44 protein-coding genes (1 of these 44 running past the window's edge) are annotated in these 57,671 nt (G+C 54.3%); 14 read left to right on the top strand and 30 right to left on the bottom strand.

Annotation, left to right across the window (positions count from 1 at the left end):
- From ACFSX3_RS20980 to ACFSX3_RS21030, 11 genes are all read right to left on the bottom strand, one after another.
- On the bottom strand, positions 1–1,282 hold a 1,282-nt coding region (locus ACFSX3_RS20980), incomplete at its 3' end, for a DEAD/DEAH box helicase (protein WP_379313226.1).
- Positions 1,266–1,496 carry a hypothetical protein gene (locus tag ACFSX3_RS20985; protein WP_209989159.1) on the bottom strand — a complete coding sequence of 77 codons (231 nt, stop codon included), beginning with the start codon at positions 1,494–1,496 and terminating at the stop codon, positions 1,266–1,268. The genes ACFSX3_RS20980 and ACFSX3_RS20985, both read right to left, overlap by 17 nt.
- A gap of 517 nt (positions 1,497–2,013) precedes the next feature.
- The gene (locus ACFSX3_RS20990; protein ID WP_209989161.1) at positions 2,014–3,684 is read right to left on the bottom strand and encodes an ABC1 kinase family protein; all 1,671 of its coding nucleotides are present in this window, start codon (positions 3,682–3,684) and stop codon (positions 2,014–2,016) included.
- Positions 3,685–4,044 carry a phasin family protein gene (locus ACFSX3_RS20995; RefSeq protein WP_173135993.1) on the bottom strand — a complete coding sequence of 120 codons (360 nt, stop codon included), beginning with the start codon at positions 4,042–4,044 and terminating at the stop codon, positions 3,685–3,687.
- 74 nt (positions 4,045–4,118) lie between these two features.
- Entirely contained in the window at positions 4,119–4,751 is a 633-nt protein-coding gene (locus ACFSX3_RS21000) for a ThuA domain-containing protein (protein WP_173135990.1), read from the bottom strand.
- 63 nt (positions 4,752–4,814) lie between these two features.
- A complete protein-coding gene (locus ACFSX3_RS21005) occupies positions 4,815–5,627 on the bottom strand; it encodes a uroporphyrinogen-III synthase (RefSeq protein WP_209989165.1) in 813 nt (270 codons plus the stop codon).
- 91 nt (positions 5,628–5,718) lie between these two features.
- Positions 5,719–7,773, bottom strand: coding sequence for a methyl-accepting chemotaxis protein (locus tag ACFSX3_RS21010; RefSeq protein WP_209989168.1), 2,055 nt, complete (start codon positions 7,771–7,773; stop codon positions 5,719–5,721).
- 487 nt (positions 7,774–8,260) lie between these two features.
- Positions 8,261–8,656 (bottom strand): Fur family transcriptional regulator, encoded by a 396-nt coding sequence (locus ACFSX3_RS21015; protein ID WP_209989171.1) that lies wholly within the window; start codon positions 8,654–8,656, stop codon positions 8,261–8,263.
- A 71-nt stretch (positions 8,657–8,727) separates the two neighbouring features.
- A complete protein-coding gene (locus ACFSX3_RS21020) occupies positions 8,728–9,843 on the bottom strand; it encodes a Ger(x)C family spore germination protein (protein WP_209989175.1) in 1,116 nt (371 codons plus the stop codon).
- A complete protein-coding gene (locus tag ACFSX3_RS21025) occupies positions 9,840–10,940 on the bottom strand; it encodes a GerAB/ArcD/ProY family transporter (protein ID WP_209989177.1) in 1,101 nt (366 codons plus the stop codon). The genes ACFSX3_RS21020 and ACFSX3_RS21025 overlap by 4 nt, the downstream gene beginning before the upstream one ends.
- Complete coding sequence (locus tag ACFSX3_RS21030; RefSeq protein ID WP_209989180.1) at positions 10,937–12,304, bottom strand: spore germination protein; 1,368 nt, start codon at positions 12,302–12,304, stop codon at positions 10,937–10,939. Before ACFSX3_RS21030 ends, ACFSX3_RS21025 begins: the two co-directional genes overlap by 4 nt.
- Before the next feature lie 153 nt (positions 12,305–12,457).
- Between ACFSX3_RS21030 and ACFSX3_RS21035 the strand changes: the two genes are divergently transcribed.
- From ACFSX3_RS21035 to ACFSX3_RS21045, 3 genes are all read left to right on the top strand, one after another.
- On the top strand, positions 12,458–14,011 hold the full coding sequence (locus tag ACFSX3_RS21035; RefSeq protein WP_209989183.1) for an FAD-dependent oxidoreductase: 1,554 nt from the start codon (positions 12,458–12,460) through the stop codon (positions 14,009–14,011).
- Between the two features lie 229 nt (positions 14,012–14,240).
- Entirely contained in the window at positions 14,241–14,960 is a 720-nt protein-coding gene (locus tag ACFSX3_RS21040; RefSeq protein WP_173135974.1) for a 3-ketoacyl-ACP reductase, read from the top strand.
- A 42-nt stretch (positions 14,961–15,002) separates the two neighbouring features.
- Positions 15,003–15,320 (top strand): antibiotic biosynthesis monooxygenase, encoded by a 318-nt coding sequence (locus tag ACFSX3_RS21045; protein ID WP_209989185.1) that lies wholly within the window; start codon positions 15,003–15,005, stop codon positions 15,318–15,320.
- A 398-nt stretch (positions 15,321–15,718) separates the two neighbouring features.
- Here ACFSX3_RS21045 and ACFSX3_RS21050 read toward each other — a convergent pair whose 3' ends face one another.
- From ACFSX3_RS21050 to cidR, 7 genes are all read right to left on the bottom strand, one after another.
- Entirely contained in the window at positions 15,719–17,947 is a 2,229-nt protein-coding gene (locus ACFSX3_RS21050; protein ID WP_209989188.1) for an MMPL family transporter, read from the bottom strand.
- A 737-nt stretch (positions 17,948–18,684) separates the two neighbouring features.
- A complete protein-coding gene (locus ACFSX3_RS21055) occupies positions 18,685–20,589 on the bottom strand; it encodes an ABC transporter ATP-binding protein (protein ID WP_379254579.1) in 1,905 nt (634 codons plus the stop codon).
- The gene (locus ACFSX3_RS21060; RefSeq protein ID WP_209989191.1) at positions 20,586–22,346 is read right to left on the bottom strand and encodes an ABC transporter ATP-binding protein; all 1,761 of its coding nucleotides are present in this window, start codon (positions 22,344–22,346) and stop codon (positions 20,586–20,588) included. The genes ACFSX3_RS21055 and ACFSX3_RS21060 overlap by 4 nt, the downstream gene beginning before the upstream one ends.
- Complete coding sequence (locus tag ACFSX3_RS21065) at positions 22,339–22,725, bottom strand: MarR family winged helix-turn-helix transcriptional regulator (RefSeq protein WP_209989194.1); 387 nt, start codon at positions 22,723–22,725, stop codon at positions 22,339–22,341. The genes ACFSX3_RS21060 and ACFSX3_RS21065 overlap by 8 nt, the downstream gene beginning before the upstream one ends.
- Positions 22,726–23,128: 403 nt before the next feature.
- On the bottom strand, positions 23,129–24,535 hold the full coding sequence (locus tag ACFSX3_RS21070) for a DNA-binding protein (RefSeq protein ID WP_209989197.1): 1,407 nt from the start codon (positions 24,533–24,535) through the stop codon (positions 23,129–23,131).
- Between the two features lie 143 nt (positions 24,536–24,678).
- Complete coding sequence (locus ACFSX3_RS21075) at positions 24,679–24,963, bottom strand: aspartyl-phosphate phosphatase Spo0E family protein (protein ID WP_209989409.1); 285 nt, start codon at positions 24,961–24,963, stop codon at positions 24,679–24,681.
- Positions 24,964–25,080: 117 nt separating this feature from the next.
- Positions 25,081–25,998, bottom strand: coding sequence for a cidABC operon transcriptional activator CidR (gene cidR, locus ACFSX3_RS21080; protein WP_209989200.1), 918 nt, complete (start codon positions 25,996–25,998; stop codon positions 25,081–25,083).
- A gap of 112 nt (positions 25,999–26,110) precedes the next feature.
- On the opposite strand from cidR, the gene ACFSX3_RS21085 reads away from it, so the two are divergent.
- Together ACFSX3_RS21085 and ACFSX3_RS21090 are read left to right on the top strand one after the other, a co-directional pair.
- Positions 26,111–26,482, top strand: coding sequence for a CidA/LrgA family protein (locus tag ACFSX3_RS21085; RefSeq protein ID WP_209989414.1), 372 nt, complete (start codon positions 26,111–26,113; stop codon positions 26,480–26,482).
- On the top strand, positions 26,482–27,162 hold the full coding sequence (locus ACFSX3_RS21090) for a CidB/LrgB family autolysis modulator (RefSeq protein ID WP_209989411.1): 681 nt from the start codon (positions 26,482–26,484) through the stop codon (positions 27,160–27,162). The genes ACFSX3_RS21085 and ACFSX3_RS21090 overlap by 1 nt, the downstream gene beginning before the upstream one ends.
- 27 nt (positions 27,163–27,189) lie before the next feature.
- On the opposite strand, the gene ACFSX3_RS21095 is transcribed toward ACFSX3_RS21090, so the two are convergent.
- Together ACFSX3_RS21095 and ACFSX3_RS21100 are read right to left on the bottom strand one after the other, a co-directional pair.
- A complete protein-coding gene (locus ACFSX3_RS21095) occupies positions 27,190–28,158 on the bottom strand; it encodes a Gfo/Idh/MocA family protein (RefSeq protein WP_209989203.1) in 969 nt (322 codons plus the stop codon).
- A gap of 53 nt (positions 28,159–28,211) precedes the next feature.
- Positions 28,212–30,527 carry an ATP-dependent DNA helicase gene (locus tag ACFSX3_RS21100; protein WP_209989206.1) on the bottom strand — a complete coding sequence of 772 codons (2,316 nt, stop codon included), beginning with the start codon at positions 30,525–30,527 and terminating at the stop codon, positions 28,212–28,214.
- Between the two features lie 250 nt (positions 30,528–30,777).
- On the opposite strand from ACFSX3_RS21100, the gene ACFSX3_RS21105 reads away from it, so the two are divergent.
- On the top strand, positions 30,778–32,670 hold the full coding sequence (locus ACFSX3_RS21105) for an LTA synthase family protein (protein WP_209989209.1): 1,893 nt from the start codon (positions 30,778–30,780) through the stop codon (positions 32,668–32,670).
- A 186-nt stretch (positions 32,671–32,856) separates the two neighbouring features.
- Here ACFSX3_RS21105 and ACFSX3_RS21110 read toward each other — a convergent pair whose 3' ends face one another.
- Positions 32,857–33,288, bottom strand: coding sequence for a MarR family winged helix-turn-helix transcriptional regulator (locus ACFSX3_RS21110; RefSeq protein ID WP_379254571.1), 432 nt, complete (start codon positions 33,286–33,288; stop codon positions 32,857–32,859).
- A 253-nt stretch (positions 33,289–33,541) separates the two neighbouring features.
- Between ACFSX3_RS21110 and ACFSX3_RS21115 the strand changes: the two genes are divergently transcribed.
- Positions 33,542–35,236 (top strand): methyl-accepting chemotaxis protein, encoded by a 1,695-nt coding sequence (locus ACFSX3_RS21115; protein ID WP_209989213.1) that lies wholly within the window; start codon positions 33,542–33,544, stop codon positions 35,234–35,236.
- 472 nt (positions 35,237–35,708) lie between these two features.
- On the opposite strand, the gene ACFSX3_RS21120 is transcribed toward ACFSX3_RS21115, so the two are convergent.
- From ACFSX3_RS21120 to ACFSX3_RS21150, 7 genes are all read right to left on the bottom strand, one after another.
- A complete protein-coding gene (locus ACFSX3_RS21120; RefSeq protein WP_209989215.1) occupies positions 35,709–37,718 on the bottom strand; it encodes a putative bifunctional diguanylate cyclase/phosphodiesterase in 2,010 nt (669 codons plus the stop codon).
- Between the two features lie 224 nt (positions 37,719–37,942).
- On the bottom strand, positions 37,943–39,607 hold the full coding sequence (locus ACFSX3_RS21125) for a hypothetical protein (protein ID WP_209989218.1): 1,665 nt from the start codon (positions 39,605–39,607) through the stop codon (positions 37,943–37,945).
- A complete protein-coding gene (locus ACFSX3_RS21130; protein ID WP_209989221.1) occupies positions 39,600–40,400 on the bottom strand; it encodes an ABC transporter ATP-binding protein in 801 nt (266 codons plus the stop codon). Before ACFSX3_RS21130 ends, ACFSX3_RS21125 begins: the two co-directional genes overlap by 8 nt.
- A 196-nt stretch (positions 40,401–40,596) precedes the next feature.
- Positions 40,597–41,592, bottom strand: coding sequence for a Gfo/Idh/MocA family protein (locus tag ACFSX3_RS21135; protein ID WP_209989224.1), 996 nt, complete (start codon positions 41,590–41,592; stop codon positions 40,597–40,599).
- A 14-nt stretch (positions 41,593–41,606) separates the two neighbouring features.
- Positions 41,607–42,560 carry a 1,4-dihydroxy-2-naphthoate polyprenyltransferase gene (locus ACFSX3_RS21140; RefSeq protein ID WP_209989227.1) on the bottom strand — a complete coding sequence of 318 codons (954 nt, stop codon included), beginning with the start codon at positions 42,558–42,560 and terminating at the stop codon, positions 41,607–41,609.
- A 32-nt stretch (positions 42,561–42,592) separates the two neighbouring features.
- The gene (locus tag ACFSX3_RS21145) at positions 42,593–43,336 is read right to left on the bottom strand and encodes a DUF6081 family protein (RefSeq protein WP_209989417.1); all 744 of its coding nucleotides are present in this window, start codon (positions 43,334–43,336) and stop codon (positions 42,593–42,595) included.
- 75 nt (positions 43,337–43,411) lie between these two features.
- The gene (locus ACFSX3_RS21150; protein WP_339220850.1) at positions 43,412–44,335 is read right to left on the bottom strand and encodes a prenyltransferase; all 924 of its coding nucleotides are present in this window, start codon (positions 44,333–44,335) and stop codon (positions 43,412–43,414) included.
- 171 nt (positions 44,336–44,506) lie between these two features.
- Between ACFSX3_RS21150 and ACFSX3_RS21155 the strand changes: the two genes are divergently transcribed.
- From ACFSX3_RS21155 to ACFSX3_RS21170, 4 genes are all read left to right on the top strand, one after another.
- On the top strand, positions 44,507–46,876 hold the full coding sequence (locus ACFSX3_RS21155; RefSeq protein ID WP_209989230.1) for a bifunctional diguanylate cyclase/phosphodiesterase: 2,370 nt from the start codon (positions 44,507–44,509) through the stop codon (positions 46,874–46,876).
- A 122-nt stretch (positions 46,877–46,998) separates the two neighbouring features.
- Positions 46,999–47,622: an acetate uptake transporter gene (locus tag ACFSX3_RS21160; protein WP_209989232.1), complete on the top strand. Its 624-nt coding sequence runs from the start codon at positions 46,999–47,001 to the stop codon at positions 47,620–47,622.
- Between the two features lie 260 nt (positions 47,623–47,882).
- Positions 47,883–50,027 carry a bifunctional diguanylate cyclase/phosphodiesterase gene (locus ACFSX3_RS21165; protein ID WP_209989234.1) on the top strand — a complete coding sequence of 715 codons (2,145 nt, stop codon included), beginning with the start codon at positions 47,883–47,885 and terminating at the stop codon, positions 50,025–50,027.
- A gap of 83 nt (positions 50,028–50,110) precedes the next feature.
- Positions 50,111–50,434: a hypothetical protein gene (locus tag ACFSX3_RS21170; RefSeq protein ID WP_339220857.1), complete on the top strand. Its 324-nt coding sequence runs from the start codon at positions 50,111–50,113 to the stop codon at positions 50,432–50,434.
- Positions 50,435–50,480: 46 nt separating this feature from the next.
- On the opposite strand, the gene ACFSX3_RS21175 is transcribed toward ACFSX3_RS21170, so the two are convergent.
- The gene (locus tag ACFSX3_RS21175) at positions 50,481–51,581 is read right to left on the bottom strand and encodes a GGDEF domain-containing protein (protein ID WP_209989241.1); all 1,101 of its coding nucleotides are present in this window, start codon (positions 51,579–51,581) and stop codon (positions 50,481–50,483) included.
- A gap of 241 nt (positions 51,582–51,822) precedes the next feature.
- On the opposite strand from ACFSX3_RS21175, the gene ACFSX3_RS21180 reads away from it, so the two are divergent.
- Complete coding sequence (locus ACFSX3_RS21180; protein WP_076080972.1) at positions 51,823–52,299, top strand: DsrE/DsrF/DrsH-like family protein; 477 nt, start codon at positions 51,823–51,825, stop codon at positions 52,297–52,299.
- A 180-nt stretch (positions 52,300–52,479) separates the two neighbouring features.
- Positions 52,480–53,997, top strand: a complete 1,518-nt coding sequence (locus tag ACFSX3_RS21185) for an aminotransferase class V-fold PLP-dependent enzyme (protein ID WP_209989248.1) — start codon at positions 52,480–52,482, stop codon at positions 53,995–53,997.
- Here ACFSX3_RS21185 and ACFSX3_RS21190 read toward each other — a convergent pair.
- Entirely contained in the window at positions 53,983–54,621 is a 639-nt protein-coding gene (locus ACFSX3_RS21190) for a TVP38/TMEM64 family protein (protein ID WP_209989252.1), read from the bottom strand. The genes ACFSX3_RS21185 and ACFSX3_RS21190 overlap by 15 nt on opposite strands.
- Positions 54,622–54,728: 107 nt before the next feature.
- On the opposite strand from ACFSX3_RS21190, the gene ACFSX3_RS21195 reads away from it, so the two are divergent.
- On the top strand, positions 54,729–57,671 hold the 5' portion of the coding sequence (locus ACFSX3_RS21195) for an ATP-binding protein (protein WP_209989255.1). 177 nt of this gene lie beyond the right edge of the window; the window shows 2,943 of its 3,120 coding nt (coding positions 1–2,943); the start codon lies at positions 54,729–54,731; its stop codon lies off the right edge, out of view.

The raw sequence follows: 57,671 nt of genomic DNA on the forward strand, positions 1-57,671 counted from the left end.
GCGCACCGCCGCTGCGGCCCTGCCCGCGGCCGCCACGGCCGGCGCGCGCCGCTTCAGGCGCAGCGCTCTGCCGCCCGCGCGGCGAGCCGCCGCCTTGGACCGAGGTGAATTCGCCTACGCCGAATTCATCCTTCTCGTACCGGCGGCGGTCCAGCCGCTGGGAGATGCCGTGCTCGATCAGTTCGAGCCCGGCGCGCTCGCGCGGCGAAGCGAACGTGATCGCAAGGCCTTTGCCTCCGGCGCGGCCCGTGCGGCCAATCCGGTGAATATAGCTGTCCGCATCCAGCGGAAGATCGTAGTTGAAGATATGGGTGATCCCTTCCACATCCAGACCGCGTGCCGCCACATCAGTAGCTACCAGCAGCTGGAGCTTGGCCTCCCGGAACCGCTTCATGACGGCTTCACGTTTGCCCTGCGACAGATCCCCGTGCAGCTCGTCGCAATCATAACCGGCCGCCTGCAGTGCTTCGTTCAGCTTGATGGCCCGGCGTTTGGTCCGGCAGAAAATAATGGCCAAGTATGGGCGGTCCCGCTCGATCAGCGAGATCAGCGCCTCTTCCTTGTTGCGGTCCGAGCATTCCACCACCTGCTGGCGGATATTATCCAGCGGAATCGGCGAGCCGCTCTTGATAATAATATCAAGCGGCTCCTTCATATAGTTCGCAGCCAGCCGTTTGATCGGGTCCGGCATGGTCGCGGAGAATAGCATCGTCTGGCGGCGGTAAGGCACAGCCGTAATGATCGTCTCCACATCCTCCAGGAAGCCCATATGCAGCATCTGGTCCGCTTCGTCCAGCACCAGCATCTTCACGCCGCTCAGGTCCAGCGTCTCCCGGCGCAGATGATCCAGCAGCCGTCCCGGCGTGCCGATGATCAAATGTCTGCCGCCTTCCAGCTTACGGAGCTGCTTCTCTACATCCTGGCCGCCGTAGACCGCCAGAATCTTCACACCCGTATGACGGGCCAGCTTGCGCGCCTCTTCGGTAATCTGCAGCGCGAGCTCACGTGTTGGCGCAAGGATAAGCGCCTGCGGATACGCCGCCTCTACCCGGATCTTGTCCATAATCGGCAGCAGAAAAGCCAATGTCTTCCCCGTTCCCGTCTTCGCGCGCGCAATGACATCCAGACCTTCCACCAGCGGCGGAATAGCCTCTTCCTGCACCGGCGTCGGCTTCACGATTCCCTGCCCCTTGAGCAGATCGGTTAATACTTCAGATACTCCTAATTCCTTAAAACCCGGCAATTGCTCCACCTCACTCTTTTTCCTAAATTTTTGTTTCATAAAAGTCCGGTCCAACCTCAAAACCGCATCCGGCGAATTCAGGTGCATTAATACCCTTCATTTCCTCACTTGGCTCGCAACCAGCGAATTCAGGTGCATTAATACCCCTCATTCCCTCACTTGGCCTGCATCCGGCGAATTCAGGTGCATTAATACCCTTCATTTCCTCACTTAGCCCGTACCCGACGAATTCAGGTGCATTAATACCCTTCATTCCTCATTCGGCCCGCATCTAGCGAATTCAGGTGCATTAATACCCTTCATTCCCTCACTTGTTCCGCATCCAGCGAGTTCAGGTGCATTAATACCCTTCATTCCCTCACTTGGCCCGCATCCAGCGAATTCAGGTGCATTAATACCCTTCATTCTCGCACCAGGAGGCTACCCGAAAGGGAACGCCCCTCCGGCAATCAAATTTCATAACTTATATTCATCCATTTAACGGAGTAATGTACGCAAGTAAGCAGGATACGGATATCACTCGTGAGTATCCGTATCAAACAAAAGCGGAAGAACCCCGTCACCGGAGCCCTTCCGTCCCATGGGCCCGCAAGGCTGCGGTCGAAGTTCGGTTTTAAAGGCGCAGCAGCGATCCACCGGACATTCAGACGGCACTCCATTTGCGTTCCATTACACTTTAATTTCTGGCAAGTTATCTGTATATATTGTACTTGATTTCACGCCGCTTGTGTGCATCTGCCGGAGAATAATTATTTCCCGTCTTCTTCCGGCTAGAATCTTCCTGATTTGAAGATAGAGAACAGTAGCCACAGAATCATCAGCAGGGCGATGACTGATCCGATCTCAACGATCGGGAAGTCCCAGAGCAGCGAAGGCTCGCCGCGCAGGGAAGATGCGATAATCAGCCCGGCCATAATGATGCTGAAGGCCAGCAGCACAATGCTGAAGGACAGACGGTTACCGACCCGGCTGAACTTATGCTCCAGACCCTGGAGCTCGGGTACACCGATCTCGACCTTCAGCTTGCCCTTGCTGATCAGCGACGAGAGCTGCCGGGCCTGGGCGGGAAGCTCCACCAGACTCTCGGCAAGATCGGCTACCCCGCCCAGCAGCTTGCGCTGCAGGCGGCTTCCGCTGAAGCGCTGCTTCAGCAGCTGCCTGCCGAACGGCTCGGCCATCTGCATAATGCTGAAGGCCGGGTCCAGGCTGGACACCATGCCTTCCAGCGTCAGCATGGTCTTGCCCAGCATCGCCAGATCCGGCGGAATGACCAGCCGGTGCTTGCGGGCAATGCCGAACAGATCATTCAGCGCCTTGCCGATGCTGACCTGCTTGAACGGGATATCATAATACTGCTCCCGCAGCCGGTCCATATCATCATGCAGCGCCATCCGGTCGGCATCCTCAGGAATTACACCCAGACGCAGAATGGCCCGTACCATCGAATCCGTATTCTTACGCATTAGTGCGATGACCAGCGCGGACAGGCTATCCTTCATGTCCTCGCTAAGCCGCCCGACCATCCCGAAGTCGATCAGGGCCAGCTTGCCGTCTTTCAGCACCATGACATTGCCGGGATGCGGATCGGCATGGAAGAAGCCATGAATAAAAATCTGATTCAGCATCATCTCAACAAGCTGCTGGGCGATAGTCTTGAGCTTAAAGCCTGCGCCCAGCAGCTCGTCCCTGCGGTTCAGCGTAATTCCTTCCATATACTCCATGGTCAGCACCCTTGTGGAGCTGAAGTCCCAATAGATGGACGGAATATATACATTATCTTGAGCAGACAGCTGCCCGGCTATACGCTCGGCATTACGCCCTTCCTGGGCATAATCAAGCTCCGCCAGCAGTGCGCGGGAGAATTCCTCGACCATCCGGGTTAATCCGTATTGTCTGGCCCAGTCCATCTTGCGCTCGGCAAGCAGACTTAGATCCGTTAGAATTTCCAGATCCCTGCTCATGGTCCGCATGACGCCTGGACGTTGTATTTTGACCGCTACACTCTGTCCGCCATGCAGTACAGCCCGGTGTACCTGGCCGATGGAGGCGGCAGCGAGCGGATTGTTCTCGAAGTATTCAAAGACCGCATCAATATTCTGGTCCAGCTCCTGCTCCAGAATATTGCGGGCAGTCTCGGCAGAGAAGGGCGGCACATGATCCTGCAGCTTAACCAGCTCCTGAATAATCCCCTCCGGCAGCAGATCGGAGCGAGTACTGGCAAGCTGGCCGAGCTTGACAAAGGTCGGCCCCAAATCCTCCAGCACCCGGCGGACCCGCTCACCGAGTGTCACACTTTCATGAACCTCCTGTGTAATAATCCGGCGGGGAAGTGACAGAAGATGGTAAAGGCCCAGTTCCTCCACCATATAGCCGAAGCCATGACGCATAAGCGCCATGGCTATAGCCCGGTAACGTCCGGCATGCCTTATGCGGACTGCCATTTATTCACTACTTGTTTCCGGCACGATGGTCTCCTGGGGGAACTCCTGAGGGGACTTGCCTTCCAGCTCGGCCACGCGTCCTTCCAGCTTGGCAATACGTGACTCCAGTCCGGCGATATCCTCCTGAACGGGCACCTTAAGCTCCTTCAGCACCCGCTGAACCTGTTCCTGCACGGCAGACTTGAACGCTCCCCGTTCTTCATCCCCGCGCTCTACCAGGCGGTCGACCAGGGCCTTGGATTCCGAAGGGGCCAGCTCGCCCCGCTTCACCAGCTCATCTACGACCTTCTCGACTTTCTCCTTGCTGACAATGGTGAGGCCAACTCCTAAAGAGATTGCTTTCTTTAACAAATCACTCATGGTACTTCCCTCCCAAAGATTCCAGTTATGGATAAAGTATACCCCTTAGCCCGCCATTTCACAAAAAAAGCGGATTATCTGGGGATTCGTGCCGCCCAGGTAGCTGCCCGCAGAATAAGCTGGCGGACTGCCGGGTGACGGAATGAAGGCTCGTGATGCCCGGGCATCAGATAGACTACCCGTCCCAGTCCATAGCTGTGGCACCAGGCCGCAGGCAGCAGCTCACCGTCCGCTTCGTACTCCAGCAGAATTTTTTTGTCGGTGAATGGGTCGAACTCGAACCGGTATGGCTCTTCATCCAGCTGGAAATCCTCCATGCCTTCGGTGATATCATGCTCCAGCACCTTGAATTGAAGCGGAGTAAAAGGCGGGTGTCCGGTGAATCTGCCGCCGATCAGCTGGGCCAGCTCATACCGCTTCGCCAGGGATATACCGGTATGCAGGACAATCAGTCCGCCGCCCCCGCTGACATAACTCAGCAGACCTGCAGTCTGCTGCGGGGATACCGTTTCGTTCCATAATTCATTATATGCGATGCAGAGATCGTATCCGGACAGATGCTCGCTTAACAGCAGCTTCTTGTTCTCCGAGCATTGCACCGTCAGAAGCTCATTCAGAATTTCACTGACCTGCTTATCTACCCCTTGCAGCGGGTGAAACCGGGGGTGTGTATAATCGCCTAACAACAGACATTTTCTCTTATCCATGGGTCTCCTCCTCTGTATTACTTGTATTACTTGTCTTTGTACGCAGAGCCCGGCGGCCTTCTGCTACCGGTGTGCCGCAATATAGCGGCCCAGTGCCACGAACATGCTGCCCATCCGTTCATGCTCCGGCATAACAATCCGCTTCACGCCTTCTTCCTTCAGGGCCTCCGAGGTAAGCCGGCCGACGGATACTGCCAGCACCTGGTCCTCCAGTGCCTGAATGAGCGCCTCCAGCCGGCCCTGCTCCCTTGCATGCTGCGCCAGGAAGCGGAATTGCGGCGCACTTGTGAAGGCGACCGCATCCACCTGTCCTTCCGTAATCTCTGTGAGCAGCAGAGACAGTGCTCCCGGCTCCGGCTCGGTATACCTGTAAGGCTGCACACAGCCTACGGTTGCCCCCGCCTGCTCCAGCCACCCGACCAGATGAGGCGCAGTCTCCCCGTGCAGCTGCAGCATAACCCGCTTGCCCTGCAAATCCCAATCCTGCAGTCCGCGGATCAGACCGGCGCTGCTGCCGTCATCGTCACGCACCACCGGCTCAAGTCCCCGTTTCTTCAGAGCATTCACTGTCTTATAACCGCGCGCAGCAATAGGTGAAGCGGAGAGAACCTCCAGGAAGCGGCCCTCAAGCTCCAGCTTCGTGGCCATTTCGAACAATGCGTCGAGTCCCATGCCGGTAGTCAGAACGGCCAGATCCGGCGGCTGATTCGTCCAGGCGATCAGCCCGTCACGCAGGGCAGCATCATCCAGAAACGTGGTTCCCTGGGCGGGACGGTGCAGCGCGGTTCCTCCCATATTCTCTACCAGCTTGGCCATTTCCTCCGCTTTGCGCGGACCGGCCAGGGCCACGGTAATGCCCTTCAATTGCTCTGCCATGAACGTCTCTCCCCTTCATCACCCCGTATTATTGCTTATCAGTATACTTGCAAAGTGTGGTAAAAGAAAAGACCAGGCCGCATATTTATCCTCAGGAATTGTGCGGCTCTTCGGGAAGGCTCACCCCGGGCTTAAGTACTTCGGACACTGGTGGAGCCTGATTTCCGGGGTACAACTTGAAGCGGCCTACCAGCTGCTGCAGCTCATCGGCCAGATGGCTCAGATCTGCTGAAGAGGAGGCAATCTCCTCCACGGATGCAAGCTGCTGCTGGGCTGCGGCCGAGATGGTCTCGGTATTGCCTGCCGCCTCCTCGGTAATGCCGCGGATCTCGCCGATGGCTTTGTCCATACTGTCCGCTTCAGCGGTGAGGGTATGGACGGCTTCGTTCATCGCTTCGATTTTCTCCGCCGCCCCTTTGACGGCCCTGCGGATGCGCGAGAAGGAACGCCCCGTTGTATCCACAGCCATAATGCCGCCCATAACCTTACTCTTCGCATCCTCCATGGTAGCTGTAGCCTGGAGCATCTCTGAATGAATGGACGTAATCTGTTCAGAGATCATTCTCGCCGACTTCTCTGATTCTTCTGCCAGCTTGCGGACCTCTGAAGCCACTACAGCGAACCCCCGTCCCTGTTCACCCGCTCTGGCCGCTTCAATGGAAGCATTCAGTGCGAGCAGGTTGGTCTGCCGCGAGATCCCCGTGATCACACCGGTAATTCCCTGAATCTGTACGACCCGCTCACTCAGCTTGTCGATGATCGTCCCCATCTCCTCCACGGTCTCATGAATGCCGTTGATTTTGTCCACCACGCTGATGACCGAATCATTGCCTTCCGAAGCCGAGAGCGAGGTCTTGTCCATCATCGCCGACACCTGCTCCATGAATTCCGAGATATGGGCTACCTCGCTTGTGGTGGCTGCCGTACTAATCATCCCTTTATGTACGCTGTTCACCTGCCGTTCAGTCCCCGCCGCTACTTCCTGAATCGCCACGGTAACATGCTCTATGGCTTTGGTCGTCTGCTCCGCGCCCGCCGTGAGCTGCTCCGCCGATGAGGAGACATTGTCCGTCATCTCCTGTACACCGATGATCATCTGCCGCAGATTCCCGACCATCTGGCGGAAATTCCCGGCCAGGAGGCCAATCTCATCCGCACGGAAATCCCCGATATCCTGCGACAGGTCGCCTCCGGCGATGCGTTCAGTCGCTCTGCGCAGACGTAGCAGCGGCTTCAGGATCGACGAGACATTGAAATAGATCAGCACCAGGGCCAGAAGTACGGATACAGAAATCACCAGCCACACCGTTTCGCGGATATCACTGGTCGCCCGTGTAACCTCATTCAGGCTGATGGTCCCCCCGATTCTCCATCCGGTCAGCCCGTTCACCATGTAGGTCAGCTTCTTCGGTGAATCCTTATAGACATAATCGAAGCTTCCGCTCTCACTCCCGAACATTTGCTTCACGAAATCAAGCGAGGATTCTTCGCCAATCGCTTCTGACGGATGAACCAGAAATTTCTTGCTGCTGTCTACAATGAGAATATAACCTTCCTGTCCGACCTTGATATTCGTCAGACTGGCGAGTGAGGACAGGTTAAGATCAAGGCTGACTACCCCGTCTCCGCCCGCAAGCACCGCCGAAATGGCAACCGCGCTCTCCTGATTGACCGTCTGAAATACCGGTGAGATCACGATGCCGCTGCCACGCTTAAGCGCATTGACATAGGAATTCTCCTTGCGCGGATCATAGCCGTCCGGCAGCTCCATCTCTGCTGCGCGGATACTTTTGCCTTTGCTGGTTCCGGCATAAATATCCAGCACATCGGAATGCAGCGCGGCATATTCCTTCAATCGGCTCTCCAGAACAGGCGCAGTCTCTCCGGCTGCTTCACTATTAATAGAATCCGCCGCAAGCTGGCCGGCAAAATAAAGAATATCATCTATTTTGGACTGAATATTGTGATTAATGATCTCGTTCACTGCTACTACGCTTTCCTTGGCATTATTGGTAAGCTGCTCCCCGACCTTGCTGCTGGCGGATTGATAGGTTTGCCAGCCTATAATGATGCTCGGCACCAGCAAGACAAGCAGATAGGTAGCAATCAGCTTGGTACGGATGTTCAGACGCGCCTTTTTAGTCATATGATGAACTCACTCTCTCTTTCTTCATGGGTCTTAAGAACGATAATTTGGCAGACTAACTATATAATTAAATACCGCCCCCGGAAACCCTCTTTTCTGCTCCAAATCATGATTATTCTCCTATCTTTATTGATAATTTTTATATGTACACAACAAAAGACCGTTTCGATGAAAACGGTCTTTTGTTATATTCAACCTTTTGTCCAAGGCATATCCCCGTACAAAGGTCCTATATAGATTGTACTTTTATTTTTCTGTGACGGGATTGCCGTGACTCCAGAGAATGTTTGGCCCTCCGGCCGCTGTTGTCTACAGATTTCTTGATTTCAATCCGCTTTTCGCGGAGGAAATCCGGTGACTGCTGATGCTTCCGAAGCGAGCTTTCCTGCGGAAAGCTTTCAGGCGGACGCTATCGCTCCTACAGTTCCAAAATTCTCCTCCGCCACTTTTCCCTGTCTGTATATTTTCAAGTTCAATCTATATAGTTCTATAGCGAATTCTTGCTTCTGCAAGCCGGGCATACGCCACCGAATACAACATGCGTGTGAGTGATCGAATAACCGGTATCCTGTGCGACCGAGTCGCTCCACTCCTGCGGAACCTGGCTCATCACTTCATCTACCGCACCGCAGATCTCACAGACAATATGCTGATGATCGTCCAGACGGGCGTCATACCGGCTTGCCGCCTCACCCAGCTTCAGCTCGCGGATCATCTGCTTATCCGAGAGATAACGCAGGGAATTATAGACTGTTCCATAAGCCAGATTATGTCCCTGCTCCACCAGCCGGTTCATGACTTCCGCAGCGGTCGGGTGGTCATGGGAATTACGGACGATATCGTATACAGCTTGACGTTGAGAGGTTAAGTTCAGGGTTCTCATCTTTATCATCCTCTAGCTTATTTTTAGATCAAGTATAAGTCCTGATGCTGAAAGCGTCAACCGGCCGGACTTTATTTGATCATTCCCGAGTATTTCACATCGACATCGGCTTTGACCTGGAATTTCAGCCGGGGATATAAGTTCTCCCAGTCCGACATCTCTGTTGCGTTGTTCCAGTGCCGTGACCCGTAACGCAGCCCCCACCCCAAGGGGTCCATGCCGCTATCCTGAATTTTGACCAGCAAGGCTGTAACGGCCTCACGCAGCTCCGCAGCTCCTGCCTCATTAATCTTCTTCAGCATCTGGTGGGTGATCATCTCCTCCGTACTGTTCTCCTCCAGAATTGCCCGAATCTTGATGGTGTACCGGATATAAGGCTCTCCATCCGGCGGAGTCACAATCCGGTAGCTGGAGGAAGAGCTCTCGGTATAATACTGGTACATTCCACTGCCAATATGGGCAGGGAAATTCGTCTGCAGATCGGAGCGGGACAGCAGGTTGAACAGCCTGGTCTCATCGGGCGTGAGGACCAGCTTGATTTTGTTCTTATCCAGCAGAGCGATTTTATCAATCAGGAATTGATTCTCCTCCGGCACTTCAATAATCGGCAGGATGGGATCTATCCCCTTCTCATAGATGCTCCTCATCAGCTGATAGGAGTACACACTTGAGATGAAGGGGGACTCGGTCCCTTGCCCGCTCATCGCCAGAATCAGAGAGTTGGACGGAATGCGCTCCGACGGCGGCTTGACCTGCAACACTTCCAGTGCCCCCGGCCTGCCCACGGCAAAATTAATAATCAGCTGGATATCCCTGCGCCGTACCGCCCAGTCCACAACATGCCGGATATCCTTGGCGGCAATCTTTTCACCCAGAACCACTGATTTACAGTGGACATAATCCAGCTCCTTCTCCACCTTGGACTTCATTCTGCGCAGCGCCTCGGAGATACTCTCCGATTCTTCCGTGAGAATCTGCATCTTCTCGTCAATCTTCGTTACATCCCCTTGCGGAATCGCCAGCTTCAGACTGACCTTGAATGTTCCTTCCGCCTTACCGGGATCTATTCCAATCGCCACTACGAATATTCTACGGTCGATATCCTTGTAGTTGCAGCCTGAAATGAGCACGGCCATGACGGTGGACAGCAGCATCAGCAGCATGGCCCGAATGACTCTTCCCCTCATGCTCTGCGCCTCCTTATCATCCAGTAGCACCAGAATAACAGCAGGATCAGCAGCAGCTCCCCGTACCAGCGGATGTGCAGCAGGAATACTCCCAGCATATTAAGGTTGTATTGATCCATACGCATCAGAAGAAGGGTCCCTGCCGCAAAAATCCCCAGGATAACCACCTCCTGCCGCAGCTTGGATCTGGGTTTGCCGCCTGTAGAGGGAAGCTGGCTAAGGAACAGCTCTTTGCCGACATGCCACTGGATAACGGCACTGACCAGAGCCAGCGTACTGTAAGCAAAATAAAAAACATACAGCATACGCTCAACCAAAAAGGCCTCGATACTGATGCTGTCCGCCGTGGTGAACCAGGTATACACATGCCGTTCGACGCCGACGGTCCCATGGTACCCGATAGGCACATGAAAAGTGACGAGCAGCACCAGCAGCCCCTCCAGACTCAGAATCCACACATGCTTAAGCTTCAAACCATGAAATACCCGGTTGAAGATGGCCATATTAATGTAGCCGCTGAACGTAAACGTCGCTGCCGCAATACTGTTCATATCCGGACGATGTAACGAATAGGTCATCATTTGCAGTACGGCATCCCAGCTAAAGTTCGGGTTAACGACCGCCTTGACTGTCGTATACAGAATTAAGGGCAGTGTGATTCCGAGTGTCACCTCCAGCCCGTAGAGCAGGGACAGCGAGTCAATTCGGCTGCAGAGACATACCACAGCCAGGAACCCCAGCAGGACTGCCGTTGGATGGGTATCCGGGCTGACAAACCGCAGAGTAATATCCACAAAGGACAGCAGGATCAGCGCTCCGGCCAAATACCAGAGAACCGCATAAATAAGAATCAGCGGAGAGGACAGCAGCCTCGGCAAGGCTGACGCGAAGATTTCCGGGAGTCCCTTGCCAGGGAATTTATTAATGACTTTGGTGAACAGGTAGATGAACAGGGTGCCTGTAACCACCGCAACCAGAATGGAGGACTGCGCACCGTCAAAGCGGGTATCGAGCAGCTCCCGGGGGGTGAAGTTAATGATATTAATCAGGGAGTTCATGAGAAACAGGCAGTAGAAATAGCGGCTCTTCGCCATCATTGTCCCCCGCCTTTCTTCTTCAGGGATGTTCCTATCGTATCCAGGAAGAACAGCTTGAAATAAGGCTGGCCGAAGCTGCGCTGGCTGCATAAATACAGCGTGAAGCCCACCAGGCAGATGACCACGCCGACGAGTCCGAGGAAGGCTGCTGCGATGACAAAGAAATATTTCAGAACCCGGATCGAGAAGCTCATCATATTGAGCGGCACCAGGAAATTGGATATCGCCACAACGGAGACGAGAATAATCATGATGTTGCCAATCAACCCCGCTGCGGTAGCCGCTTGTCCCAGAATCAGACCGCCCACCGTTGTCGCTGTCGGACCGATCGCCCGGGGCAGCCGCAAGCTGGCCTCCGTCAGGAACTCCATCATGATCATCATCAGAATCACCTCGACAAAAGAAGGGTAAGGCACCGTTGCACGGCTTCCCCCGATCAGCAGGGCAATCTGTACGCGCACAATCTCCGGATTGTACGAGGTGAAGGCTATATACAAGGCTGGCAGCCATAATGTCATGGCCACGCCCACGATGCGCAGCAGCTTGAGGAAGCGCCCTACGAAGGGAAGCTGGATTTTGTCATCCATGGCTATGAAGAAATCGTTGAAGATCGACGGAAGCACAATGGCATACCCGGTCGTATCCAGCAGGATAGCTACCTTGCCCTCCGCCAGATTGAATACTACCCGGTCCGGGCGCTCTGTAACGATGGTTTTGGGGAAAATGCGCAGCTTGTCGCTGCTGATATACTTCTCCAGCTCTCCGGCGGCCTGCAGAATATCCAGCTTAAGCGAGTCCAGCTTCTCTTTTAACTCCGCCAGCACCTCAGGATTCACTCTGTCCTCGTCATAGAGAATCGCTGCCTTGGTCTTGGACATATTGCCAATAACGGTGAATTCCATCTTGAGTGCAGCGGATTGATAGCGCCGCCGGATCAGATTGAGGTTCACTGCGAGATTCTCCCCGAGCGCGTCGGAAGGGCCTTGACTGATGCTCTCCGTGACCGTCTCCTTCACACTGCTGGCCTCGGCCCGCAGGACATCGAAGAAGCAGAGCTTATCCTGCCAGCCTATACAGGCATAACCGCTGAGTAGAAGCTCCACCGCCCGCGGTCCCTCTGTCACCACCTCACTGCCCGGGTAATCAGCGATGTAGCTGTAATAGCCTGCCGGATTCCCCATTTCGTAGAACGGAGCAATGATATTCCGGCTGATCGCCTGTCCATCCGTAACACTTTTGATATACAGCAGGCTGACCTGCCCCGCCGGAACCGTCAAGCTCTTGTCTTCAAGATCGCCGAACCCGCTTAGCTGACCTCTGATTCCATTCAGGGAGGCCTCCTGCTTATGCTCTTGTCCCGGCATGGGTCTTTCCCCCTCTATGTCCGCTTCTCCGTTAACTTCTCCTTATATTGGCACTTCCTGCCTGTTTTCATGCACCTGTGGCTGAAGCATGGCGTTTCTATTTCCAGAAGAGTGGTAATAATTGAATGGATAATGACTTAGGAGGGACTGACTATGAACTCACAGGAACACCGTTCGCAAGGTCTTCCGCAATTCCCGGAATCGTTATGGAGAAGCAGCACCGGGCTGCCCTCTTTCGCGGCGCTTGCGGAAGATCATGTCACAGACGTAGCTATTGTAGGGGCGGGGATTACCGGGATTACCACCGCTTATCTGCTGTCCAATGCCGGGTACAAGGTCACCTTGCTGGAGGCCGGAGAGATTCTCGGCGGAGCCACCGGCTTCACCAGCGCCAAGATCACCGCCCAGCACGGGATGATCTACGGCGACCTGCTGAAGAATTTCGGTGAGGAGCAGGCCCGCATGTATTATCAGTCCAACCGTGAGGCCATGGAGTGGATGATGGCCACAGCGGAGGAATTGGACCTCTCCTGCGGGATGAAGCCGGAAGCCGCCTATCTCTATGCCGACAAGGGAGATGAGAAAACGCTGAAGGAGCTGAACCGGGAATTCGAGGCGTACAGCAAGCTCGGACTGCCTGGGGAGTGGCTGGATCAGGTGCCCCTGCCTCTGGGCGCGGGCGGCGCGATCCGGATGCCGGGGCAGGCCCGGTTCCATCCGCTTGAATATTTAAAGGGACTGCTGCAGGCGGTTCTGGATAAGGGAGGTACCGTATTTGAACATACGATGATCGGGGAGCAGGTGGATTCGGACGGACACCTAACCCTTCATACCGAGGGCGGCAAATACCAAATCCGCTGCCGCCATGCCGTGTCTGCTTCGCATTTCCCTTTTTATGACGGCGGATCTCTCTACTTCTCGCGGCTGCATGCCGAACGCTCCTATTGCCTGGCGTTTGAACCGGAAACGGATTATGAAGGCGGCATGTATCTGAGTGCCGGTGAACCGACCCGTTCGCTGCGGGCCGTGGAATGGGGCGGGCGCAAGCTGGTCATCGCCGGAGGGGAGAACCACAAGACCGGACAAGGCATCTGTACGTTCGGCCATTATGAGAATCTGGAGAAGTTTGCAGGAGAATTACTGGGCATCCGCAGCATTCCTTTCCGCTGGTCCACCCAGGATCTGATCACTCTGGACCGGGTTCCCTACATCGGCAAACGGGCAGAGGACGAAGAAATCTATATCGCTACCGGGTTCGGGAAGTGGGGCATGACCACCGGGACCCTGGCCGCGCGCATGATCGCAGACTCGATTCAGGGCAGCAGCAACCCGTACACCGGGTTATACGATTCTTCACGCTTCAAGGCGGTTCCCGCCATCAAGAATTTCGTTGTGCAGAATCTCTCTGTCGCCAAGGAGCTGGTATCCGGAAAAGTGGAGATTGTCCATAAAAAGACGCAGGATCTGGAACCGGATCAGGGCGCCGTGGTCTTTCACGACGGTAAACGCGTTGGCGCCTACCGCGATCCCGAAGGCCAACTGCATCTGATCGACAGAACCTGCACCCATATGGGCTGTGAATGCGAGTGGAATGACGGGGAACGCTCCTGGGATTGCCCGTGTCACGGCTCCCGCTTCTCCTATGAAGGCGATGTGCTGGAAGGGCCGGCGACTGTGCCGCTTAAGAAAATCACGGCCGGCGATTGAGCTGACAGCGACTGAGCTGACGGCGGCTGAGCGACGGCGGCTGAGCGGACGGCGATTGAACTGAGCCTCTGCCCGCGATGCGCGTCACCGGCGGCGGCCCGGGCGGATAGTAGGATAATATTGCCCGGGGCTGCCGCTCCGGCGTGATTGTCGCTGTCCGCTCAGGTATAATAGCAATATATTCGATCTTGCAGTACCCATCATTCTATAAGGAGCGTGACGACAGGTTATGGATTTGAGAGGAACCAGTATTGTAATTACAGGGGCAGGCAAGGGAATCGGCAAGGCGCTCGCCATGGCGCTGGCGAAGGAAGGCGCCAACCTGGGCCTTATCTCCAGAACTTCAGCGGATCTGGAGGCGCTGAAGACGGCTCTGACTGAGGTATATGACATCAAGGTCAGTATTGCAGTAGCGGATATAGCCGTACGTGAAGAAGCCGAGCGCGCAGTTATGGCCCTGCAGAAGACCCTGGGACCCTTCGATGCGCTCATCAACAATGCCGGGATCGCCCAGTTCGGCACGTTCCTGGAGATGGACCCTGCCGACTGGGAACGGCATATGCAGATCAACCTGTTCGGCGCCTACTATGTAACCCGTGCGGCACTGCCTGCTATGATTGAGCGTTCAAGCGGCAATATTATCAATATCTCATCCACCGCAGGAGAACGCGGCTTCGCCACAGGCTCCGCCTACTGTGCTTCCAAGTTCGCGCTGATGGGCATGACGGAAGCGCTGGCCATGGAGGTGCGCAAGCATAATATCCGTGTCGTGGCGCTGACTCCGAGCACAGTGAATACAGGCCTGGCTACAGGCGCAGGCCTTAAGATCGGAGAAGAAGACCGGATGATGCAGCCGGAGGACGTGGCCGAGCTGACACTCGCCGCACTGAAGCTGCCTGACCGCGTCTTCCTCAAAACAGCAGGAATCTGGACCACCAATCCGCAATAATAACAGCAGTCATTACGAAAGCCCTACAAGGAGGACTATGTTATGCTGGTAGTTACCAATACAATTAAGATCAAAGAAGGGCACGGAGAAGCGCTGGCCTCACGGTTCGGCGCTAATAACGGTGTGCAGAGTATGCCCGGATTCATCCGCATGGAGGTCTGGCGCGGAGCGCCCAAGGAAGGTGTGGAGGAACTGAAGATCTCCACCGTCTGGGAGAGTGAGGACGCGCTGAACGGCTGGACTTCAAGCCCTGCCTTCCGCGAATCGCACCGGGGCGCAGGCAAGAACGAGGCCATTGTCGGTGCCTCGCTCGACAAGTACGAGCTGCTGCACAGCCGTACTCCGGGCGGCCAGGCCTGAAGCATCATATAAGGCGGCCACAGCGTTCTCCATTCAGCCTGCTTCTTGTGGTATAAGATGTAAAGAGGTGCACTTCTGCTCTTCATTTGCTCATTTGGGTCCGCGTCCGGGGAATTCAGGTGCACTTCTGCTCCTCATTCGCTCATTTGGGTCCGCGTCCGGGGAATTCAGGTGCACTTCTGCTCCTCATTCGCTCATTTGGCCCGCGTCCGGGGAATTCAGGTGCGCTTCTGCTCTTCATTCGCTCATTTGGCCCGCGTCCGGGGAATTCAGGTGCACTTCTGCTTCTCATTCGCTCATTTGGCCCGCGGAACTTCCTTTGTTCTTAGCACAAAATCCCTATATTTGTGAACAAAGATGCCCCGCAGGCCTGATAGCCTTGCGGGGCATCCCTATGGTTAACTCTTTGTATCTGGAACAGCGGTTTCGCTTATCTCCTCATGCTTACCCGGCCAGAAGGCCACCCGCCCGAAGAGGACGGTGATGGCCGGCACCAGGAAGGGGCGGACCACGAAGGTATCCAGCAGCACACCAATCGCTGTAATGATGCCGAATTGCACCAGTACCTGAATAGGAAGGCTAGCCAGCACGGCGAAGGTACCGGCCAAGATGAGTCCGGCGGAGGTAATCACCGACCCGGTCTCATTTACGCCTTCAGCAATCGCCCGTTTCAGCGGCATGTGCTTACTCTTTTTCCAGATATTCGAGATCATGAAGATGTTGTAATCCTCCCCTAGCGCTACCAGGAAGACGAAGGAATAGAGCGGAATTGAACCCTGAATCGCATCTGCACCGAGTACATAATGAATGATGATCCAGCCCAGGCCCAGTGCCGAGAAGAACGATAGAATAACTGTCCCTACCAGATACACCGTAGCTACAACGGATCTGAGATAGACCAGCAGCAGCAGCGTAATCAAGCCGATTACGACTGGTATGATCAGATCGGTATCCCGTTCCCCAAGCTCCTTGGTATCATGCTGAGTAGCGGTCTGGCCGCTGATCCACACCTTATCCTGTACGTTCCCGATTCCCGACTCCGCCAATGCCTGCTCAACCGTAGTTTGAAGTGCCGGAATATGATTCATCGCTTCGATGGAATACGGATTGTCCTTGAACTCGATATCATAGGCGGTAATTTTCGGGTTGACGGCCCCCTGCTGCGGGTCTGAGACCTCATCCACGTAGGACAGGCTGCTCAGCACGGATTTCAGGTCTTCTCCGCCAGATAAGCCCTCTGTATCGACCATCAGCTTAGCGGGCGCAAGCTCCCCCGGAGAGAATTGATTGCCGATCAGGTCGAAGCCTTCCCGCGACTCCATATTCTTCGGGAACGACGACAGAATATCATAAGTGAACTTAATTCCGCTGGAGAACGAGGCCAGCACTCCTAGAAGCACTACTGTAATTCCGACAATGGCCCAGGGGCGGGAAACGACCAGCTGCCCGATTCCTTTGCGGCGGTTCGGCTGCGGCTGCGGTACCGGTCTGCCCTTGGCCTTGGCACGTTCCGCTTCCATCTGCGGAGTCCGCGGCACGAACGGGAAGAACGAAGTCCGTCCGAAGATCGCCAGCAAGGCCGGAACCAGGGTCAGACTGGCCACCCCCATAATCAGAATGGAGACGCTGAACGGCACGGCAAACCGGTGGTACGCGCCGTATTTAGCCAGCAGCAGAGCGAAGAGTGCGAGCACCACTGTGAAGCCGCTCATCGCAATCGCCCCGGAGGAGTGGGAAATGGCACTCAGCAGTGCACGCCCCTTATTCTCCTCCACCTTCAGCATCTGGCGGAAGCGCGAGATCAGAAACAGACAATAGTCTGTCCCTGCCCCGAAGAGCAGCACCGTCATAATCGAGACCGCCTGCGAATCCACCGTAATCCAGCCTTCTCTGGCCATCAGGCCCAGCACCGGGCTGGTTACACCATAAGCAAAGCCTACAGCAACCAGCGGAATCAGGGCCAGAATCGGCGAACGGTAGATCAGGAGCAGGAAGACTAGCACCAGAATGACGGTTGCAATTAGCAGCGATACATCGGCATCCTTGAAAAGTCCGGTAGCATCCACCGAGATTCCGACCGGACCGGATACGCGCAGACTTAAGTCTCCGCTGTCCGGCTTGGCGGCAGACGGGTCAGCCCCCGTCTCTGTCTGAATCAGCTTCTTCAGGCTGGTTAGCGAATCGCCTAGCTGGTCGCTGTCCGCCGTCTTGTCGAACAACACCGGGGTGACGATCGTGCTCCGGTCCTCCGACAAGGACGCCTGCAGCGCCTGCGGCGGCAGCTTACCCAGCGGCGGAACGAAGTTTTGATGCTCCAGAGGCTGCTGCTCAAGCTTGCTGTATACTGCGGTTATATGTACGAGGTCCTCCTCCGATATTCCGCCGTCACGATGCCATACAAGCAGTGCCGGCACTCCGCTTCCGGCCGGAAATTCTCTCTCGGCAACGACCGATGCCCGCACCGATTGTGAATTCTCCGGCAGGTTAGGTGCATTATTGGCAACCTGAGAGTTCACCGAAGGCCATAGCATGGTCAGCACTCCAACCACCGCGATCCACACCAGCAGAGTAATCCATCTGGTCTTACTCCCTGCTACCCATTTTCCGTAGCCTGACATACCTTTCATCCTCTCTCCTGTCCGTCCGCCCCAAAAATGAGCCACGGGTCATTTTGATAATCTTATCATATATACCCCGAAAATTTTAAGCAAACCTTTTTTCTCGTTTCGTAGAAAACTAGAGTTATAATCTGCTGCATCGTCACCGGAATATCTTGATTCATTACCTCTTACAACAGAGAGTTACAATAACCATTTACTAGAGAATTCCCCCGGATTAAATGCTCACTATGTGCGGACCAGACCAGAAATTCTGTAATTAATGCAGCTTCTGCTCACCAATAATCGGGTATTCGGAGGATTGTTGCAGGGAATGCAGGAATTTTACTTGTAGCTGCTAGATAAGAGAAAGAATCGTGTATTCTAAGCAACATTTTTCTACTGAGGTGAATTGAATGCGGTTAAAGTTGCATTTTGGGCAGGAAATGGTGAAATCGCGCGATGGACGATAGATGGAGTTAGATGGGAGGGAGTTGGTTGAGGATAGATGGAGGTTGGATCGGGGTTGATGGGTGGTAGATGGGGTTGGGTTGGGTTGGGTTGGGTTGGGTTGGGTAGATTGAGTGTATTAGGTAGATTAGGTTAGGTTCATTAGATAAAAAACGGCGTCCACGCAAAGTCTGTCCGAAGACTCTCTGCAATGAACGCCGGGGCTGAGCTATCAAGTGGAGCTATGAAGTGGAAACGGCTACGCTGTCTTTTAAAAGGACGGCATTCGTTTCAGCTTATCTTGGAACCAATCGGAATCAGCCTGCGTCCGGCAGGTCATCCCCGGAGAACTGGCTGTTATAGAGATCGGCATAGAAGCCGCCGGCTTCCAGCAGTTCCACATGGGTGCCCTTCTCAATGACGCTACCCTGGTTCATGACCAGGATCAGGTCGGCATCACGGATGGTGGACAGGCGGTGAGCGATGACGAAGCTGGTTCTGCCGTGCATCAGCGTGTTCATCGCCTTCTGGATCTGCACCTCTGTCCGCGTATCTACGCTGCTGGTCGCTTCATCCAGGATAAGGATGGACGGATCGGCCAGAATCGCCCGGGCGATGGTAAGCAGCTGCTTTTGACCCTGGGAGATGTTGGAGGCTTCTTCATTCAGAATCGTGTCATACCCGAGCGGCAGCGTACGGATGAAGTGATCGGCATGCGCAGCCTTGGCTGCCCGCACCACATCAGCCTCCGTAGCCCCTTCCCGGCCGTAAGCGATATTATCGCGGATGGTCCCGTTGAACAGCCAGGTATCCTGGAGCACCATTCCGAATTTGCTGCGCAGCTCACTGCGCTTCATATCGGTGATGTTCACACCGTCAATAACAATCTCCCCGCCGCTGATCTCATAGAAGCGCATGAGCAGGTTGATCAGCGTGGTTTTGCCGGCTCCGGTTGGCCCTACAATCGCAATGGTCTGTCCCGGACTGACCTCGATATTCATGTCTTCAATCAGGAGTTCACCCGGCTTGTAGCCGAACTGCACGTGACGGAATTCCACAGAGCCCTCTTCGGCAGCTGCTGAACGTTTCGCCAGTGTAGCTGCCACTTCAGGAACTTCCTCTTCCTCATCCAGCAGTTCAAATACACGTTCTGCCGAAGCGATGGTGGACTGAATGATGTTGGCGATATTCGCGGTCTGCGTAATCGGCATGGTGAACTGGCGCGAATACTGGATGAACGCCTGAATGTCGCCGACGTCGATCACTTTTTTGGTCACGAAGATCCCGCCGACCACACACACCAGCACATACCCCAGGTTCCCGATGAACATCATCAGCGGCATAATAATCCCGGAGATGAACTGGGAGCGCCAGCCGGAGTTATACAGGTCCTCATTGATGGCATTGAAGTCCTTCAGTGAATTCTTTTCCCGTCCAAAAGCCTTGATGATCCGGTGCCCGGTATACATCTCCTCCACATGTCCATTCAGCTGGCCCAGCGATCTCTGCTGTCCGACGAAATAAGTCTGGGAGCGCTTGGTGATCAGCATAATCACCACGAAGCTAAGCGGCAGCGTAACGATCGTAATCAGGGTCAGCCACGGGCTGATCGTCAGCATCATCACGATAACCCCGACAATCGTCACAATGGAGGTGATCAGCTGGGTCAAGCTCTGCTGCAGGGTGGTACTGATGTTGTCCACATCATTGGTCGCCCGGCTGAGAATTTCCCCGTGGGTCCGGGAATCGAAATATTTCAGCGGCAGCCGCTCCAGCTTGCTGTTGATCTGCTCGCGCATATCATAGACAACCTTCTGCGCCACACCGGCCATTACATACTGTTGAATGTAACTGAACAGTGCACTGAACAGATACAGCCCGGCAAGAATAATCAGAATATTATTCACATAGCCAAAATCAATCTCGGCCCCAGCCACGCCCATCATCTTGCCATAAGCGCCTTCGAAGAGCTTGGTCGTTGCTTTCCCCATAACCTTGGGGCTGAAAATACTGAATACGGTACTGGCAATCGCCATCACGAATACAATAATTAGCTGAACCTGGCGCGGACGCAAATACCGGACCAGGCGGCGCAGGGTGCCCTTGAAATCCTTCGCCTTCTCGGCGGGCATTCTCATGCCGGGACCGCCGCCCGGTCCACCGCCGAAGCCGCCGTGTCTGCCGCCCTGCGGCGGCTTCGCTGCTTTGTTCTGTTCACTCATGCTATTTCCTCCTCTGACAGCTGCGAGGATACGATCTCGCGGTACACCTCATTGTTATCCAGCAGCCCGCGGTGCGTGCCCATTCCGACAATTTGACCTTCATCCAGTACGATAATCCGGTCTGCATCCATTACTGTGCTTACCCGCTGTGCGACAATAAGGACAGTAGATTCCGTAGTCTCCGCCTTGAGCGCGGCACGCAGCTTGGCATCGGTCTTGAAGTCCAGCGCGGAGAAGCTGTCGTCGAACAGGTACACCTCCGGTTTGCGGACGAGGGCACGGGCGATCGACAGACGCTGCTTCTGGCCGCCGGAGACGTTGCCGCCCCCCTGGGAGATGCTTGAATCGAAGCCTTCCTTCATCGCTGTGACAAAGTCATAGGCCTGTGCCACCTTGGCGGCATGAAGAATCTCTTCCTCAGTAGCATCCTCTTTGCCGTAACGGATATTCTCGTTGATGGTACCGGTGAACAGCACGGCTTTTTGCGGAATATAACCAATCTTGCTCCGCAGTTCCTCCTGCGTCATCTGGCGCACATCCACACCGTCCACACTCACCGTACCTTCTATAGCATCATAGAATCTAGGTATCATGTTCAGCAGCGTCGACTTACCTGACCCGGTTCCGCCGATAATGGCGGTAATCTCACCGGGGCGCGCACTGAAGGTAATTCCCGACAAGGCCGCCTGTTCCGCACCCGGATAAGCGAAGGATACATTGTCGAACTCCACATACCCGCGCAATCCGTCACGGCCGTCCTTATGGGTAGCTGTAGCCGTAGTCTTCAGTTCCGCAGAGGTAGGGTCCTTAATCTCAGGCTGCATATCCAGCACTTCATTAATGCGCAGTGCTGAGGCAGAAGCTCTTGGAATCAGTACGAACATCATCGATACCATGATCAGCGAGAACATAATCTGCATCGCATACTGAATGAATGCCATCAGAGAGCCAACCTTCAGATCCCCGTCACCAATGCGGATTCCGCCGTAATACAGAATGGCAATCATCGAGAAGTTCATGACAATCATCATCAACGGCATCAGTCCCGCCATCACCTTGTTGACTTTAATCGCTGTGTCGGTAAGGTCGCGGTTCGCCTCACTGAACCGTCTGTTCTCGTGCTCAATCCGGTTGAAGGAGCGGATGACGCGGATACCGGTCAGATGCTCGCGCAGCACCAGATTTAATTTGTCCAGCTTGATCTGGATCGCCTTGAACAGCGGAAGACCCTTCATTCCGATGAAAAAAATCGCCCCAACCAGCAGCGGAATCACCACCACAAAGATCAGTGAGAGCTTGGCATCCTCCGAAACCGCCATAATAATACCGCCGATCATCATCATCGGAGCACCAACCATCATGCGGAGCATCATAGTCAGTACCGTCTGAACCTGTGTAATATCATTAGTGGTACGTGTAATCAATGAGGCCGTGCCCAGCTTATCGAATTCATGAAGGGTAAAATTTTCCACATGATTGAACACCCGGGAACGGGTATTCTTCCCAAAGCCTGCCGCCACTCTGGCTGACAGATAGCTGGCAATAATAGAGCAAAGCACACCGCCTGCCGCCACCAGCAGCATGAAGCCGCCGATTCTCCAGATATACGGCTGGTCTCCGTCCACAATCCCTTTATCGATAATGTTACTCATTAAGGTGGGAAGATACAGATCACCCATGGACTGCAGGAATACCAGAATCAATACCCCTGCGATGGCCAAACGGAAGGGCTTCAGTTGTTTCATTAATTTAATCAAGCTTCTCATCTCCGTTCATTTGTAACCGGTCTAAGTTAGGCGGAGGATTATCCTCCATGAAGGCATAGACCTTCAACAGCAATTCCGCCAGCTGGTCAGATTCTTCCTCCCCCAGATACGCCACCATCTTCTGCAGGGTAGCGTCCATGTGGTCCCTGGCCTTGCGTGTAATAATTTTGCCCTGTTCGGTCAACTTGATGCGCACTACTCTACGGTCGGAGGCATCGGCTTGCCGCTCAACCATCTGCTTGGCTTCAAGACTATTAATCAGCTGGGTTACCGTGGGCGGAGTCAATCCCAGGAAACGGCTGATCTCCGACACCTTAAGTCCCAGATCCGTAGAATGTGACGCCCGTGCTATACATATCAGTAAAGTCATCTCACTTGGCTTATGCCCCTCCACCGAGTGATGCCAATGCCCTTTGCGCAGCTTCCTTAATGCTGAGAAAAGCTTGTGCCCGACTGAGTTTTCACCTTCCCGCTCTATCCCAATGCTTCCACCTCATTTTAGTTAGGTCTACAAATAATTAAATCATATACTAATTAGGCTACCTAATTATATTTTCGTGCCTGCAATTTGTCAATTCCTGATTACGCCCTTACTATGTAATTTATTTCACATATCCACGCGCAAACGCTCCCTCGACACAAAGGGCCGGGGAGTCTCTCTAAGCTATACAATTCACTGCTCTAGTCCGCTTTAGAATTCCACTCCGTGTTCAACAGCAGTTAGTCCTCTGGTCTTGGACTTCTGATCTGTTCCTATACCCGCAAGAATGAAGCTAAACAATACCAAAACGCTGGCCGTCATCAACAGTGATCTCTTCATGCGCTCTCACCTCCCTGATCAGCTCCCGGTACGCATTCTGCTGGGTATCCGAGGCGTAGTCTCTGTTCAGTTCAAATAAGGTTACACAATTAATGAAGTCCTTGCCGTTGTTCAGCCTGATGGCCAGACGCAGACAATGAATGATATAGTCTATTCCCTTGGCATATTGCTTGCGGGAGATATGGTAGATCGCAATCTGATAATAGAGACGGTACACCCGGTCCACATTGATCGTATCCTGGAATTGTTCAAAGCGCAGCATCTCCCGGGAAAAGCGCGACATCACCGCATCTGCGGAGAATCCGAAGCGGTTGGCCGACTCCATAATGATCACCATGCCGGACAGAATCTCGCCGGGGTGCTCGGACAAGAAAACGATATAGGACGGCAATACAGAGATGTTGCCCATCAGAATCTCAAGCGTAAACCCGTTGGCGGCAGCAAACAGCTTGAAGCTGTCCACACTGCTGCGCCCCTCGTCATCCATCATCTCAAACCATCCGAGATCCGCATAGCCGGCGGTGTATTTCTTGGCCTGCTCATACTCCCCTTGCTTGGTAAGCGCTGATGCCTTCAGCAGATAACCATGCCCGTAATAGACCACCAGCGGACGTTCCGCCTGAAAGGCCTCTGCCCTCTTCCCCTTGCTGCGGCGCAGCTCCTCGCGGTAGATGCCGCTTGCTAATGCCCTCAGCTCATCGGCGAATTTCTCTACATCCTTCCAGCGGTGCAGCGCGAAGCATACCTTCGCCAGCTTCAGCAGCCCGTCCAGCTGCATCTCCTCGGGAAGCAGCCCGCGATACGGCTCGAAGCTGATTACAGCGCGCAGCTTCTGCTCCATATCCACATCGGGAGTGGACTGCAGAGACTTGAAGATACGGTATTTGCTAATCGCCATCCGTTCGGAATAGCCGTCCGGCTCATGGTCTACAATCAGCTTGTAGAATACGACGGATTCCTGTACTCTGCCGCCGCAGAACAGCCTCTCTGCCACCCTGAAGATGATATCGAGCGGCCGCTGATATTCCATAATCCTGCTTAAGACCTCTTCAATGCACTGCTGCTTGCCCATCTCGGCACATTTGACCAGGAAGGGCTCGACGCGGCGGCGGGAGATTCTTTCTTCACTGAAGCAATCATCCACATACAGCGGATACAGCCAGCCTTCCGGGAATCCGAAGGCCCGGGTCATGGCATCCAGCTGTCCCAGCGAGATGGGCTTCGGCGGACTGCCGTGAAGAATGGCGCTGAGACTGCCACGGTTCAGGCCGGATATTTTGGCAAATGAGGCAAGATTATGGCCCGAGCGGGACAGACTCTTCTCGATTTCCGTTCGTAATGTAGTCAGCTTCGCCTCCACCCGGCACCTCCCAATCCATCATTCAGGTTATCCTTCTATTAATTTCCATTATAGGACATGACTATGAAAAGCACAACAAAATGGCCCCACAATAGTAGGACCACAGGTTCCGAACACCGTCAGAAAACCGGTTGTATTATTGATTATTGCTGCAAAGCCGCCTTATTCCTGATCCGCTGACTCTTCGTATTCTTGCCGTAGGGCGCGGCTCCGTTCTTGCGGCTGCGCAGACTCTCCATCATCAGGTTCTGGGCCATGACAATGTATCCGTCCAGCCGCTGGCTAAGCTCCAGCACTGCGTGGTCGCTCAGACTCCGTTCCTGGGCAACCTCCAGGAGCTCGCTTCTTAAGTTCTCTATAGTAAGGAACAGCTCGTCTTCTCTGTAATCCCGGCCGCTAACATCAGGAGAATTCTGGTAAAGGTTCACGGTCACTCACCTTCTCTCTATCAACTTCTCCCTTATCATAAATCATGATGCCAAAAAACAAAATTTGCAAAAAAAGAAAAAAATGTCGCTTGAAGTATAAAAATAAAGCTCCGTTATTTATATATCCTGAGGATGCTCCGGCGGGGGATACCGCTCCCCGAGTACATTCATCGCAAAAGCAATCCACTCCCTTGCGGCAAAGGACAGGTAGCGGTCCTTACGCCAGATCATGCCCAGCTGCCAGGGAATCACCGGCTCGGTCAGGGGAATGACCGTTACCTGCGAACGGTCGATATCCCGGCAGATGGTCTCCGGCAGCAGCGCAATGCCCATTCCGGCGGCGACCATCCGGCTGATCAAATCCCACTGGGAGCTTTCATAGACCACCTTGGGCTGAAAGCCCGCTTTGACGCATTCCGAGATAATCCGGTCATGCAGGGCGAAGTCCTCCCGGAACAGGACGAACTCCTCCTCGGCCAGCTCTTTCAGCGGCACCTGCCGGGCTCCGTCCAGACGGTGTCCTGCGGGAACCAGCAGTTCCAGCTTCTCTTCCACAAAGGTGAAGCTGTGGAACCGGGTCTGATCTACCGGCAGCACAATCGCCCCGATGTCGAGCAGGCCGGACTCTACGTCATCCTCTACTTTCTTCGCCCCGTCCTCATGCAGCCGGATCGTCACCTCGGGATACTTCCGGTGGAATTCCCCGATGACCGCCGGGAAGAAGCTGGCCCCCACCATGGGCGGCAGTCCGATACGGATATGCCCCCGCTTCAGATTGCGCAGGCTGTCCAGCTCAGAGGAGAGACTGGCAAAGGACTCTACAATATTCTGCGCCTTGACGAGCAGCAGCTCTCCGGCATCCGTCAGGCGGATGCTTTTGCCTTCGCGGTAGAACAGATCGGCCCCCAGCTCCGTCTCCAGATTACGGATCATCTTGCTGATGGTCGGCTGGGTAATATACAGCGATTCTGCGGCTCTGGAGAAGCTGTTCAGCCTGGCGGCCTGCACGAAATACTCCAGCTGTCTGATATCCATTAGGTAACCTCCATGTATAGACAATTAGAATGTGAGCTATTCAATCTATTCATTTTACCTATGAAAGAATTGGATGTAAAATTTCAGTAAGAGATGAAAGGAGGTAATCATGATGAAAAAGATTGCCTTAGGCTTACTGCAGGTGGCTGGACTAACCGTGTTCTCCCTGCTGGTTAACGGATTGACCTCACTACTGCATATTCCGCTTCCCGGAAGCATTATCGGGATGATTCTATTATTCCTGCTGCTCGAATCCGGCGTGATCCGTCTGAACTGGGTGGAGGCAGGAGCTTCGTGGCTGCTGGCTGAGCTGTTGCTGTTCTTCATTCCATCGGCTATCGGGGTGATGAACTACTCGAAGCTGCTTGAATCCTTCGGCCTGCAAGTATTGGCTGTTGTGCTCGTGGGCACCTTTGCTGTCATGGCCAGCTCGGGTCTGCTGACAAGCGTTATTTATAAAGTAAAGGAGCGTAGAAGCTCATGATGACCGGACTATTATTCCTTGGACTTACCATCGCGGTATACCTTGTAACCAAACGGATCTATGCTGCTAGCGGCAAAATGTACACCTCTCCGCTGATCATCACCCCGCTGGCAATCATCGGCTTCCTGCTGATCACAGGCAGCTCTTATGAATCCTATAATGCAGGTGGCAAATGGCTGTCAGACCTGCTTCAGCCAGCGACAATTGCCTTTGCGATTCCCCTGCACAAGAACTTCAAGCTACTCAAAAAGCACGCCGCCGAAATTGCGGCAGGCGTGCTGTCAGGAACGGTAACGGCTGTACTGTCTTCCATGCTGCTGGCCAAATTAATGCACCTGAGCGGAGATCTGGCCACCAGCCTGGTCCCCCGTTCGGTAACTACACCGATTGCCATGAGCATCTCGCAGAGCATCGGCGGGGTTCCCAGCATCACCGCAGTCTTCGTCATTCTCACGGGTGTACTTGGAACCATGATGGGGCCCTCGGTGCTGCGCCTCTTCCACATTGAGAATGAAGTGGCGCGCGGAGTCTCGCTGGGCACCGCAGCGCATGGCACCGGCACCTCCAAGGCCTTCGAGCTTAGCTCGCTGACCGGCACCATCTCCAGTATCTCAATGATTCTGGCGGCGCTGTTCTCCATTGGGCTGGCACCCGCACTGCTCGCAGTGTTCATTCATTAAGCAGCTCCCTGGCCCTAAGACGGAGACCTACAGCTTCACAGGCAATCCGCTCTGGGCGGATTCATACGCGGCGCAGGTTACCTTCAGCGTCTTATACCCGTCCTCATAATCGCTGAGAATACGGGAGCGGTCCCCGGTGCGGACGGCGTACAGGAATGCCTCGCTCTCTACCGCGTAAGGATTGCCCGAATTCTTGTATTCCTTGCTGTCCCCGCTGCGGACTTCGAGAAGACGCTCCGGGTTCCAGTCAAGCATTCCGTTGTCATTATAGAAGCTGATTCCGGCCTTGTTCACCTCACCGGGCAGCACACAGGTATTGGAGATGCTGGCGATAATGCCGCTTGCAAGCTTCAAGGACACGGTGCCCACATCGGCTACGGTCACCCCTTCATGCTTCTCATGCATAATCCGGTTGCCGAACATGCCGTAGACCTCTGTCACCTCACCAGCCAAATAACGCACCAGGTCAACGATATGCGTCGTCTGCTCCGTGAATTGTCCGCCAGACTGCTCCTGATTGCGCCACCACGCCACGCCGGGCATTCCGCCCATCCATTCTCCGGTAATCATCCCTACCTTGTCTCCGGCAAGCGTCTGCTTCAGCCGCTGGATATTCTCCTGATAGCGGAAGTGATAGCCTACCGAGGTCAGCAGCTGATGCTGCTTGATATCCTCCAGCAGACTGGCCGGAATGGCCGTACTTGAGCCTAGCGGCTTCTCGATGAAGAAGGGGATATCCCTGCGGATCAGCGCCCGTTCAATCGCCCCGTGCGACTGCGGCGGCACACAGACGTAGACGGCATCCAGCTTATGGCTGTCCAGCATCTCGGTAATCTCCCCGTAGCCTTCGGCCCCGTAAGGGCGGGCCATCTCCTCTCCCTTAAGCTTGCTGCTGCCGCAGACAGCCTTCAGCGACACATCCTCCATGCCCGCCAGCAAATCCGCATGTACCTTGGAGAACCAGCCTGTTCCAACGAGTCCGATATTAAGCGTCATGTCATTACCTCCTGAGTTGTCTGATGAATGCCTTTTCAATAGATTATACCCGCTTAGGTCATGACAGAGTAGTCCTGCCACTCCTCAGGGAGCAGCTGCCGGTAAGAATGCTGCATGAAGCGGTCGTCTGCGAGTATAATGACCCCGCTGTCGTTCTCGCTGCGGATCAGCCGTCCTCCGGCCTGCTGCACCTTGCACATTCCTGGGTAAATATACGCATAATCGAAGCCGTTCTTGCCCTGCGACTGGAAATAGCTCCGCAGCAGATTGCGCTCCAGACCGACCTGCGGGAGTCCGACCCCCACGACCATCACCCCGTTCAACCGGTCACCGGGCAGATCGACCCCTTCAGAGAAAATACCGCCCAGTACGGCAAAGCCGAGCAGCGGCTCCGGGTTGTCAGGACGGAAGGCCGCCAGGAAGCTCTCCCGCTCCGGCTCGCTCATGCCACTGCCCTGCAGCAGCGTAGGGACTTCGGGGTACTTCTCAGTGAACACCTCATAGACATTCCTCAAGTACAGATAAGAGGGGAAGAAGACCAGGTAGTTTCCCTTCTTCGAGACCAGGCCTTTGAGCGCATCGCTAAGCGGCTGTATAGAAGCCTCCCGGTCATGAAACCGGGTCGATACCGGCAGCACAGCTACCTGCCATTGCTCTTTGTGAAAAGGCGAGGCCAGGCTCAGACTGTAATCCTCCTCTCCCGCACCAATCATATCCCTGTAATACGAGAGCGGTGAGAGGGTCGCAGAAAATAGAATCTGGCTGCGGAAGCTCTTGCCCATTTGCTGCAGCAGATGCGACGGATCGAGATTGAACAGCTTCAGATACACATCTCCGCTGCGCACCTCGGCATAAGTAATGTAGCGTTCATCGTAGGTTTTGAAGGTACGGAGCATCCCCTGAACAGCGTAATAGGTATCCAGCAGGCTGACTGTCCCGTCCTCCTCCGCCTGCGCAGAGCTTGCCGGGGAAGAGTTGTTCAGCAGCTCCAGCTCGGCTTCGGCCGCGAAGTTCTCCAGCAGCTCCGGCAGTTCCTCCGGATAGTCCGTCCACTCTCCCGCCCGCTTGTCACCGCAGCTCTTGCGCAGCGCAATGAAGAAGGCATTCACCGCTTTGGCGGCAGTGCCGAGCCGGGGATTCGCCGCTTTGTAGGTCCGGCTGAGCGCCAGGAAGGGCGCCTTGGTCAGCGAAGCAGAATACATCTCCCGGCCCCGGTCTACCAGATTATGCGCTTCATCCACCAGCAGCACGGTGTTCTTCTTACGCTCCTCAGACATGCGCTTCAGACTGATGCGCGGATCGTAGATATAATTGTAATCGCAGATGACGACATCGCTGGCATAGGCAGCATCCAGGGAGAATTCAAACGGGCAGACCCGATGCTTATGGGCATAGTCCGCGATCGTCTCCCGGGTCATCAGCGTCTCCTGCTCCAGCATATCAATCAGCGCGCCGTTGATCCGGTCATAATACCCCTCCGCATAAGCGCAGGAATCATTGCCGCAGATTCCCTCCTCCCGGAAGCAGGCCTTATCCTTCGCCGTCAGGGCAATGACATGCAGATGCAGCCCCCGGCGGTTCAGCATCGTGGCCGCCTCCTGTGCCGCGATCCGTGTAACGGTCTTGGCGGTCAGATAGAAGATACCGGCCGCTTTGCCTTCGCCCAGCGCTTTGATCGCCGGGAACAGAGTGGACATGGTTTTGCCGATGCCTGTCGGTGCTTGGGCGAAGAGATTGGCCCCCTCAGCTATTGAGGTGTAGACGGCGGCAGCGAAATGGCGCTGGCCGGGCCGGTAAGCCGAGAACGGAAAAGACAGATCCGGGATGCTCTCCCCTCTCTTCGCCTTGTAACGGACCATCATCTCGGCATACGGTGCATACCTGCTTACTGTTTCTAGCGCAAAGGCCGTCAGTGCTTCGCGGGTCATCTCCCGGTAGAGACTGTACTGCGCCTCGCTTCCCCGCTGCACATAGGTGAGCTTCACCTGTATATGGGGAAGCGCAAGCTCCGTTGCCAGTATGTAGGCGTACATGTAAGCCTGGGCCCAGTGGACCTCCTTCCCTTCAAGCGCAGGGTCCGGAATTCCGGCCATGGACTTGATCTCCTCCACCGTCAGGCTCCCATCCTCAGCTGTAAGCAGACCGTCGCAGCGCCCGTCAATCTGGAACAGCAGGTCCCCGTAAGGAATTGCGGTCTTCAAGTAGACCTCCTTGCGGTCCCCTTCCTTATATTGCTTCTGAATCAGCTGATGGCTGCGCGTCCCCTCCGTCATGGCGGCTCCACTGCGGAAGCCCGGCTCCAGACTGCCGCTGCTGTAGGCAAATTCCACGAGCGCCCTCACGGACAGTGTGATTTCTGTATGCTCCATCCGTCCCCACCTCCAATAATTTCCGCCAGCTTCCGTTGCGTAAGGCTCATATTCTTCGTTTAACGCCGATATTAACGCGCCTGAGGGTATGGTCTGCGCCGGGTGCATTCAGGCCGTAGTTTACGCGCGCTCCAGGGAGTATACGGCCGCTTCTGATTTTTGACATTCGTTCCCTGGCACTGCATAATAAGTTCTATTGATAATGGTATTCTTATGTCCTCATGCTGCTGTTTCCTCTCAGCCGGGAAACATGTTCATTCTTCAGAAAGAAGGCGAAGCTGTGTCATCCCAAACTGTGAAACGATGGCTCCTTAAGCCATTTGTGTTCTTTTCCATTCTTTTTCTGTTCAAAAGCCTTTTGGCCTGGGGTGTAATCTTTGATGATTTACAGTTCTGGCAATCCGTATTGACGGAGCTGCCCTTTGTCTGGGCACTGTTTTTCCTGATTGAGCGCTTTGCCTCCAGACGGAAGCTCGGCTATTACATGACGGTCAATCTGCTGGTTACCGCGATCTTTTTTGCCGCCATTATGTACTTCAAATATTACGGGGTCATTGTCACTTACCATGCCGCCGAGCAGGTGAACCAGGTCACTGCCGTCAAGAACAGCGTGTTCTCATTGATGGACCCTTATTATCTGCTGATCTTCACCGATATTATCGTGCTGGGCTTCTACTTCTTCATTAACAAGAACGGACGCAATTATAAAAAAGACCAGATCAACCGGCGCAGTGGCCGGACGCTGCATGTCGTACTGTTCGCGGTCTCGCTCGGACTCTGCCTGTTCAATATTCTTCCGAATAAGGCCAGCATGAATGAGATCAAGAAGGCCCAGGAGATGGGCATCCTTAATTATGAAGCATACACGATATTTGCCAAAGATAAAACCGAGCTGGTCCAAGCCAGTGAAATCACACAGAGCACGATTAACCAACTCAAGGGCATCGACTCTTCGGCAGTATCGGCTTATGCTGGTGCCGCCAAGGGCAAAAATCTGATTATAATCCAGCTGGAGTCCTTCCAGAGCTTCCTGCTGAGTCTGAAGGTAGACGGCCAGGAGGTTACCCCTAACCTGAACCGCCTGATGGAGCAGAGCCTGTACTTCACGAACTTCTATCAGATGGTCGGCCAGGGCAATACCTCCGATGCGGAATTCGTGGTCAATTCATCCTTCTATATTCCTCCGCAGGGTGCGGCTACCATGTCTTATATCGACAAGCAGCTGCCGAGTCTGCCCCGTCTGCTGGGAGACAACGGCTATCAGACGGCCACCTTCCACACCAATGTGGTGGAATTCTGGAACCGGGGTGAGCTGTACAAAGCACTGGGCTGGGAGAATTATTATGACCACAAATTCTTCGGAGACGAGGATGCCTTCTTCTTCGGTGCTTCCGATGAAGTGCTCTACCGCAAATCCTCGGAAAAGCTGAAGGAAATGAACGACGCCGGGAAGCCGTTCTATGCCCAGGTCATCTCCATGTCTGCGCATCACCCGTTCACTATTCCTGCAGAGAAGCATAAGTTGAAGCTTCCTGAACGGTATGAAGGTACCTTTGTCGGAGATTATGTCCGCTCACAGAACTACGCGGATTATGCCTTCGGACAATTCGTGGATGAGCTGAAGGCGGACGGATTATGGGAGGACAGCCTGATTATGGTCTATGGCGACCACATGGGACTGCCCATCTATTCGCTTGATAATGACGACAAGGAACTAATGAAGGAAATCTACGGCCATGAATATAGCTACGCAGATATGCTCAATATCCCGCTGCTCATTCATGGCGAAGGACTGGCTCCGCAGAAGCTTGAGCAAGTAGGCGGAGAAGTGGATATTATGCCTACGGCTGCCAGCTTGCTGGGGGTATCGATGGATCACAACCTGCATTTCGGCCAGGATCTGCTCAGCCAGTCCTACAATCTGCTGCCGCAGCGCTACTATCTGCCTACCGGATCGTTCATTTCCAGCTCCGCCCTGCTGATTCCGGGGAACAGCTTCGAGGATAACACCCAATATCCGCTGGCTGCCGGAGGTACTGCTCCTGCCGGCAACGAGGATGAATACAACCGCGCTCTGCGGCTGCGCCAGTTGTCGGACAGCTACGTCACACAATTGCCGGACAAAGAACCTGCCGGAGAATAATTTCTTGATAAGCAGATTCACAAGTGGACAAGTGGAAACGGCTTTGCCGTCCTTTTAAAGGCCGGCACCGTTTCAGCGAGAAATAGAAGGATAAGTTATCATGTGAAACATATAAATTCGTATATTTAGACACAAGGCAGCGCCTCTCCGTAACGGGAGAAGCGCTGCCTTGTTGTAATGTTTATATTAACGTTCCTGATTCTCCAGCATGAGATAATAATCCGCGAAGTTCTCCAGCTCTTCCGGCTCTAGAACGGCCAAATGCTCCTCCAGCAGCAGCAGCGAACGGCGCTGTGCTTCATCCAGCACCTCTTGCCCTTTAGTGGTGATCGTGACGATCACCGCTCTGCGGTCGTTCTCGTCTGGAACGCGGGCGATCAGCCCCAGCAGCTCCAGCCGGTCCAGCATGACGGTGACTGCACTGGATTTCACTTCCATCTTGTCCGCCAGTTGAATCACCCGTGCATGCTTCTCCTGAAAGATCATATGCAGCAGCCCGAATTGTGGCACGGTCAACCCTAATTCCTTATGCATTGACATCTGCGACATGATTCTGCGCTGAACCTTCCACATGGATAATCCCACACGTTCGATCAACGGATTGATTTCTTGCGACATCCCTTTCAGCTCCCAGTTCGTTCGTTCTGCCTCAAGCGTACCATTATACCGGTTAGACATACAAACATTTTTGGAAATAAAATAGGATTCCACGCCTATTAATCTATGATTTTTTATACATAATCCATCATTTTCCGACATAAAAATTCTTTTTTTTTGACGTCTGCTCAAACCTGAGCGTATGCGCTATAATCGTAGCAGTGATAACTAAAACTTACTTAATATTAAAGAGTCAGGACTGGTGATATTTGTTATGAAATTAGCAACAAAATTAACATGGATGATGCTGATTGTATTGCTACTGGTTGGTTCATCCATAGGCTTCTTCGGTTATCATGCAGCTTACAAGCAGATCGATGAAGCTGCAGGCATTGAATTGGTAGGCTGCGCGAATATAACAACCGGCCTTATCGATCCTGCCGACATAACCGCTCTGGCTGCCGGGGATACCGGCAAGCTAACTGCGATTGAAGACCGCATCGGATGGATCAGTGATCACAAGCCTATTTTCAAAGAAGCCTTCATCTTGTCACTGGACGGCAAGGTGCTGGCGGCTGACAAAAACTTCAAAAAACGCGGCTACAAAGCTGGAGACCCCTTCTACTTCTCAGATGAAGATAAAGAAATGATAACTGCCATGAAGCATTCCGCCTACTCGAAAGTGTATACATATCAGGGCACCTCCCTCAAAACCGGCTACGGCCCCATCTATCAGGACCATGACCCTACCAAACCCATCATTGCATTAATGGCGATTAACTTCGACGGCCCGTTAATTCAATCCCGGACAATGGATATCATTACCCAGCCCTTCCTGATTGGCAGCTCGATTCTGATTATTGCGATTCTCGCCGCCTATCTGCTGATCCGCCGGATGGTCAGCCCGCTGACCAAGCTGTCCGCATCCGTCAACACGGTAGCCAAAGGCGATTTGACCCGGGAACCGCTGCTCTTCACAGCCAAGGACGAGATCGGCAAGCTTGCCCGCGACTTCAATGCGATGACCCTGAATCTACGTGACCTAATCACACAGGTCAACGATACGTCCATGCTGGTTGCCTCCTCTTCCCAGGAGCTGTCCGCCAGCGCCCAGGAGACCAACCGCGCCGGAGAGCACAGTGTTAATGTCACCCTGGATCTGGCCGACGGGGCACATACCCAGCTGCAGAATCTGGAGGGCAGCTTCAAGGCCATACAGGATATGTCGCATTTCATTACCGAAATTGCAGGCAATGCCGACAGCGCAATGAACCAGGCAGCCATCAACTCCCAGAAGGCCCGTACAGGCCGGGAATCTATGGACTCGACCACCTCCCAGATGGCCATTGTGGGCGCAAGCATCTCGGATCTATCCGGCATTATTGAGACGCTGGGCAGCCATTCCAAAGAGATTGAGAATATCGTCGGCACCATAGCCAGTATTGCCGAGGAAACGAACCTGTTATCCCTTAATGCGGCTATTGAAGCTGCACGGGCCGGAGAAGAGGGCCGCGGCTTCGCCGTTGTGGCAGGCTCTGTACGCAAGCTGGCTGAACGTTCGGCCGGATCTGCCCGCCAGATCGGTGAGCTGGTCAGTCTGATTGTCCAGCAGATGGACAAGGCTGGAGACACCATGAAGCATTCCACGGCAGAGATGCATCACGGTAAAGAGATGATTATCGCGGCCGGACATTCCTTCTCCGAGATTGAGGCCTCTGTCTCCGAGATGTCTACTCATAGTCAGCAGATTTCGGCCACGGTCCGCGAGCTGGCCCTGCTCTCTGACGGACTTGTCACTTCGATTCAGAAGATCGTAGCGGTCTCCAATCAGACGGCCGAGGGTGCAGAGACCTTGTCCGCCTCGTCCCAGGAACAGCTTGCGGCCATGCAGGAGGTCGAATCCTCCGCTGCATTCCTCTCCTCCCTCGCAGAGAAGCTGCAGGTATTGGTCGAGAACTTCAAAATTTAGGACGGAACTTTATATATTATTCGAACAAAATCATCCTGCGGGTGAACGATGCTAATGCCTCCCTCACCGGCCGCTTTTAAGGAGCGGTAATGTTGCACTTTTGGAAGGATTTCTCTATCCCTTTTACTGGTTGAAGTACCTTGTTGCATTATTTGCACAAATTTCGGTGTTCAGAGCAAGTTATCGCTGAATTTGTTGCAGTTCGTGCAGGATTTCAGCATAGACCGCTTCTTTGGGGCAGTATTGTTGCACTTATTGCAGGATTTCTCTTAAAATGTTACTAGCTGTGATGCATGGGGCCCTTCACTCGGCGCAGCAGCACCCATATGTATTCAGTTTTTCGATTACATGCCTGACTGGCTTATCCACAATAAAAGAAAATCATAATTTCCTAAACAGAAACAAAAGGCTGCCCTGATGTGGTACACCCCCACATACAGGACAGCCTTTTATTCCATCGCAGCCAGTCACATTAGGCCGTATTCTCAATAAACCATTGGCCCAATTCTTTAACCGGCATCGGACGTCCGTAATAGAAGCCCTGCATCACCCGGCAGCCCAGCGATTGCAGCAGCTCAATCTGCTCCGTAGTCTCCACGCCCTCGGCCACAACCTCCATGTTGAGATTGCTGGCAATGGCAATAATGTTGCTGATGATCGCTTTCTTGGAATGCATCTTGCTCTTGCGGATGAAGACCTGATCAATCTTCAGGGTGTTGACCGGAATCTCATCCAGATTGCCAAGCGAAGAGAAACCGGTTCCGAAATCATCCAGGGATACCCGCACCCCCAGCTCCCGCAGCTTGGAGAGCTGGGCTACCGTCTCCTCCATATTGTTCATCGCAATCGATTCGGTAATCTCCAGTTCAAGGAAATGCGGCGCAAGGCCCGAACGCGTTAGCGCCTCTTCCACTACCTCATACAGGCTTCCGCCTTCAAACATCCGCGCCGACATATTGATCGAGACTGCTACACTGGCAACCTTCGCCTGATGCCAGAGCATATTCTGTCCGCACACCTCATGCAGCATCCAGTATGTAATAGGGACAATCATTCCGGTCTCCTCGGCGATCGGAATGAACTCTCCCGGAGAGATGACGCCATGCTCCGGATGTCTCCAGCGCAGCAGCGCTTCAAGCCCCACGGTGACATTCAGCAGCGAATCCCATTTGGGCTGGTAGACCACCATGAATTCCGAGCGGGCCAGCGCCTTGCGCAGATCTTTCTCCAGTGACATCCGCCGTACCTGGTGACGGTTCATCTCCAGATCGAACACACTGAATTTATTCTTGCCCGAATCCTTGGAGGTATAGAGCGCCGTATCGGCTGCTTTCATTAGCGCCGAACGGTCGGTGCCGTGCGCCGGAGTCATGCTGATTCCCACGCTCGCAGTCACGTACAATTCATTGCCTTCAATGCTGTATGACTTCTTAAGCTCCTGGAGGATATGCTGTGCCACTTCCTCCGCCGCCACGACGGCGCAATCCGGCAGCGCTATCAGGAATTCATCGCCGCCAAGCCGGAACACCTTCCCCTGCCCGCCCACGCAGCAGGTTAGCCTGGCAGACACCTCGCGCAGCAGCAAGTCTCCAATATCGTGCCCCAGCGTATCATTAATTGACTTGAAGCGGTCCAGATCAACAAAAAACACAGCACCCGAGATCCCGCCGAAGAAATCATCCTTGAAGTAGCGCTCCAGCCCATGCCGGTTCGGCAGCTCGGTGAGCGGGTCATGATAGGCCATGCGCTCCAGGACATCCCTGTCCAGAAAAACGGTACCGCCGGAGATCGCCAGCACAAACAGGGTAACCAGTGAAATCCCCGTCAGGAGCACCACATCGGTCTCCAGCAGCATGGGCGCGGCCGCCTGCCAGTTGTAATTGTGCAGGTCGCTTGCTCTCAGACTCGTATAATGCATACCGGTAACCGCCAGGGCGATGAACAATGCCGAATACAGCTTCCAGCGGCTAAAGCCTGTATGATCCTTAAATCTGCGAAACATTAATACTCCGATGTAAGAAGCGGTAAAGGCAATTAGTACGGATACAGCCTGATCCACCATCCTGTAATGAATCTTGGCTTCCATCTCCATGGAGGACATTCCTGCATAATGCATGAACGATATCCCGCCGCCCAGTATCCCGCCGGCCGTAAGGAACCGCCAACTTCTCTGGCGGGGAGCCGTCACAATCTGAAGGGCTGCATAACAGAAGGACAGCACAATAAGCAGAGACAGCGCAGCCATCCCCGGATGGTAGCTGACCTTGAACGGCAGACGGCTGGCCATAATGCCGACAAAATGCATCGCCCAGATACCGCCTCCAAGCACACAGGTACCCGAGAGCAGCCAGAGACGCCTGACTCGTCCCGCGGAATGGGAAACCTGCGAAATCAGATTAAGCGCGGAGTACGCTGCGGCGGCAGCAAGCGCATAGGATAGTAAAACAATCCAGATATTATTGTGGATTCCCATTTGATCCATAGTTGACCTCTTCACCGGTTATAGTATCAGCGTCGTTTCAGTGTCTATCTGAAGGTAAAATCAATATACGAATAGCGGATAAATGGAAGAGTATATAAAGATTACAGGTATTCTCTGAAAACTTACTTCAGCTGTATTTTACCTTGTATTTGCCGGGCTGTCTAAGTAAATACTGGAACTTGGACCCTTTTTTGAACACCGGCAAAAATTGTCCATATTTGGCCTCAGCCGCCTGCGCGGAGGGTTGGAAAATTGCCGTCCTGCGGCAGGTCCCGCCGGAAGACCCTGTGCCAGATCCAGCCATTTGCAGCTACCAGAATTACCATATAGATGTATATTCCCGCAGGAATCAGGGTGAAGACATAGTGCACTCCGGCCAGCCCCGCCAGAATGAACAACTGTACAAAAGCGCTGCCGGTGAATTCCTTCCGCTGGGTGGCCTCATACTTCTCCGAGAACGGGAGCGCCTTCGGGAACGTAAGGAAGCAAATAACGGCATACAGCAGCAGAGCAAGCAGAACGACTATCATATCTGCAATAATCCAGGGGCCCATAAGCGCGATGAACACCGCCGCCTCCAGCATAAAGAGCGGCACCAGCAGCTTCACGACCGCTGCCTTCAGCATTCCCCGGTAGACCAGCCCCTTGCCCGGCAAAGGAATCACCTGGTAGATCCATGCCCCCTTGTAGCTGGCCGAGTAACGGATCATCTGTACGACTGTCATCAGCAGCAGTGCACAGTAGTAGATGAACAGATAGGACTTGGAGCTTCTGACCCCGGCCAGATCGCCGCTCCATACCTGATTGAAGATGAAGATAAAAGGAAAAATCATCGAGAAGCCGACGGTCGGATATACCCGGAGCTTGAACTCGCGTTCATTCTTCATCATCGACCAGGTGAAGCGGAAGAATATGGCCTCCGCCTTGTTCCGGCACACAATCTCCGACAGCACCCGGGCCAGCCGCCCGCTATCCCGGCCCCCTGCGCCATGCTCAGCCAGCTTCTGAAGGCTGCGTTCAAATACCGGCATCAGCCGGATATAGGCGGCGAACATCACGGCAGGCACCACCACAGACAGCGCCGTCAGAATAATCACTGACCGGCTTCCTGTTCCGCCGCCCAGCAGCTCGAACGGCGCCCCGAACCAGACCGGAGCCAGCAGGAAATGCCACCAGGCGGGAGTGAAATCCAGGCCCAGCGCCGATAGATTGAACATCCGACTAACCAGCTGCGCACCGACAGTTACTGCCACAGACAGGATAATCTGTACATAGTTGATGATGTCCTTGAGCTTTTCCCCGTCAAAGAACCTCAGGATCAGCAGATAGATTAGCGCCGTGAACACCAGAATGAAGCCGTCCATCAGCAGAATCTCAGCCGCGTACACGAAGAAGAAGCCCGGCCCGTGCCGGAATAGAGAGAACAGCAGCGAAGGGCCGGTGAAGGTCAGCGTTAAGGTTAGCAGATAGATCAGAATATGTAAGCTCTTGGCCATGTTCAGTGTGCGGCGGTCCACCGGCTTGGAGAAGAGGATATTCTTATCGCGCAAATCCAGCATCACCGTCGAGAAATCGGAGATCAGCGTCGTGGTGATCAGGAACATCACTATACTGAACAGCAGACTCATCATCAGCATATGATGATCTCTGGGCGCAACCATGGCGATCAGCATCAGCCCCAGCAGCAGATAGATCCACTGTATCCTAAAGGCGGAGCCCTCCATCTCCAGCTTGGAATTCTGTGACCCGGAGAACAGGGTAGGTGTCCGTCTGCCATCCATCGTCAACTTGACCTGAAGAATGCGGCGCATGAGCGCATAATCGGCTCCCAGGCCCTTAAAGATCCACTGTACCCGGTCAAGCAGCTTCAGAATCCGGAATTCAGTCATGCGCCGCACCCTCGCCAATCACGGCCACGAACTCACTGGCGATATCCCTGTATTGATCGAACCCGGTCAGCTGATTAAAAATCCCCTCCAGCGACCCCTCACGGCTCTGCTCCCGCAGCTGCGTGAAGGTTCCATCCGCTACAATCACGCCTCCATCCAGCAGGATGATCCGGCTGCTGATTCTCTCGACCACATCCATAATATGCGAGGAATAAAAGATCGTTTTGCCCCTGGCCGCAAGCGTGGCGAATATCTCCTTAACCACCATTACACTGTTGGCATCCAGCCCGCTGAGCGGCTCATCCAGAAACAGAATATCCGGGTCATGCAGCATACTGGCAATCAGCAGCACCTTCTGCTTCATTCCTTTGGAGTAGGAGGCAATCCGCATATCATAGGCCTTCTCCATGCCCAGCAGTCCTATCAGCTTCCGCGCTTTGTCATCAGCATCCGCCTGCTTCAGTCCATACAGCTCACCGGTGAAGGTCAGATACTCCCGCGCCGTCAGGCTGTCATACAGCTCCGCCACCTCTGGCACGTAGCCGATCCTTCTTTTATACGCCGTATCCCCGTCCGAGATATCCCTGCCAAAAATCCGTATGGTCCCGTTGTAGCCCTCCACCAGCCCGAGCATAATCTTGACGGTAGTGCTTTTGCCCGCACCATTGGGTCCGATGTAACCGATAATCTGTCCCCGGTAGACATTCAGATCAATCCCCCGCAGCACCATCCGGTCACTGTAATTCATCCACAAGCCCTCAATTGAAATGACCGGCTCTTCCGATAAGCCCATTGACGTTTCTCTCCCTTCGGTAAGCATACTCTTCGTTCCAGTAACAGAAAGTACCATTAACCCTATTCTAGCAAATTTTAGCACTTGATTCCTGTGATTTATCGCAGCGGGAATTCTGCATAGACCCGAAAACAGCAAAAAGAGCAGCCCTTAGGCTACTCTTGATGAATTTGCTATGCTACATCATGAAAAATAATTACCTTAGGCTGATTCGCTCACGCCTCCGGGCTGACTCCAGGCAGCTCTCGATCAGCTTCATATTCAGCAGCGGGTCCTCTTCCGCAATCCAGGGCTTGCCGCTGAAGACCGCCGTAGCGAAATGGTCAGCCTGCTGGACGTACGGGTTGGCTCCGAAGGCTTCGACTCGCCGGGGCTCTCCGCCGCCGTACACGAAGAACTCCGCATCATCGAATCTCGCATTGAACGGCATCGGAATCTCAATGCGTCCCTGCGTACCGAGCACCTCCAGCAGCTGACGGTTGTACGCCCACATCCCGCAGTCGAAGATCAGGCTCTTCCCGCCGGGAAACTCCACTAGCCCGGAGGCCATCATATCTACATTATCATGCTCCGGCGAGAACAGCGCGTGCACGGTTACGGCCTCCGGCTCTGTACCGAACAGCAGCCGCGCGGCTGTGAGCGGGTAGCAGCCGACATCATAGAGTGATCCGCCTCCCCAGGCAGCGTTGAAGCGGATGTTGGAGGTATCCGTAGCATCGTTGTAGGTGAATGTGCCGCGGATGGAACGCACCGCACCAATCTCGCCGCTGGCGATAATCACCTGCAGCTCATTGATGCGCGGATGATGGCGGTACATGTAGGCCTCTGCCAAGTGCACTCCCGCCTTCCGGCAGGCCTCTATCATCTCCGCCGCCTCACGGCTGTTCAGCGCAATCGGCTTCTCACATAAGATATGCTTGCCTGCTTCAGCCGCACGGATCACCCACTCATAGTGGAGATGATTCGGAAGCGGAATATAGACGGCATCCACCTCCGGGTCGGCAAGCAGCTCTTCATAGCTGCCATAGGCCCGTTCAATGCCGAATTCGGCGGCTACGCTACTGCTCTTCGTGAGTCCGCGGCTGGCAACTGCATGAATTACCCCGGTCTCGGACTCCTGGATAGCCGGCATTACCGAGCCTGTAGCGATCTGCGCGCAGCCCATAATTCCCCAGCGAAGCTTCTCTGCCATAGTTATCACCTTCCTTATCTTAGTGTGACCCATATAACAGCTATACCCAGCACAAGGATTCTTGCCGCACTCATAAGCACGAAATTCTTCACCGCCAGGATGAAGGTCGTGCCTTTATGCTGCTCCTGATAGAAGCGTGCAATATTGCGGCGCAGCGGAATCAGGGTCAGCAGGAGCAGCAGAACCAGGACCGGATGGACCCCGAGCAGCACCAGCACAATCAGATCGGCAAAAGACACATAATAGAGCAGCCTCCACAGCAGCAGCGCATTCTCCCGTCCGATGTACACCGGCAGCGTGTATCTGCGGTTGTCGATATCATCCTCGATATCGCAAATATTGTTCGCCAGCATAATTCCGGCAATACCTAGAATAGCCGGGACGGAGAACCAGAACAGATACAGCACCTCAAGGAAATTGATATGCAGGCTGATCCATTCCCCCTTCAGCAGCAGAGTGACCACCGCCTGATCCGAATGGATATAAGCCGAGATAAAAATAATAACAAACCCCATGAACAGCCCGGAGAACAGCTCCCCGAGCGGCATCCGCGAGATGGGGATCGGTCCGAAGGAGTACAGGATGCCGATCAGGAAGGAGAGTCCCCCGAGCAGAAATACCAGCAGTCCGGTCTGGAACACCAGGGCAATGCCCCCGCCTGCCGCCAGCACAAGGAGGATGACGATCAGCGCCACCACTGTAGACTCCTTCAGCTTGAAGCGGACAATCGGATTATGGGTCTCATACCCGTAGCCATGGGTTTTGGCGGCTTTTTTGAAATCATAATAGTTGTTGATCGCTGTTGTCGCCATATCAAAGCTTAAGAGGGACACCAGCATCAGCACGAAGCGCAGGATATAGAAATCCTCGAACCGGTACAGGGCATACAGCGTCCCCAGCAGCAGCGGGAGCATACTGGCCACCTTCGTCGGCAGCTCGACAAACTTGAAGAAAGTTCTTATATTCACGGCCATTCATCCTTATCAGTCATATGGGCACGTTACTGTGCGGTGGTTGTAATAGTAATCGGCGACCATTCTGCGATAACCGTCTGTCCGTGCGCCGACACGCTGCCTTCCGGGGTCAGGTCCTTCTCCGTCATGATGCCCAGAGCAATGGTGAAGCTATTGAATTTCACGGGCACATTCCGCTCGCGCCGCACTTCATTACCATTTACATAAAAGACAGCTTCATTGTTGCCCCGGTGGTAGGTGATGGCGTACGTGTTGAATTCGCGCGGCTTGAAGTCCGTATCCTCCTTGAAAATACAGAAGTACTTGGTTCCCCCTGTCTCGGGTACGGTTACCCCGGGGAACGGAAGGATTCCGTACACACTGGCGTATTTGTCGTTACCGGCGAAGAAATCAAGCGCAGCGCCTGTGGTGAAGTCCAGCAGATTCAGCGACACATAGCCGTCATACAGATCCCCCGGAGCAGTGCCCTGCGTGCGGGCGCGGATCTGCAGCTCGAAGCGGATTTCACCTTCCTCCGGGATGTCTACCGGCTGGGCTGAATAATACATATGCTTGGCATTATCCAGAATCTGGACCTGATCATGACGGCGGCTCAGCTGAGCCCGCACATACAGATGATCATTACGCACGATCACCACCGCTTCCGGCTCACGATACGCCCAGAACGAGCCGTCCGGCAGCTTGAAGCCGCCGGTTTGCCAGACCTTCCCTTCCTCCAGAATCGTATGGAAATCCCCGATTACCGTTTGCTTGCCCTGTACAGCAGGCATATCTTTGTTCGCTGGCAGATGCTTGTCCATGAATTCTCCCGCTTTCTGTAATGTAGTCATGTATCAATGCTTATATTAGTAGAATAGACCCTGGATCAGCAGCGCTGCCGCCATGATCACCCCGCAGCGTACGGATGCGCGCTGTGAAGCACCCATGAGCGGCAGGTAGGCTTCCGAAGGGTTCTCCGGCTGGAGGCTGCGGTAGATCCGTATCGGTGCAATAGCCGTCAATAGAGCGAGCAGCGCATATACCGGCAAGATATGAAGCAGCACACATGCAATCAGCGAAGCATAAGAGATGTAGAGCAGTACCTGTGAGAAGATCAGCGCCCTGCGCTCCCCCCATACCACGACCAGTGTGCGCTTTCCAGCCTGCTTGTCAGCTCTCCAGTGCAGAAAGTGATGATTGAACAGCAGCAGGGTGGTGAGCAGGCCGCTTGGCAGCGACAGCAGCGCAGGCTTCAGGCTGAACGCTCCGGTCTGAACGAAATAAGCGCCCAGCACCGGCATTAATCCAAAGGCCAGGAAGATCGCAAGCTCGCTGTAGCCCTTGCCCCGGTATCCGAACCGCAGCGGCGGCGCCACATAGAAATAAGCGATCAGCGCCCCTCCGGCCACAAACCACAGAATCTCCCAGCCGCTATACAGGCTGAGCAGCAGACCGCAGCCAGCCGCAACAGCCAGCAGCCCCCAGGTCAGCAGGGCAAACAGCGACTCCCGCATGACGCCCCCGGACAGAAATCCGGAGTTCGTAGAGATGGCTCCAGGTGTATGCTGGGCCTCTGTATCGGTTCCGTTGCGGAAATCCCACAAGTCATTCACCATATTGGAGAATAAATGGGCCGCAGCCGCTCCGACGAACGTTATCACAAATAAAAACGGATGGAATACTCCCTGCCATACATATGCCCCGACCGTTCCCAAGACAACCGGTATGAGCATAACGGGAATCACTCCAAACCGTGAGGCTTTCTTAAATATGGTCCACTTCTCCATCATGCCAAGAAATATCTCCTTTTATTATTATTTGATAATGATTATCATTAAATTATTATACATCAAAATTCGACACTTTGGGCAGATTTACGCTGCAAAATATTCCCTAATCGTGGTACACTATTAGGGATGGTACTTATTTCCTATTAGGTCTTAAATAATGAAGGGGATCAGATGAAACTCCGTAAAAAAATAATCATCTTCATTAGTTTTGTCGCTATCCTCGGAATTGGCGCCACCTATCTGATGCTTCACGTGTTTCTGCTGAACCGCTTCGAGAAGCTGGACAAGGCAGAGCTGGAGCGCAACCTGAGCAAGGCTGTTGCTGCTTATCATCAAGAGCTGGAGAAGCTGAGAACCGGGCTCCTGGATATTGCTGTCCGGGATGAAACCTATCAATTCATAGAGACCGCAGCAGCTACCGGCTCTGCTGACTCCGGCAGTACGGCTGCCGCCTTCCTCCGCAGCAGCCTTGAACCGACTACTTATCCAATGAATCATTTCGATATGATTGCCCTGCTGGATCTGGGCGGACAACCGCTGTACGGCGGATCTTATGATCTGCCGGCAGGAACAGTCACCCCGTTAACCCAGGAACAGCTAACGCTAATCAAGCTGATCAGAAGCCGTCTGCCTGTGCCGGGAACTCCCGGCGAGAGCCGGAGCGGCTTCGTTAATCTGGACAAGGGGACTATGCTAATTACCCTTACCCCTATTCTTAACAGCAGCAAGGACAAGCCGGTCATCGGAACGGCCATTGCCGGACGGATGCTGCACCAGGACGGGATCGCACAGCTCTGGGAGGATACCCTGTCCACGATGGAGATGTCGCGCCTCTCCACCCCCCTGCTTGCGGACAGCGGAGGCGAACGCATCTGGACCAGCCCTGTCTCAGGCGGGCAAATGTCCATTCATACGCTGCTAGACGACCTGTTCGATGATCCGGGAATGGTCCTCACCCTGAAGGAGCCGCGCCAGTTCTACAACAGCGGGATGAAGTCGCTCTCCACCTTCCGAATGTTCTATTTCATCTCTATTATGTTAATGCTGGGTTCCAGCATACTCTTCGTCAACCGGTTTATTCTGAGAAGGATGTCTTCTCTGGTACGCAACATCCGTATGATCGGCAGCAGCAAGGATCTGTCCATCCGGATTCCCAGCTCCGGGCAGGATGAATTCAGCGAAGTCGAGGTCGAATTCAACCGGATGATTGATTCACTGGAGCAGACCCACGATGAGCTGCGGCAGCAATCGATGCTGGACCCGCTGACCCGGCTGCCCAACCGCTCGCTGTTTTTTGACAAGCTGAATGAAGCAATTGCCGCCGTCAAGGGAAGTGACCGCCAGATCGTGCTGGTCTTCATTGATCTGGATCATTTCAAGACGGTGAACGATACCCTGGGCCATGACTTCGGCGATGCCATCCTGAAGGAGACTGCCTTCCGCATCACACAGGTTGTCGGCAGGCATGATGTGGTCTCCCGTCTCGGCGGGGATGAATTCACCATCCTGCTCTACGATGTTCCAGATGAAGACAGCATTGCCCGGCAGCTCTCCCGGATTCAGGAAGCCCTCTCCATGCCGCACCGGATCAAGGGGCATCTTCTATATAATACCGCCAGCATCGGCATCAGTATTTATCCGCAGAACGGGGAAGACGCCGATTATCTGGTCAAGCAGGCAGACCTGGCCATGTTCCATGTCAAGGAGACCGGCCGCAATAACATTTTTCAGTATTCAGAGGATCTCGAAGCAGGTATCCGCCGTAAAAAAGTGCTGGCCCAGCAGCTTCTCTCCGCTGCCGCCGGGAACGAGTTCGAGCTGCACTACCAGCCGATTGTCAGCACAGGACAATTCCAGGTATCCAAGGTGGAGGCTCTGCTGCGCTGGAATAGTCCAAGCTATGGAAACATCTCACCGGCTGAATTCATTCCGCTGGCGGAGAGCAGCGGCTCCATTGTCGGCATCGGCAGCTGGGTGCTGCGCCAGGTCTGCGCTGATATGCGCGAATTCCGCAGCCGGGGTCTTGAGCTTACCGCAGCGGTAAATATCTCCGCGCTGCAGCTCATGCAGCCAGGCCTGCTGGAGCTGCTCTTAGAGCTGCTGGATGAATATGAGCTGCCGGCCTCCAGTCTGGAGCTGGAGATTACGGAGAGCGTGCTCGTCTCCGGGGATGGCATCTTCCTGTCACTGCAGCAGCTTCGGGCCCATGGCTTCCGGATCTCACTGGATGACTTCGGCACCGGCTTCTCCTCCCTCAGCTATCTGCGCCGCTTCCCGGTCGATGTGATCAAGATTGACCGCTCCTTCATCTCCGAGATGTCACGGGAGGCTCAAGGGGATGTACTCGTCAAGGCGATTATCGAGCTGAGCCATAACCTTGGACTGCGCGTGGTCTCGGAAGGCATTGAGCAGCGAGAGCAATTCGATATGCTGTGCGAGCTGGGCAGCGACGAGCTTCAGGGATACTATATCAGCAGGCCGCTTCAGGCCCAGGCCCTTTATTCTTTTCTGGAGCAGGGTAGTTATTACACCAGACGATAAGACACTTCTTTTATAGGCAAGCTACTGACGATATGATATGATAGGCAGGCTGATAACAGCACCCGCCTTAGGGTGCTGTTATCCTATGCGTACACTTATGAAAATTGGAGGCTTTCATTGTCATGTCAGCTCAACCTCACACCGCTCAGTCCGTCAAAATTGTTACCGCCGACCCCAGCGCCATCGGCTTGTTCGGACTAGCCATCGTTACCCTGGTCGCTTCTTCACAAAAGCTCGAAATCACAACAGGTCTCAGCTACTGTATTCCATGGGCCATCTTCCTCGGAGCCTTCGCCCAGCTATTCGCATCCATCCAGGATGCCAAGCACAACAACACCTTCGGCATGACCGCCTTTGCCGCCTATGCGTTCTTCTGGTTCGGCATGGGGGCAAGCTGGCTGATCAAGCTCGGTGTGTTCGGTGCAGTGCTGGCAGAGGGCGTTGATCCCAAGCAGCTGGGATTTGTTTTTGCAGGATATCTTGTGTTCACACTCTTCATGACGCTCGGCGCCGTTGAGGCGAACCGTGTGCTGCTGATCATCTTCATCCTCATCGACTTCCTGTTCCTCGGCCTCTCGATGGATGCCTTCGGCGTTGCTGCGGAATTCTTCCACAAGCTGGCTGCCGTATCGGAAATGGCTATCGGTATCGTATCGCTCTACGGCTGCGGCGCATCTGTGCTCAATGCCCACTTCGGACGTACCTTCCTGCCCATTGGTGCCCCGCTAGGCATCTTCAAAAAATAGCATCCGGCCTTACAGCCGGTCAACCATCCCCTTCTTTCCAAAAGCCCGGATAAATACTTACTGCCCCTTTATGCAGACGGTGTTTATCCGTTTTTGGATTCAAGCGTTTTTTGTTAGGAATCCCCTTGCGCAAATACGATAAAAATGACATGCTATAGAAACATTAACGACATATATCGACATTTTTCTGCGGTCTAGGAACCGCTTATCATAAGCTTTGACATCTGCGGCTTTCATTTTTCCGGTATCGGGGGCAATCTATGGCTTTCCTTAGTAAAAAGCCTTTAACCATCATCATTGGCTTCATTATCGCTCTGCAGCTCAGCCTGTTCTATTACTATTCCGTTTCCCTGGCCCGGGAATACAGAGCCGTGAAGGCCGATCTGGCCTCCCAGGCGGTCATGCTGGCTTCGAACATCGAAGAGAGAGTGGCCATTGTGAAAGGGGTCAGCTCCTTTATTCAAACCGTCGGCTTCGATGCCGATCCTGCGCTGATCCATAACTACCTGGTCACCGCACACGCCAAGAACACCGGCAACGTCACCAATATCATGATCGCTCCGGACGGTCTGATCCGCTACCTCTACCCTCTTGAAGGCAATTCGTCACTGATAGGCAGAAGCCTGCTGCTGGATTCCTCCCTTGCCTCTCCCGGCATGATCCAAGAAACGCTCCGTTCCCGCAGCATTACAGTAGACGGTCCGCGCACACTTGCCCAGGGCGGCTATGGCATGGTGATCCGGCAGGCCATCTATAAGAACAATTCTCTGGAGGGCATCGTCTCCGTCACCGTGAAGGTAGATAATATCGTTAACCAGCTTGTGTATAAGGACAACAATATATATGTCACCACCAAGGATAATACCTTCCTGTTCGGCAATGAACCCCATACGAAGGACCCGCAGCTTACCGTTCCCGTGAACACCTACAACCAGCATTGGCTGATGGGTATTTCCCTGCCCGCCCACAAGAAATGGCAGGTGCTGCTCAGCGTGCTGTGGATCGATATTGCTTTTCTGCTGGTGATTGCCTTCATTCTTTATATCTTCTGGTATCAGAGCCGCTTTAACCGTGAACTGGAGCGGGTAGTCAGCATCCGGACCCGTGACCTGCGGATTTCCAAGCGTCTCTATGAAAAGCTTGCACATTACGACAGTCTGACGGAGATCCCCAACCGGCGTTTCTTCATGGACGAATTCGGGCGTCTGCTGCAGAGCTCGGAGCCGACGCAGACCTATACCTTATTCTTTTTCGACCTGAACCGGTTCAAAGAGATCAATGATACGCTCGGCCACTCTACGGGGGATCAGGTGATCAAGACCCTGGCTGGACGGCTGAAATCCGGGAGCCTGCCCTTCAAGCTGTTCGCACGTACCGGCGGAGATGAATTCGTGATGATCTTCGCGGGCCTGCCGCACACGGATATTCCTGTGATCGCCGAGCGGATCAGCACGCTGATCTCCCAGACCCTCCTGATCGCCGGAGCTCATCTGAGCCTGTCCACCAGCATTGGCATTTCCCTGTACCCCGAGCATTCGCAAAATACGGACGATCTGCTGAAATTCGCCGATATGTCGATGTACCAGGCCAAGTTACAAGAGGGCACCAACTACTTCATCTTCGACTGGGAGCTGCGCGAGAAGCTGGAGCAGAAGACGATGATTGCCAAATATCTGCACTCCGCCCTGGAGCGGGAAGAATTCGTGCTCTACTATCAGCCCCAGATCAATGCCGTCACAGGGGAAATGATCGGGATGGAGGCGCTGATCCGCTGGAATCACCCCGAGAAGGGGCTGATTGGACCGGGGACATTCATCACCGCCGTCGAAGAAGCCGGGCTGATGATCCAGCTGACCGACTGGGTGCTGCGTGAGGTGTGCCGCCAGCTCTGCGAGTGGCGCAGCCTGGGGATGCCGCTGCTGCGGACCTCGATTAATATCTCCAATAGCTGGTTCTACAACCGTAACCTGATTGAGAATCTGTTCGCCGTGCTGGAGGAGTACGGGCTGGATACCGATGTGCTGGAATTCGAGATTACCGAGAGCACCGCGCTGCTGGAGGAGCATTATCCGCTGCTGCAGCAGATGCGCGATCACGGGATCATCGTCTCCATCGATGATTTCGGGACGAAATATTCATCGCTGAATTACCTGAAGCATTTTCCCGTGAACAAAATCAAAATTGACCGCACCTTCATCACCGGCATCGGCGTCAGCTCCATTGATGAAACCATCATCAAATCCATCGTCTTCGTCGCTTCCCAGCTTGGCTATGACCTGATTGCCGAAGGGGTCGAGACGCAGGAGCAGCTGGCCTTCCTGCTGCAGCACAATTGCCCGCATATCCAAGGGTTCCTGTTCTACCCTCCGCTGCCTGCCGATGAGATCCGCAAGCTGGCTTCCTGAGCCCGGCAAGCCTCTTTGCACGCGGAATGGAGGATCGGTATAATTAGCTTAATTCGATGTTAACCCGAAAGGATTATGAGACCATGAATACATTGACTACCGGCGAAATGGCCGGAACCGCCCTCTTTGCGCTGATCCTCGCCCTCCTGGCGTACCGCATTATCCGAGGCATGCCAAAGATGGCCGGAGACATTACTGCCTTCCGCAAACGGACCCTCGTCTGGACCCAGGTCGCCCTGGTGCTTACCGTCCTTCAGCTCAACTTCAAGGCCGGGGACTGGCGCTTCGGCATCATCCTGGGCCTGATCGTCCTGTTCACCGGCAGCATCTGGCTGTCCGCCCGCCGCTATGACAACGCCCGCCAGGCTCAGTCTGCAGCAGATCAGCAGGAGAACAATAAAGAATAACCCGCGATATGAAGTGAATTCAAGCATCGAATATGCTGTACTGTTACTATACAGAAGTCTTGAGCTTGGACTTGTGCTCGTACATTGCCTTGTCGGCATACGTAAAAACGGTATGAATATTATCCCGGCCCCTTGTAATAAAAACAGAGTATCCATACGCAAGCACAATAGGGAATACCCGGTTGCTGTTGATATCTTTGGCTGCATGATCGAGCTCATTCAAAGCCCTGTCCACTTCCGCCGCTGGTATATCCTTGCACAGCACACAAAATTCATCACCGCCGATTCTAAAGGGGCTTCCGATGCCCTTGAAGCTCTGTTTAATGACATTTGCACAATCCAGAATGGCTTCATCTCCGGCAGTATGTCCAAAGCAGTCATTGATTGTCTTCAATTGATTCAAATCTATGACCACAACCACCACTTGCTCGCTGGTATTTCCGTAATGTTCTATAGCCTTTTCAAATGCAGCACGATTCTTGATCAGGGTAGGTGCATCATAAGTAAACTGCAGCTCACGCAGATAAACATAGTACATCAACAGGGATATTGCGACGCTTGCCCATATCACGATGATATCGGCATACATGATTTGGATCACCATGCATAGGACAGGCACGAGTAAAATGAGGATTAATACCTTGTTATCCTCCTGTTCGTATCCTGCGTGATTTCTCAGAAGAGCCATGGTGAGCCCAATAACATAATACGTACTTACGATTGCCGGCAACATAAAGAAGCTCCCGCGTATATAATGGCCTGTGGCATCTACATCAAAAACCCAAGCTGTCCAATAGCTAAGCATACATATACATGCATTAATAAGGAGCGGTGTCCACAGCAGCAGGCTACTAAGGACACTACGCTTGCTGTTCCTGTTTAGATAAAGCAAAAGCAAGGGCACAAGGGGGCTAAGAGAAAAGCCCAGACTATTCATAATCCGGTGCGGAATTACATAGCTTGCGCTACTGTTATTCCCAAGATAGACTGTTCCGGTCTCCAACAACAGCAAAACAATGGTGGTAACCGCCGCACACAAATAAATTTTGGTTTTTTGACGGTTAACGACGTTATTCTTCTTCGCAAAGCTGATGGTCAAGCATAATGAAAATATACCAAGGGTATTCTCAACAATAGTAGCTGTCATATCTTTATCCCCACCAGCCCATCCTGTCCTTATTAACTGAATTCCGTCACCTGTTGCAGCTTTCCTAGATTATACATCCATTTCCGGACGTTTCCCATCATTTCCTATAGCCAGTATAAGAACCACATTGCTCAACGCTTCCTAACTTCAGGATTTTGCAGCTTGACATTTTCGCAGGCATATTTCCCCTCTCCCTAACCATACTAATGACATTCTATGGATACCGATGGAGGGCTGATGAATGGGCAAAAAACTGAATCTGCTGATGTTCAGCGGGGAGTATGACAAGGCGATGGCCGGGCTGATTCTGGCGAATGCGGCCAGGGATATTGAGGTGGAGGTTACGATGTTCTTCTCGTTCTGGGGGCTGTTTCTCGTCCGGGACCCGGAGACTATGACGCTAGAGGATAAGAGTATCTACGAGAAGCTGATGGACGTCATTACTCCCAAGGGGCCGGAGCAGCTGCCGCTCTCGCGGATGAACTTCAGCGGGCTTGGCAAGCTGATGCTGGAGGAGATGATGGAGGACCAGGGGGCACCGAAGCTGATACATTTTCTGAAGGGGGCGCGCAAAAAGAACATCAAGTTCTACGCCTGCAAGCTCTCGGTGGAGATCATGGGCTTCAAGCCGGAGGAGCTGCTGCCCGAGGTGGAGATTATCGATGCCGCCGCATATCTGAAGGATGCGCTGGAGAGCGATATCCAGCTCTTTATCTGAGGGATATGGGCTTTAACCTAATTACGCCACCGGGCATATACTGAGGCTGACGAAGACGGATTGGTTACGCCCGGCGGGTACGCGGAGGCTACGGCCCGCATGATACTTGCCTTGCGCAGCACCAGAGCCTGCCGGAATCCGTCTGATTGATAGAGTATTCATTGCCTGGAGGGATTGCCCGTGCTGAGTATCCACCGCGCCGCTGCGGCAGACGCGCCTTCTTCACTGCAAGAGCATTTCGCGGCATTCCGTGAGCACACTGTCGGCAGCCGCCATCTGATCTCCACCCCCTACGGACGTCAGCCGCTGCTGTATGCCGACTGGACGGCCAGCGGCCGCCTGTATGAGCCGATTGAGCGCAAAATACAGGAGACCTTCGGCCCCTATGTCAGCAATCCGCATACCGACTCCAACACCACGGGCCTGACCATGACCCTGGCTTACCATGAAGCACGAAACATCATCCGGCAGCATGTGAATGCCGCCCCCGCAGATGCCCTGCTCTTCTGCGGCAACGGCACCACCGGCGCGGTGAACAAGCTGCTGCGGATCATGGGCCTGAAGCTGCCGGAATGGCTGAAGCCGGAACCCCTCTGCGCACCGGAGGAGCGCCCGGTTATCTTCGTCAGCCATATGGAGCATCATTCCAATCTGCTGCCCTGGCAGGAGAGCTTCGGCGAGGTAGTTACCGTTCCCTCCGGGCCGGGCGGAGAGATGGATCTGCAGCGGCTCGGGGAGCTGCTGGAGATCTACCGGAACCGCCGCTTCAAGATCGGCTCCTTCACCGCCTGCTCCAATGTCACCGGCATCGACACCCCGTATCACCAGCTTGCTGCGCTCATGCACCGGCATGGCGGGGTATGCTTCGTGGATTTCGCAGCCAGTGCCCCTTACCAGGAGATCAATATGCATCCGGCAGCCCCGCAGGAGAAGCTGGACGCCATCTTCTTCTCGCCGCATAAATTCCTCGGCGGCCCGGGAACCGGCGGCGTGCTGCTGTTCGACACCGCGCTTAGTAACGGCCGTCTGCCGGATGAGCCCGGCGGCGGCACCGTGGTATGGGTGAACCGCTGGGGCGGACGCCGCTACATTGATGATGTTGAGGTGCGCGAGGACGGGGGCACCCCCGGCTTCCTGCAGGCAATCCGCACCGCGCTCTGCGTGAAGCTGAAGGAGCAGATGAACGGAACCGGACAATATATGATCGTCCGCGAACAGGAGCTATGCCGGAATCTGCTCTCGGGGCTTGCGCAGATTCCCGGCTGCAACGTGCTGGAGGGCGTACACCGTAAGCGGCATGGTATTGTCTCCTTCACGCTGAAGGAGATTCATTACAACCTAGCGGTACGGCTGCTGAATGACCGCTTCGGCATTCAGGCGCGCGGCGGCTGCTCCTGTGCCGGTCCGTACGGCCATCAGCTGCTCGGGCTGAACCCGGCGCAGTCCCAGGCGTTCATCCAGGCGATCCATGCCGGGGACCAGTCGCTGAAGCCGGGGTGGGTCCGCCTGTCCCTGCACCCGATCATGACGGACCGGGAGGTCGAGCATATGGTCTTCGCCGTACAGTCTATCGTCAGCAATATTGGGGAATGGAGTAAGGATTACCGCTACAATGCTGTCACCAACAGCTGGCTTCATACCGGGGAGAGAGGCGTTATAGAGGAGAATGAGGAGATCCGTAAATTATTTGTGCTGTAGCGGAGCGTTGCCGCGCAGCTCCCGCTCCCGCGCCAGCCGGGCGAATCTGGCTTCAATCGCTTTAACCCCCCAGAGTGAAGCTCCGATAAACAGCAGCACATAGATGATCTCCGCCGGATGACGGATGAACCGCTGCACATCATTGCCGATATAGGATACCGCAAATACCATAATGGCTTTGCCGGCGCACAGCGCAATCAGGTACGAGCGCAGCCGCATTCCGGCCAGCCCCGCCGCCATATTAATCACCACGAACGGACCCACCGGAAACAGACTAAGCAGGAACACATAGCTGAACCCGCTCTGGCGGACCCAGGTCATCGCTTTGGCTACCTTGGGCCGCTTGGCCCATTTGCTGAGGTAGGGATGTCCAGCAATTTTGCGGATAATCAGGAAAGTGACCGTACAGCCTGCAACCAGACCGATCCAGGAATACAGGAACCCCAGCCATAACCCGTACACCGCCCCATTCAGCCCCACAATCGCTATAGTCGGCAGCGGGGGCACGAACGATTTCATGAAGGTAAGCCCCACACCGGGCAACGGCCCGAACGAGCGGTATTGCTCCAGCAGCAGAAGCAGGCGCTCCTCGGTCAGCCATGACATAATATTTAAAAAGAACATTTCTTCAGCGCTCCTCAAGTACGATCTGAAATTCAATTATACAACACTTCCGGCGGGAATTAGAAGGAGGCTGGACAAGCGCAAGCTGCCGGAGATATGATGAAATTATGAGAACCTTTGATTATAGTCTGCTGGCCAAAAGAGTGCTCGCCCTGTTATGCATCGGCCTGCTCACCGCAGTGGTGCTGATTCCCCTGCTCGGCTCCTCGTCTGCCTGCTACAGCCCACGGTCAGGATGGGCCGATTTGTCCTCCTGCACCTTCGATAATTCTGCCGTCTACCCGCTCAGAGGGGAATGGGAATTCTACTGGCAGGAGCGGCTGGAACCCCAAGAGACCCTATCCCGAACCGCAGAGGCGCCGGCCTATATGCCCGTGCCCGGCGCTTGGGGCCGGGGGTCAGAGGCTACCGGCTTCTCCCGCTACGGATATGCGACCTACCGTCTGCTGGTTCAGCTGCCGCCGGGAGTTCCCGCCTTCGCCCTCAAGGTGAGCAATATCCGCAATGCCAGCGAGGTATATGTAAATGGCGAGCGCCTGGGCGGAAGCGGAACGCCGGGGGAATCCCGGGAGACCACCAAGCCGCGCAACCATCCGTATTCCCTGACTTTTCACAGCAGGGATAACCTGGCGGAGATTCTGATACATACGTCTAATTTCACTTATTCTAACGGAGGCATTGCGGAGCCTATCCGGATCGGCACTCCTGCTGCTATAGCTGCCATCGACCAGCGGAACCGGACCTACGACACTTTGCTGGTGGCAGGCTTTGCTTTTATCGGCTGCTATTTCATCGGCCAGGGCTTGCAGCGTAAAGAGGACAAGTCCTCGCTTCAGCTGGCCGTCTACTGCTTCGTGATCGCCCTCTACATGCTGACTCACAGTGAGAAGCTGCTCTTCGAGTACCTTCCATCCCTCTCCTATGAAGGATTCAGCAAGCTGCAGGCGGTGTCGGGTGTAGTCGGGTTCTATTGCGTGTCCAGCTATACCCATTCTTTGTTTCCCGCACTCTATTCCCGGCTCTTCAAGCGGATCTGTTTCGTATATGCCTTGTGCTTCTGCACCATTGTACTGTTCACCACACTGCCTGTATATTCGCGGATTACAGCGGTGCTGCTGGCCTTCAGCTTCATCTCTGTCTGCTATACCTTCTATGTCATGGTCAAGGCTGCCTGGCAGAGGGAGACCGGTTCTAACTATCTGCTGATCGGTGTGATTGCCGCAGTCATGTTCACCTTATCCTTAGTCAGCAATCTGTTCTTCGGTACCGAACTCTACGCTGTTCCGCCGGTAGCCGGCCCAATCTTCATTCTTGCCGAAGGGCTGTTCCTGTCTGCGCGCCACGCCCATGCCTACGAGACCATTAAGCAGCTGTCCCGGCAGCTGGAGCGCAAGGATAGGGATAAAGACGAGTTCCTGCTGAAGACCTCCGCCGAGCTGCGTACGCCGCTGAATGCCATCATTAACGTGGCGTTATCCATGCATGAGGGAGCCGGAGGACCGCTTAGCCCGTCCCAGCGGGAGGATATGCGGCTGATTCTCGGTACTGGCAGAAGGCTGGCCTTCCTGGTCAGGGATATTCTCGATTATGAACAGATCAAGCGCCAGCGCATCACCCTGCAATGGGGGACCGTCGATATCCAGGGAGTGGCGGCCATTGTCATTGAGGTCTTCCAGTTCCTGAACAAAAAGGGCAGCATCCGCATCAAAAATCACATCCCGCCGGGCCGCTTCCTGGTCCAGGCCGATGAACAACGGCTGATGCAGATCCTCTATACCCTGCTGGATAATGCGCTGAAATTCACGGACCGCGGCAGCGTGGTCATCGAGGCCGCCTGGCAGGAGGAGTTCCTCTCCATTGCTGTCACCGATACCGGAAAGGGCATTCCCGAAGATCAGCTGGACTTTATCTTCCGCGACTATGAGCAGATCAGCGAGGCCGATTCCCTTGAGTCCGGAGGCCTCGGGCTGAGCCTTGCGATCAGCCGTAAGCTGGTAGAGCTGCATGGCGGGAGCATCTCCGTCTCTTCCCTGGTTGGCCGGGGCAGCACATTCACCTTCACGCTTCCGGGCAACGAGGCGGAAGCCGCCGCTGCTGCCCAGACCGGAGAGCAGGCGCTCTTAAGGCAAGCGTATACCCCGCCGGAAATGCTGGATGATCTCTGGAAATACCGGTCGGCTGCTCCGCCGCAGTCCAGCGGACAAGCCGTTCCCTATGCGCCGCGAATCCTGATCGTAGATGACGACTATGCCAACCTGAAGGCACTGACCAACCTGCTGGCGCTGGAGAATTACAGCATCGCAAGCCGCAGCAGCGGCAAGGAAGCGCTGGCGCTGCTGGCTGTAGACCGTAATTTCGATCTCTGCATAATCGATGTCATGATGCCCGAAATGTCCGGGCTGGAGCTGTGCAGGATCATCCGCCAGACCTACACCCCGCTGGACCTGCCGATCCTGATGGCTACAGCCGGGCAGCAGCTTCACTTCAACGAGGCGGCGTTCCGCGCCGGAGCCAATGATTTTATCCATAAGCCTTATATCTGGAGCGATCTGAAGGGACGGGTCAACACGCTGGTTCAACTACGGCGGTCTGTCTCCGAACGGCTCAGCTCGGAGATCGCCATGCTGCGTGCGCAGATCAAGCCGCATTTTCTATACAACGCTATTAATACAATCATCTGGATGAGTACACGTGACACTGAGAAGACGCAGCAGCTGCTATACGATCTAAGCCATTTCCTGCGCGGCAGCTTCGACTTCAGCAACCAGGAGACCGCCATTCCGTTCGAGAAAGAGCTAGAGCTGATCGAAGCCTATCTGTCGCTGGAGCAAGCCCGGTTCGGGAAGCGGCTGAATGCCGAGTATCGTATTGAGGTCAGTGAATTCCCGTTGCCGCCGCTGATTGTTCAGCCTATTGTAGAGAATGCTGTTCGTCACGGACTGATGGAGAAGATCGATGGAGGAACGGTAGTCATCTCCACCCGGCAGGCGGGTGGTGATATCCTGATCACCGTCTCGGACAACGGGAAGGGAATGAGCGATGAACAGCTA

The organism is Paenibacillus rhizoplanae (genome assembly GCF_042684125.1).
Lineage (GTDB): Bacteria > Bacillota > Bacilli > Paenibacillales > Paenibacillaceae > Paenibacillus_AQ > Paenibacillus_AQ rhizoplanae.

What these genes read in the sequence shown, in the direction of transcription:
- ACFSX3_RS20995 (WP_173135993.1), bottom strand. Translation starts at nt 4,044, where the DNA reads ATGAGTGATTTGTTAAAGAAAGCAATCTCTTTAGGAGTTGGCCTCACC.
- ACFSX3_RS21000 (WP_173135990.1), bottom strand. Translation starts at nt 4,751, where the DNA reads ATGGATAAGAGAAAATGTCTGTTGTTAGGCGATTATACACACCCCCGG.
- ACFSX3_RS21090 (WP_209989411.1), top strand. Translation starts at nt 26,482, where the DNA reads ATGACCGGACTATTATTCCTTGGACTTACCATCGCGGTATACCTTGTA.
- ACFSX3_RS21135 (WP_209989224.1), bottom strand. Translation starts at nt 41,592, where the DNA reads ATGGCAGAGAAGCTTCGCTGGGGAATTATGGGCTGCGCGCAGATCGCT.
- ACFSX3_RS21120 (WP_209989215.1), bottom strand. Translation starts at nt 37,718, where the DNA reads ATGGATCAAATGGGAATCCACAATAATATCTGGATTGTTTTACTATCC.
- ACFSX3_RS21155 (WP_209989230.1), top strand. Translation starts at nt 44,507, where the DNA reads ATGAAACTCCGTAAAAAAATAATCATCTTCATTAGTTTTGTCGCTATC.
- ACFSX3_RS21175 (WP_209989241.1), bottom strand. Translation starts at nt 51,581, where the DNA reads ATGACAGCTACTATTGTTGAGAATACCCTTGGTATATTTTCATTATGC.
- ACFSX3_RS21035 (WP_209989183.1), top strand. Translation starts at nt 12,458, where the DNA reads ATGAACTCACAGGAACACCGTTCGCAAGGTCTTCCGCAATTCCCGGAA.
- ACFSX3_RS21050 (WP_209989188.1), bottom strand. Translation starts at nt 17,947, where the DNA reads ATGAAAGGTATGTCAGGCTACGGAAAATGGGTAGCAGGGAGTAAGACC.
- ACFSX3_RS21020 (WP_209989175.1), bottom strand. Translation starts at nt 9,843, where the DNA reads ATGAGGGGAAGAGTCATTCGGGCCATGCTGCTGATGCTGCTGTCCACC.
- ACFSX3_RS21055 (WP_379254579.1), bottom strand. Translation starts at nt 20,589, where the DNA reads ATGAGTGAACAGAACAAAGCAGCGAAGCCGCCGCAGGGCGGCAGACAC.
- ACFSX3_RS21085 (WP_209989414.1), top strand. Translation starts at nt 26,111, where the DNA reads ATGAAAAAGATTGCCTTAGGCTTACTGCAGGTGGCTGGACTAACCGTG.
- ACFSX3_RS21165 (WP_209989234.1), top strand. Translation starts at nt 47,883, where the DNA reads ATGGCTTTCCTTAGTAAAAAGCCTTTAACCATCATCATTGGCTTCATT.
- ACFSX3_RS21010 (WP_209989168.1), bottom strand. Translation starts at nt 7,773, where the DNA reads ATGACTAAAAAGGCGCGTCTGAACATCCGTACCAAGCTGATTGCTACC.
- ACFSX3_RS21160 (WP_209989232.1), top strand. Translation starts at nt 46,999, where the DNA reads ATGTCAGCTCAACCTCACACCGCTCAGTCCGTCAAAATTGTTACCGCC.
- ACFSX3_RS21110 (WP_379254571.1), bottom strand. Translation starts at nt 33,288, where the DNA reads ATGTCGCAAGAAATCAATCCGTTGATCGAACGTGTGGGATTATCCATG.
- ACFSX3_RS20985 (WP_209989159.1), bottom strand. Translation starts at nt 1,496, where the DNA reads ATGAAGGGTATTAATGCACCTGAATTCGTCGGGTACGGGCTAAGTGAG.
- ACFSX3_RS21190 (WP_209989252.1), bottom strand. Translation starts at nt 54,621, where the DNA reads ATGTTCTTTTTAAATATTATGTCATGGCTGACCGAGGAGCGCCTGCTT.
- ACFSX3_RS21100 (WP_209989206.1), bottom strand. Translation starts at nt 30,527, where the DNA reads ATGGAGCATACAGAAATCACACTGTCCGTGAGGGCGCTCGTGGAATTT.
- ACFSX3_RS21145 (WP_209989417.1), bottom strand. Translation starts at nt 43,336, where the DNA reads ATGCCTGCTGTACAGGGCAAGCAAACGGTAATCGGGGATTTCCATACG.
- ACFSX3_RS21040 (WP_173135974.1), top strand. Translation starts at nt 14,241, where the DNA reads ATGGATTTGAGAGGAACCAGTATTGTAATTACAGGGGCAGGCAAGGGA.
- ACFSX3_RS21030 (WP_209989180.1), bottom strand. Translation starts at nt 12,304, where the DNA reads ATGCCGGGACAAGAGCATAAGCAGGAGGCCTCCCTGAATGGAATCAGA.
- ACFSX3_RS21015 (WP_209989171.1), bottom strand. Translation starts at nt 8,656, where the DNA reads ATGAGAACCCTGAACTTAACCTCTCAACGTCAAGCTGTATACGATATC.
- ACFSX3_RS21125 (WP_209989218.1), bottom strand. Translation starts at nt 39,607, where the DNA reads ATGACTGAATTCCGGATTCTGAAGCTGCTTGACCGGGTACAGTGGATC.
- ACFSX3_RS21180 (WP_076080972.1), top strand. Translation starts at nt 51,823, where the DNA reads ATGGGCAAAAAACTGAATCTGCTGATGTTCAGCGGGGAGTATGACAAG.
- cidR (WP_209989200.1), bottom strand. Translation starts at nt 25,998, where the DNA reads ATGGATATCAGACAGCTGGAGTATTTCGTGCAGGCCGCCAGGCTGAAC.
- ACFSX3_RS21130 (WP_209989221.1), bottom strand. Translation starts at nt 40,400, where the DNA reads ATGGGCTTATCGGAAGAGCCGGTCATTTCAATTGAGGGCTTGTGGATG.
- ACFSX3_RS21025 (WP_209989177.1), bottom strand. Translation starts at nt 10,940, where the DNA reads ATGATGGCGAAGAGCCGCTATTTCTACTGCCTGTTTCTCATGAACTCC.
- ACFSX3_RS21065 (WP_209989194.1), bottom strand. Translation starts at nt 22,725, where the DNA reads ATGACTTTACTGATATGTATAGCACGGGCGTCACATTCTACGGATCTG.
- ACFSX3_RS21095 (WP_209989203.1), bottom strand. Translation starts at nt 28,158, where the DNA reads ATGACGCTTAATATCGGACTCGTTGGAACAGGCTGGTTCTCCAAGGTA.
- ACFSX3_RS21115 (WP_209989213.1), top strand. Translation starts at nt 33,542, where the DNA reads ATGAAATTAGCAACAAAATTAACATGGATGATGCTGATTGTATTGCTA.
- ACFSX3_RS21005 (WP_209989165.1), bottom strand. Translation starts at nt 5,627, where the DNA reads ATGGCAGAGCAATTGAAGGGCATTACCGTGGCCCTGGCCGGTCCGCGC.
- ACFSX3_RS21150 (WP_339220850.1), bottom strand. Translation starts at nt 44,335, where the DNA reads ATGATGGAGAAGTGGACCATATTTAAGAAAGCCTCACGGTTTGGAGTG.
- ACFSX3_RS20990 (WP_209989161.1), bottom strand. Translation starts at nt 3,684, where the DNA reads ATGGCAGTCCGCATAAGGCATGCCGGACGTTACCGGGCTATAGCCATG.
- ACFSX3_RS21170 (WP_339220857.1), top strand. Translation starts at nt 50,111, where the DNA reads ATGAATACATTGACTACCGGCGAAATGGCCGGAACCGCCCTCTTTGCG.
- ACFSX3_RS21105 (WP_209989209.1), top strand. Translation starts at nt 30,778, where the DNA reads ATGTTCATTCTTCAGAAAGAAGGCGAAGCTGTGTCATCCCAAACTGTG.
- ACFSX3_RS21045 (WP_209989185.1), top strand. Translation starts at nt 15,003, where the DNA reads ATGCTGGTAGTTACCAATACAATTAAGATCAAAGAAGGGCACGGAGAA.